The sequence below is a fragment of the Nocardia aobensis NBRC 100429 genome (genome assembly GCF_000308375.1).
Lineage (GTDB): Bacteria > Actinomycetota > Actinomycetes > Mycobacteriales > Mycobacteriaceae > Nocardia > Nocardia aobensis.
Window position 1 is genome coordinate 55,205 of record NZ_BAFQ01000142.1, and the last position, 55,401, is coordinate 110,605.

General features: G+C 67.6%; 58 protein-coding genes (1 of these 58 running past the window's edge). 26 read left to right on the top strand and 32 right to left on the bottom strand.

Going from position 1 to position 55,401, the window contains the following annotated elements; translation table 11 throughout:
• The 3 genes in view from RJ03_RS18340 to RJ03_RS18350 are tightly spaced (each overlapping or abutting the next) and all read right to left on the bottom strand, a layout consistent with a single transcriptional unit that may run on beyond the window.
• On the bottom strand, positions 1–289 hold the beginning of the coding sequence (locus tag RJ03_RS18340) for a glycosyltransferase family 4 protein (protein WP_036504044.1). 974 nt of this gene lie to the left of the window's left edge; the window shows 289 of its 1,263 coding nt (coding positions 1–289); the start codon lies at positions 287–289; its stop codon lies off the left edge, out of view.
• Complete coding sequence (locus RJ03_RS18345; protein ID WP_051024833.1) at positions 286–1,857, bottom strand: 1,4-alpha-glucan branching protein domain-containing protein; 1,572 nt, start codon at positions 1,855–1,857, stop codon at positions 286–288. Before RJ03_RS18345 ends, RJ03_RS18340 begins: the two co-directional genes overlap by 4 nt.
• Positions 1,854–2,669, bottom strand: coding sequence for a class I SAM-dependent methyltransferase (locus tag RJ03_RS18350; RefSeq protein ID WP_036504045.1), 816 nt, complete (start codon positions 2,667–2,669; stop codon positions 1,854–1,856). Before RJ03_RS18350 ends, RJ03_RS18345 begins: the two co-directional genes overlap by 4 nt.
• Positions 2,670–2,879: 210 nt before the next feature.
• Between RJ03_RS18350 and RJ03_RS18355 the strand changes: the two genes are divergently transcribed.
• Positions 2,880–3,665 carry an electron transfer flavoprotein subunit beta/FixA family protein gene (locus RJ03_RS18355; protein ID WP_036504046.1) on the top strand — a complete coding sequence of 262 codons (786 nt, stop codon included), beginning with the start codon at positions 2,880–2,882 and terminating at the stop codon, positions 3,663–3,665.
• Between the two features lie 41 nt (positions 3,666–3,706).
• Positions 3,707–4,666, top strand: coding sequence for an electron transfer flavoprotein subunit alpha/FixB family protein (locus tag RJ03_RS18360; protein WP_036504049.1), 960 nt, complete (start codon positions 3,707–3,709; stop codon positions 4,664–4,666).
• Between the two features lie 80 nt (positions 4,667–4,746).
• On the opposite strand, the gene RJ03_RS18365 is transcribed toward RJ03_RS18360, so the two are convergent.
• The gene (locus RJ03_RS18365; protein ID WP_051024834.1) at positions 4,747–5,154 is read right to left on the bottom strand and encodes a DUF1707 domain-containing protein; all 408 of its coding nucleotides are present in this window, start codon (positions 5,152–5,154) and stop codon (positions 4,747–4,749) included.
• Between the two features lie 113 nt (positions 5,155–5,267).
• Between RJ03_RS18365 and RJ03_RS18370 the strand changes: the two genes are divergently transcribed.
• The 5 genes from RJ03_RS18370 (at position 5,268) to RJ03_RS18390 (ending at position 9,476) form a co-directional block, all read left to right on the top strand.
• Positions 5,268–6,293 carry an aminoglycoside phosphotransferase family protein gene (locus tag RJ03_RS18370; protein ID WP_063820404.1) on the top strand — a complete coding sequence of 342 codons (1,026 nt, stop codon included), beginning with the start codon at positions 5,268–5,270 and terminating at the stop codon, positions 6,291–6,293.
• A gap of 304 nt (positions 6,294–6,597) precedes the next feature.
• On the top strand, positions 6,598–8,079 hold the full coding sequence (locus RJ03_RS18375; RefSeq protein WP_232329293.1) for an ATP-binding protein: 1,482 nt from the start codon (positions 6,598–6,600) through the stop codon (positions 8,077–8,079).
• Positions 8,079–8,507 (top strand): roadblock/LC7 domain-containing protein, encoded by a 429-nt coding sequence (locus RJ03_RS18380; protein WP_051024835.1) that lies wholly within the window; start codon positions 8,079–8,081, stop codon positions 8,505–8,507. Before RJ03_RS18375 ends, RJ03_RS18380 begins: the two co-directional genes overlap by 1 nt.
• Positions 8,504–8,854 (top strand): DUF742 domain-containing protein, encoded by a 351-nt coding sequence (locus RJ03_RS18385; protein ID WP_036504052.1) that lies wholly within the window; start codon positions 8,504–8,506, stop codon positions 8,852–8,854. The genes RJ03_RS18380 and RJ03_RS18385 overlap by 4 nt, the downstream gene beginning before the upstream one ends.
• Positions 8,829–9,476 carry a GTP-binding protein gene (locus RJ03_RS18390; RefSeq protein WP_083871019.1) on the top strand — a complete coding sequence of 216 codons (648 nt, stop codon included), beginning with the start codon at positions 8,829–8,831 and terminating at the stop codon, positions 9,474–9,476. The genes RJ03_RS18385 and RJ03_RS18390 overlap by 26 nt, the downstream gene beginning before the upstream one ends.
• Before the next feature lie 53 nt (positions 9,477–9,529).
• Here the strand turns inward: RJ03_RS18390 and RJ03_RS18395 are convergent, their stop codons facing one another.
• Positions 9,530–10,387 carry a LysR family transcriptional regulator gene (locus RJ03_RS18395; RefSeq protein ID WP_036504157.1) on the bottom strand — a complete coding sequence of 286 codons (858 nt, stop codon included), beginning with the start codon at positions 10,385–10,387 and terminating at the stop codon, positions 9,530–9,532.
• 111 nt (positions 10,388–10,498) lie between these two features.
• Between RJ03_RS18395 and RJ03_RS18400 the strand changes: the two genes are divergently transcribed.
• A complete protein-coding gene (locus RJ03_RS18400; RefSeq protein ID WP_036504055.1) occupies positions 10,499–11,791 on the top strand; it encodes an NAD(P)/FAD-dependent oxidoreductase in 1,293 nt (430 codons plus the stop codon).
• A gap of 72 nt (positions 11,792–11,863) precedes the next feature.
• On the opposite strand, the gene RJ03_RS18405 is transcribed toward RJ03_RS18400, so the two are convergent.
• A complete protein-coding gene (locus RJ03_RS18405; RefSeq protein ID WP_051024836.1) occupies positions 11,864–12,568 on the bottom strand; it encodes an SDR family NAD(P)-dependent oxidoreductase in 705 nt (234 codons plus the stop codon).
• A gap of 95 nt (positions 12,569–12,663) precedes the next feature.
• On the opposite strand from RJ03_RS18405, the gene RJ03_RS18410 reads away from it, so the two are divergent.
• Positions 12,664–13,329, top strand: coding sequence for a TetR/AcrR family transcriptional regulator (locus RJ03_RS18410; protein ID WP_036504057.1), 666 nt, complete (start codon positions 12,664–12,666; stop codon positions 13,327–13,329).
• Positions 13,330–13,572: 243 nt separating this feature from the next.
• On the opposite strand, the gene RJ03_RS18415 is transcribed toward RJ03_RS18410, so the two are convergent.
• Positions 13,573–14,112: a DUF1697 domain-containing protein gene (locus RJ03_RS18415; RefSeq protein WP_036504060.1), complete on the bottom strand. Its 540-nt coding sequence runs from the start codon at positions 14,110–14,112 to the stop codon at positions 13,573–13,575.
• Complete coding sequence (locus RJ03_RS18420; RefSeq protein ID WP_051024851.1) at positions 14,109–14,759, bottom strand: dihydrofolate reductase family protein; 651 nt, start codon at positions 14,757–14,759, stop codon at positions 14,109–14,111. Before RJ03_RS18420 ends, RJ03_RS18415 begins: the two co-directional genes overlap by 4 nt.
• A gap of 150 nt (positions 14,760–14,909) precedes the next feature.
• Between RJ03_RS18420 and RJ03_RS18425 the strand changes: the two genes are divergently transcribed.
• Positions 14,910–15,899, top strand: a complete 990-nt coding sequence (locus RJ03_RS18425; protein ID WP_086007280.1) for an RNA polymerase subunit sigma-70 — start codon at positions 14,910–14,912, stop codon at positions 15,897–15,899.
• A 35-nt stretch (positions 15,900–15,934) separates the two neighbouring features.
• Here the strand turns inward: RJ03_RS18425 and RJ03_RS18430 are convergent, their stop codons facing one another.
• Entirely contained in the window at positions 15,935–16,678 is a 744-nt protein-coding gene (locus RJ03_RS18430) for an acyltransferase (protein ID WP_174372322.1), read from the bottom strand.
• A 336-nt stretch (positions 16,679–17,014) separates the two neighbouring features.
• On the opposite strand from RJ03_RS18430, the gene RJ03_RS18435 reads away from it, so the two are divergent.
• Positions 17,015–18,319: an outer membrane protein assembly factor BamB family protein gene (locus tag RJ03_RS18435; RefSeq protein ID WP_245552320.1), complete on the top strand. Its 1,305-nt coding sequence runs from the start codon at positions 17,015–17,017 to the stop codon at positions 18,317–18,319.
• Positions 18,320–18,328: 9 nt separating this feature from the next.
• Here RJ03_RS18435 and RJ03_RS18440 read toward each other — a convergent pair whose 3' ends face one another.
• The 8 genes from RJ03_RS18440 to ctaD form a co-directional block, all read right to left on the bottom strand.
• The gene (locus tag RJ03_RS18440; RefSeq protein WP_036504064.1) at positions 18,329–19,576 is read right to left on the bottom strand and encodes a class I SAM-dependent methyltransferase; all 1,248 of its coding nucleotides are present in this window, start codon (positions 19,574–19,576) and stop codon (positions 18,329–18,331) included.
• 39 nt (positions 19,577–19,615) lie between these two features.
• Positions 19,616–20,593: a class I SAM-dependent methyltransferase gene (locus RJ03_RS18445; RefSeq protein ID WP_036504065.1), complete on the bottom strand. Its 978-nt coding sequence runs from the start codon at positions 20,591–20,593 to the stop codon at positions 19,616–19,618.
• A gap of 36 nt (positions 20,594–20,629) precedes the next feature.
• A complete protein-coding gene (locus tag RJ03_RS18450; RefSeq protein ID WP_036504066.1) occupies positions 20,630–21,394 on the bottom strand; it encodes an enoyl-CoA hydratase-related protein in 765 nt (254 codons plus the stop codon).
• Between the two features lie 58 nt (positions 21,395–21,452).
• Positions 21,453–22,286 (bottom strand): NUDIX hydrolase, encoded by an 834-nt coding sequence (locus RJ03_RS18455; RefSeq protein ID WP_036504068.1) that lies wholly within the window; start codon positions 22,284–22,286, stop codon positions 21,453–21,455.
• 82 nt (positions 22,287–22,368) lie between these two features.
• The gene (locus tag RJ03_RS18460; protein ID WP_036504070.1) at positions 22,369–23,199 is read right to left on the bottom strand and encodes an ABC transporter ATP-binding protein; all 831 of its coding nucleotides are present in this window, start codon (positions 23,197–23,199) and stop codon (positions 22,369–22,371) included.
• Positions 23,200–23,326: 127 nt separating this feature from the next.
• A complete protein-coding gene (locus tag RJ03_RS18465) occupies positions 23,327–24,118 on the bottom strand; it encodes a peptidyl-tRNA hydrolase (protein WP_036504071.1) in 792 nt (263 codons plus the stop codon).
• Positions 24,118–25,371, bottom strand: coding sequence for a phosphoserine phosphatase SerB (gene serB / locus RJ03_RS18470; protein WP_036504167.1), 1,254 nt, complete (start codon positions 25,369–25,371; stop codon positions 24,118–24,120). Before serB ends, RJ03_RS18465 begins: the two co-directional genes overlap by 1 nt.
• Positions 25,372–25,592: 221 nt before the next feature.
• Positions 25,593–27,329 (bottom strand): aa3-type cytochrome oxidase subunit I, encoded by a 1,737-nt coding sequence (gene ctaD / locus RJ03_RS18475; RefSeq protein WP_036504073.1) that lies wholly within the window; start codon positions 27,327–27,329, stop codon positions 25,593–25,595.
• A gap of 199 nt (positions 27,330–27,528) precedes the next feature.
• Between ctaD and RJ03_RS18480 the strand changes: the two genes are divergently transcribed.
• Complete coding sequence (locus RJ03_RS18480; protein ID WP_036504075.1) at positions 27,529–28,605, top strand: iron-siderophore ABC transporter substrate-binding protein; 1,077 nt, start codon at positions 27,529–27,531, stop codon at positions 28,603–28,605.
• A 33-nt stretch (positions 28,606–28,638) separates the two neighbouring features.
• Here RJ03_RS18480 and RJ03_RS37965 read toward each other — a convergent pair whose 3' ends face one another.
• Positions 28,639–29,139 carry a hypothetical protein gene (locus RJ03_RS37965; RefSeq protein ID WP_174372320.1) on the bottom strand — a complete coding sequence of 167 codons (501 nt, stop codon included), beginning with the start codon at positions 29,137–29,139 and terminating at the stop codon, positions 28,639–28,641.
• 89 nt (positions 29,140–29,228) lie between these two features.
• Here RJ03_RS37965 and RJ03_RS18490 point away from each other — a divergent pair, with 89 nt between their 5' ends.
• Positions 29,229–29,789 carry a P-loop nucleotide/nucleoside kinase family protein gene (locus RJ03_RS18490; RefSeq protein ID WP_157163450.1) on the top strand — a complete coding sequence of 187 codons (561 nt, stop codon included), beginning with the start codon at positions 29,229–29,231 and terminating at the stop codon, positions 29,787–29,789.
• A gap of 157 nt (positions 29,790–29,946) precedes the next feature.
• Here RJ03_RS18490 and RJ03_RS18495 read toward each other — a convergent pair whose 3' ends face one another.
• Positions 29,947–30,321 (bottom strand): VOC family protein, encoded by a 375-nt coding sequence (locus tag RJ03_RS18495; protein WP_036504078.1) that lies wholly within the window; start codon positions 30,319–30,321, stop codon positions 29,947–29,949.
• A 57-nt stretch (positions 30,322–30,378) separates the two neighbouring features.
• On the opposite strand from RJ03_RS18495, the gene RJ03_RS18500 reads away from it, so the two are divergent.
• A complete protein-coding gene (locus RJ03_RS18500; RefSeq protein ID WP_036504080.1) occupies positions 30,379–30,825 on the top strand; it encodes a MarR family winged helix-turn-helix transcriptional regulator in 447 nt (148 codons plus the stop codon).
• A 108-nt stretch (positions 30,826–30,933) separates the two neighbouring features.
• Here the strand turns inward: RJ03_RS18500 and nrdF are convergent, their stop codons facing one another.
• Positions 30,934–31,896: a class 1b ribonucleoside-diphosphate reductase subunit beta gene (gene nrdF / locus RJ03_RS18505; RefSeq protein ID WP_036504083.1), complete on the bottom strand. Its 963-nt coding sequence runs from the start codon at positions 31,894–31,896 to the stop codon at positions 30,934–30,936.
• A 496-nt stretch (positions 31,897–32,392) separates the two neighbouring features.
• On the opposite strand from nrdF, the gene RJ03_RS18510 reads away from it, so the two are divergent.
• A complete protein-coding gene (locus RJ03_RS18510) occupies positions 32,393–32,791 on the top strand; it encodes a GNAT family N-acetyltransferase (RefSeq protein ID WP_036504085.1) in 399 nt (132 codons plus the stop codon).
• Here RJ03_RS18510 and RJ03_RS18515 read toward each other — a convergent pair.
• The 7 genes from RJ03_RS18515 to RJ03_RS18545 form a co-directional block, all read right to left on the bottom strand.
• On the bottom strand, positions 32,777–33,469 hold the full coding sequence (locus RJ03_RS18515; protein WP_036504087.1) for an alpha/beta fold hydrolase: 693 nt from the start codon (positions 33,467–33,469) through the stop codon (positions 32,777–32,779). The two genes, RJ03_RS18510 and RJ03_RS18515, sit on opposite strands and share 15 nt — an antisense overlap.
• A 178-nt stretch (positions 33,470–33,647) precedes the next feature.
• Positions 33,648–35,114, bottom strand: coding sequence for a magnesium transporter (gene mgtE / locus RJ03_RS18520; RefSeq protein WP_083871025.1), 1,467 nt, complete (start codon positions 35,112–35,114; stop codon positions 33,648–33,650).
• 396 nt (positions 35,115–35,510) lie between these two features.
• The gene (gene nrdE / locus RJ03_RS18525) at positions 35,511–37,592 is read right to left on the bottom strand and encodes a class 1b ribonucleoside-diphosphate reductase subunit alpha (protein WP_232329314.1); all 2,082 of its coding nucleotides are present in this window, start codon (positions 37,590–37,592) and stop codon (positions 35,511–35,513) included.
• A 59-nt stretch (positions 37,593–37,651) separates the two neighbouring features.
• Positions 37,652–38,155 carry a class Ib ribonucleoside-diphosphate reductase assembly flavoprotein NrdI gene (gene nrdI / locus RJ03_RS18530; protein WP_051024841.1) on the bottom strand — a complete coding sequence of 168 codons (504 nt, stop codon included), beginning with the start codon at positions 38,153–38,155 and terminating at the stop codon, positions 37,652–37,654.
• Positions 38,156–38,200: 45 nt separating this feature from the next.
• Positions 38,201–38,434 carry a redoxin NrdH gene (locus RJ03_RS18535; RefSeq protein WP_036504090.1) on the bottom strand — a complete coding sequence of 78 codons (234 nt, stop codon included), beginning with the start codon at positions 38,432–38,434 and terminating at the stop codon, positions 38,201–38,203.
• Between the two features lie 479 nt (positions 38,435–38,913).
• Positions 38,914–39,036 carry a type B 50S ribosomal protein L36 gene (gene ykgO, locus RJ03_RS18540; protein WP_036504093.1) on the bottom strand — a complete coding sequence of 41 codons (123 nt, stop codon included), beginning with the start codon at positions 39,034–39,036 and terminating at the stop codon, positions 38,914–38,916.
• Between the two features lie 166 nt (positions 39,037–39,202).
• Entirely contained in the window at positions 39,203–39,766 is a 564-nt protein-coding gene (locus RJ03_RS18545) for an NAD(P)H-dependent oxidoreductase (protein ID WP_036504175.1), read from the bottom strand.
• A gap of 200 nt (positions 39,767–39,966) precedes the next feature.
• On the opposite strand from RJ03_RS18545, the gene RJ03_RS18550 reads away from it, so the two are divergent.
• The gene (locus tag RJ03_RS18550; protein WP_051024853.1) at positions 39,967–40,602 is read left to right on the top strand and encodes a TetR/AcrR family transcriptional regulator; all 636 of its coding nucleotides are present in this window, start codon (positions 39,967–39,969) and stop codon (positions 40,600–40,602) included.
• 9 nt (positions 40,603–40,611) lie between these two features.
• Entirely contained in the window at positions 40,612–41,457 is an 846-nt protein-coding gene (nadE, locus tag RJ03_RS18555) for an NAD(+) synthase (protein WP_036504095.1), read from the top strand.
• 7 nt (positions 41,458–41,464) lie between these two features.
• Here nadE and RJ03_RS18560 read toward each other — a convergent pair whose 3' ends face one another.
• On the bottom strand, positions 41,465–41,707 hold the full coding sequence (locus tag RJ03_RS18560) for a MoaD/ThiS family protein (protein ID WP_036504097.1): 243 nt from the start codon (positions 41,705–41,707) through the stop codon (positions 41,465–41,467).
• Positions 41,700–42,758, bottom strand: a complete 1,059-nt coding sequence (gene moaA / locus RJ03_RS18565; RefSeq protein ID WP_036504098.1) for a GTP 3',8-cyclase MoaA — start codon at positions 42,756–42,758, stop codon at positions 41,700–41,702. The genes RJ03_RS18560 and moaA overlap by 8 nt, the downstream gene beginning before the upstream one ends.
• A gap of 124 nt (positions 42,759–42,882) precedes the next feature.
• Between moaA and RJ03_RS18570 the strand changes: the two genes are divergently transcribed.
• From RJ03_RS18570 to RJ03_RS18580, 3 genes are read left to right on the top strand one after another with little or no spacing between them, the layout of a single operon-like run.
• Positions 42,883–44,085 carry a molybdopterin molybdotransferase MoeA gene (locus RJ03_RS18570; protein WP_036504099.1) on the top strand — a complete coding sequence of 401 codons (1,203 nt, stop codon included), beginning with the start codon at positions 42,883–42,885 and terminating at the stop codon, positions 44,083–44,085.
• A gap of 56 nt (positions 44,086–44,141) precedes the next feature.
• Positions 44,142–45,191, top strand: a complete 1,050-nt coding sequence (gene moaCB, locus RJ03_RS18575) for a bifunctional molybdenum cofactor biosynthesis protein MoaC/MoaB (RefSeq protein WP_051024842.1) — start codon at positions 44,142–44,144, stop codon at positions 45,189–45,191.
• Complete coding sequence (locus tag RJ03_RS18580) at positions 45,184–45,609, top strand: molybdenum cofactor biosynthesis protein MoaE (protein ID WP_036504103.1); 426 nt, start codon at positions 45,184–45,186, stop codon at positions 45,607–45,609. Before moaCB ends, RJ03_RS18580 begins: the two co-directional genes overlap by 8 nt.
• A 10-nt stretch (positions 45,610–45,619) precedes the next feature.
• Here the strand turns inward: RJ03_RS18580 and RJ03_RS18585 are convergent, their stop codons facing one another.
• Positions 45,620–46,081: a MarR family winged helix-turn-helix transcriptional regulator gene (locus RJ03_RS18585; RefSeq protein ID WP_036504104.1), complete on the bottom strand. Its 462-nt coding sequence runs from the start codon at positions 46,079–46,081 to the stop codon at positions 45,620–45,622.
• An 87-nt stretch (positions 46,082–46,168) separates the two neighbouring features.
• Here RJ03_RS18585 and RJ03_RS18590 point away from each other — a divergent pair, with 87 nt between their 5' ends.
• Positions 46,169–47,080, top strand: a complete 912-nt coding sequence (locus RJ03_RS18590; RefSeq protein ID WP_036504105.1) for an LLM class F420-dependent oxidoreductase — start codon at positions 46,169–46,171, stop codon at positions 47,078–47,080.
• A 3-nt stretch (positions 47,081–47,083) separates the two neighbouring features.
• Here RJ03_RS18590 and RJ03_RS18595 read toward each other — a convergent pair whose 3' ends face one another.
• Both RJ03_RS18595 and RJ03_RS39080 read right to left on the bottom strand, forming a co-directional pair.
• The gene (locus RJ03_RS18595) at positions 47,084–48,133 is read right to left on the bottom strand and encodes a CobW family GTP-binding protein (protein WP_036504107.1); all 1,050 of its coding nucleotides are present in this window, start codon (positions 48,131–48,133) and stop codon (positions 47,084–47,086) included.
• Between the two features lie 76 nt (positions 48,134–48,209).
• Complete coding sequence (locus tag RJ03_RS39080; RefSeq protein ID WP_036504109.1) at positions 48,210–49,649, bottom strand: N-acetylmuramoyl-L-alanine amidase; 1,440 nt, start codon at positions 49,647–49,649, stop codon at positions 48,210–48,212.
• Positions 49,650–50,374: 725 nt separating this feature from the next.
• Here RJ03_RS39080 and RJ03_RS18605 point away from each other — a divergent pair.
• The 5 genes from RJ03_RS18605 to RJ03_RS18625 form a co-directional block, all read left to right on the top strand.
• Positions 50,375–50,779 (top strand): Rv1352/Rv1906c domain-containing protein, encoded by a 405-nt coding sequence (locus tag RJ03_RS18605; RefSeq protein ID WP_036504112.1) that lies wholly within the window; start codon positions 50,375–50,377, stop codon positions 50,777–50,779.
• Between the two features lie 158 nt (positions 50,780–50,937).
• Positions 50,938–51,999, top strand: coding sequence for a galactose-1-phosphate uridylyltransferase (galT, locus tag RJ03_RS18610; protein ID WP_036504180.1), 1,062 nt, complete (start codon positions 50,938–50,940; stop codon positions 51,997–51,999).
• Entirely contained in the window at positions 51,996–53,102 is a 1,107-nt protein-coding gene (gene galK / locus RJ03_RS18615; protein ID WP_083871033.1) for a galactokinase, read from the top strand. Before galT ends, galK begins: the two co-directional genes overlap by 4 nt.
• A gap of 417 nt (positions 53,103–53,519) precedes the next feature.
• Entirely contained in the window at positions 53,520–54,569 is a 1,050-nt protein-coding gene (locus tag RJ03_RS18620; RefSeq protein WP_036504114.1) for a 3-oxoacyl-ACP synthase III family protein, read from the top strand.
• A gap of 10 nt (positions 54,570–54,579) precedes the next feature.
• Positions 54,580–55,401 (top strand): beta-ketoacyl-[acyl-carrier-protein] synthase family protein (locus RJ03_RS18625; protein WP_036504116.1); only part of this gene is annotated, 822 nt, incomplete at its 3' end.

Below are 55,401 nucleotides of genomic sequence, written 5' to 3' on the forward strand. Positions count from 1 at the left end.
GCGCGATACCGGCGCGGACCATCGCGTGCCCCATGGCCAGGGTCCAGGCGAGCATGTCCTCGCCGAAGTCGAAGGCGGGCGGATCCTCGGCGACCGCGACCACCAGCACCCGTTCCTCGATGAAGGTGTGCGTGGGATGGGTCGTGGCGTCGGTGCCCATCGGCCGGCGCGCCAGAACGACGACCTCGTGACCGGCGGCCGCCAGTTCGACGGCCAGATGATGGACGTGCCGGCCGAGCCCACCGACAACTACCGGTGGGTACTCCCACGACACCATCAAGATCTTCATGCCGGTCCTTCTGTTGCTCCCGCCGAGCGGTGACCGACTGCGGGGATGTCCGTACCGCGTGCGTCGAGTCGTCGCGCGTCGAGAGCGGGGAAGAATCCGTCGGCCGCGTACCATCCTGCCGCCAACTGCCGTGCTTTGGCGAGTTGGCCCGCGGTGACGGCCGCGGCGATCTCGCGGACGGCGTGCGCGTGCTGATGCGCGCGATCGCGGGCGTATCCGGCCGCCGAGTCCTTGCTGACCATGAACGCCCAGTCGCTGGACACCGCCAGAATCGCCTCGCGCAGCAGCTGATCGGCGACCGGATCCCGCAGACCGTCGGACTGCGCGGCCATCTTGTCCAGCGTGTCCAGGGCCGCGCGCACGATCTCGGCATTGAGGTCGACCAGGTCGCGGACCTGATCGCCGGCCCACACCCGCCAGTCCTTCCCCGACCCCCACGACGAATCGGCCAGCTCGACCGGTGCGCCGACGAATCCGTCCGCCCGGGCATCGGCCAGGGTGCCGACGGTGACGCCGGCCTCGGGCAGGGCGCGCAGCACCTGTTCCAGCCACTGCGGCCCCTCGTGCCACCAGTGGCCGAACAGTTCGGTGTCGAAGGCCGCCACCACCAGCGCCGGCCGGCCGATCCGCTCGGATTCGGTGATCAGCCGCTCGCGCACGGTCGCCACGAAATCGGCGACATCGCGTTCGATCGCCGCCGCGGCGGCCGCGGGATCATAGGGCGCCTTGTCCGGACCGGCGACCTGCTTGCCGGTGACGCGCGCCGGCTTGAGGCCGGTCTCGTGGTCGTAGTGGTGGAAGTCGCGGTAGTGGGCCTGGCCCGGATAGCCCGATTTCGGCGACCACACCCGATAGCTGACCTGCAGATCCCGTCCGAACGCGACCACATCGCTGTCCCACACGGGCCGGCCGAGGGTGGTGTCGCCGCGCAGCGCCGGACCGTCGACCATGAAATGCGTCACACCCGCCGCGGCATAGCCCTGTTCCATCCCCGGAGTGAAGCCACATTCCGGCGCCCAGATCCCCGCCGGGGTGTGTCCCCAGCGATGCCGCGCATCGGCCAGACCTTCGCGCAACTGGAAGTCGCGCAGGCGTGAATCGAGCAGCGGCTGGAACGGATGCGCCAGCGGACCGCCCAGCAGCTCGATCGCCTCGGCATCGATCAGTTCCCGCCACACCGGCGAGCCGCCGTGCCGCCACCGCTGCTCGAAGTCGGCGAGCGCCTCGACGGCCAGTGCGTGTTCGTAGCCGCCCAGTTCGCGCTTGCCGGCCATCGATGCCTCGTCGGCACGCATCTGCCAGTTCCCCAGCCAGTGGTGCATGGCCGCGAGCGCGTGCGGATCGTCGAGCTGCGCGGCCAGCACCGGCGTGATGCCGAAGCTGATCAGGTGCGAACGTCCTTCCGCGGCAAGGGTTCTCAATACCCGGGCAACGGGCAGATAGGACGCCGCCCACGATTGATACAGCCATTCCTCACCCACCGGCCAGCGGCCGTGGTGCACCAGCCAGGGCAGATGGGAATGCAGGACCAGGCTGAACCGGCCCGGCACCGCCCGCGAATCGCTCACGGCTTCACCGCGATGGCGACCAGATCGAGGCTGGCATCGATATCCGGATCCCACGCCGGGACGACCGGACCGGGCGCCGGGCGCAGCTCGAAATCGTCGGTGCGCACCCCGGCCACCGCCGCGGTGAGTTCGGCGGGCCAGGGCTCACCGGCCAGCGCCCGTTCGATCTGCGCGTCGATGAACGAGCCGCCCCACTGTTCGTCTAGGGCGACCAGCGCCGGGCCGTGGTGGATACCGGCCATCACGTCGACGCGGAATCCGGCCTGCTCCAGCAGTTCCGCGAGTTCGGCGGCGTTCAGCTCGCGAGTGTGGAAGGGGTTCAGCGGCGTATCGCGCCCGGGCGAGAAGGTGATCCGGTTCGGCGTGCTGATCAGCAGCTGCCCGCCGGGACGCAGCACCCGCAGGCATTCACGCAGGAATTGACCCTGATCCCAGAGATGTTCGATGACCTGGAAGTTCACCACCACATCGACCGAGGCGTCGTCGAGCGGCAGTTCGGCGAGATTGCCCTGGATCATCTCGACCCGGGGATAGGCCGCGCGCACGTGTTCCACCGCGCTGGTGTCGTAGTCCAGCCCGATCACCCGGGTGGCGACGTCGGCGATCATGTTCGCGCCGTAGCCCTCGCCGGAACCCGCCTCCAGAACCGTTGCCCCGCCGCAGCGTTCGAGCAGGCGCGCGTAGACGATCTCGTGTCGGCGGAACCAGTAGTTCTCCTCCGCGATACCCGGCACGGTCCGTTCGCCGGTCAGTGGCAGCGACTCCACCCCGGCAGACTCCCCGCTCACCGGGGAGACGACAGCCTCACTCATTGGATCGACGTTAGCGGTTGCCTGTATCACACCGGCGCCCGGACCGGCCATGGAGAACATCACACCCTAAGTTACCCGTGAGTAACTTAATGTAGGGTAATCTCCCGGACGGAGCTTTAGATGTGACGGAGCTTTTCATGTGGACGTACGGCCACCCGATCGTGCGACCCCACCTCACGTGCCACCAGAACAGGAGGTCGACGAAGACCAATGCCGAACATCGTCGTACTGATCAAGCAGGTTCCCGACACCTGGTCCGAGCGCAAGCTCAGCGATGGTGACTACACCCTCGACCGGGAGGCCGCCGACGCGATCCTGGACGAGATCAACGAGCGTGCCGTCGAAGAGGCTCTGCTGATCAAGGAAGCCCAGGGCGGCGAGGTCACCGTTCTCGCCATGGGTCCCGAGCGTGCCACCGAGGCCATCCGCAAGGCGCTGTCCATGGGTGCCGACAAGGCCATCCACGTCAAGGACGACGCCATCCACGGCTCCGACGCCGTGCAGACCGCGTGGGTGCTCGCCGGTGCGCTGGGCCAGATCGAAGGCATCGAGCTCGTCATCGCCGGTAACGAGGCCACCGACGGCCGCGCCGGCGCCGTGCCGGCCATCATCGCCGAGTACCTGGGCATCCCGCAGCTCACCCACCTGCGCAAGCTGACCGTCGACGGCGACAAGATCTCCGGCGAGCGCGAGACCGACGAGGGCGTGTTCAAGCTCGAGGCGAACCTGCCCGCCATCGTCTCGGTCACCGAGAAGATCAACGAACCCCGCTTCCCCTCCTTCAAGGGCATCATGGCCGCGAAGAAGAAGGAAGTGCAGACGTTCACGCTGGCCGACCTGGGCATCGACCCGTCGACCGTCGGCGTGGGCAATGCCGGCACCGCAGTCTCCGGTGTCACCCCGAAGCCGCCGCGCACCGCGGGCGAGAAGGTCGTCGACGAGGGCGAGGGCGGCAACCAGGTCGCGCAGTACCTCATCGGCCAGAAGGTCATCTGAGCCCACCGAGCGCAATCACCACAGACTTCAGGAGAAGCAACATGGCAGAAGTACTCGTGCTCGTCGAGCACGCCGAAGGTGCCCCCAAGAAGGTCACCACCGAACTCCTCACCGCCGCCCGCACGCTGGGCACCCCGGCCGCGGTCGTGCTGGGTGCGCCCGGTACCGCCGACAAGCTGGCCGACGCGCTGACCTCGGCCGGTGCCGAGAAGATCTACGTCGCCGAGTCCGACGACGTCGAGGGCTTCCTGGTCACCCCGAAGGTCGACGTGCTGGCCGGTCTGGTCGAGTCGGCGTCGCCGGCCGCCGTGCTGGTCGCCGCGTCCGCCGAGGGCAAGGAGGTGTCGGGTCGCCTGGCCGCCCGCATCGGCTCGGGCCTGCTGGTCGACGTCATCGACGTCAAGTCCGACGGCACCGCCGTGCACTCGATCTTCGGTGGCGCGTTCACCGTGGACGCCAAGGCCACCGGCGACGTGCCGGTGATCTCGGTGCGCCCGGGCGCGATCGAGGCGGCCCCGCAGGCCGGCGCCGGCGAGAAGGTGACCGTCGAGGTTCCGGCTCAGGAAGAGGGCGTCACCAAGGTGACCTCCCGCGAGCCCGTCGCCGGTGGCGACCGTCCGGAACTCACCGAGGCCACCATCGTGGTCTCCGGTGGCCGCGGCGTCGGCAGCGAGGACAACTTCCACAAGGTCGTCGAGCCGTTGGCCGACGCGCTGGGTGCCGCGGTCGGCGCCTCGCGTGCCGCCGTCGACTCGGGCTACTACCCGGGCCAGTTCCAGGTCGGCCAGACCGGTAAGACCGTGTCGCCGCAGCTGTATGTGGCGCTTGGCATTTCGGGCGCGATCCAGCACCGCGCCGGCATGCAGACCTCGAAGACCATCGTCGCCGTCAACAAGGACGAAGAGGCGCCGATCTTCGAGATCAGCGACTACGGCATCGTGGGCGACCTGTTCAACGTCGCGCCGCAGCTGACCGAGGCGGTCAAGACCCACAAGGGCTGATCGAGACCCCTGCAGGGAGTACGGCTCGCCGAATCGGTACCTCGCGGTATCGGTTCGGCGAGCCGTCTGTGTTCGCGGAGTCAGTCCGGCGGACGCGGCGTCCGGTTCCCGCCGACGGTGATGCCGATGACGGTCGGTATGCACAGCGCGAGCCCCCACGGCACCTCGACCCAGAACGGCCAGAAGTATCCGGCGCCGGTGGCCAGCCAGATCACGACGCACAGGATGTTGACGAAGACCCACGGCGTCCACATGATCAGCACCCAGGGCGGTACCCGCCCGGCCCCGGCGGCGCCCGGCCGCTCCCGCACCGCCGGCAGATCCGACAGGATCGGCGACAACTCCCCGTAGGTGCGCGCGGCATAGACCTGCTGGACCCGGTCGTCGAATTCGGCGAGATTCAATCGCCCCTCGTTCATCGCCGAGCGCAATCGCTCGACGATCTCCTCCCGGTCCGCGTCCGAGGCCCGCACGTGCTCGTTTCCCACGGGCCAAGCCTAGAGGCGACCCTCGCCACGCGCCGGGGAACATCATCCGGAACCCTTACGGGCAGGCGGTAATCCGCTTGCGCTCCCCCGCCGCGCTCGGCAAGGCTGAGGCGGTGCCGACTCCGACCGGACCGCCGATCACGCTCCCACCCGAGGTCGTCGAGACCGTGAGCACGGTCTTCGGCGCGCGCGGACGGACCTGGCTCGCCGAACTTCCCGAGCGCGTCGAGACCCTGTGCGCGCTCTGGCAACTGACGCCGCTCGGCTCCGCGTTCGCCGGTGGCACCCATTCCTGTGCCGCTCCCGTCCGCCGCGCCGACGATTCGGTGGCGGTGCTGAAGATTCCGGTGGTCGACGAGGAGAACGTGGGCGAGGCGGCCGGACTGTACTGCTACGACGGCGACGGAGCGGTCCGCCTGTACGACTACGACCCCGGCAGCGGCGCCCTGCTGCTCGAGTGGGCGCGGCCGGGTACGCCACTGCTGGCACAGCCCGGATTCCCCAGTCTGGAAGGTTTGCCGGAACACGCGGACAAGGTCGATCGGGCCTGCCGCTTGTATCGGCGTCTGCGCCGCCCTCCGGTCGCGCTTCCCGACGGCTATCCGGACATTCCCAGCGTTTCCGCCGTGATCGCCGACTGGACGGTCCGCTTCGAACAGCCGAAACCCGAACTGGTCCACGCCGTTCCGTCCACCCTCCTGGACGCCGCGACGGCTCACTGCGCCGAACTGTCCCGGCCGCAGGAACCGCTGGTCGTCGTCAATCGGGATACCCACCTGGGCAATATCGTTGCCGCCGAGCGGGAGCCGTGGCTGCTGATCGATCCGAAACCGTGTCTCGGCGAGGCCGCATTCGACGTCGGCTTCCTGATCATGATTCGGATTCAGCGCTTGCCGACCGCCGAGCACGCGAAACGAATGGTCGCCGCCACGGCCGCGGCCACCGGCGTCGACCCCGGACGAGCGTGGCGCTGGGCGTTTCTGCGGGCAATGGAGGAAATATCCTGGGCCGTCGATGATCACGCACCCGAAGACCTGCGGTTACACCTCGCCGTCGCCACCGCACTGCACGCCGTCGCGGCGTCTTTCGAGGTGAATCGAGGCCCGGTGAACCCGCCGAGTCCGAAACACCGGCGATGAACATATTCCCTACCGAGCCGTAGATAACGAATCGGTCGCTGCCACCCGGAATTGCTGCTATCTTTGCTGTCGTCGGGTGCTGGGGCCGATCGGGATCCTCCACCGGTAGGTCGATGGTGAATTCGCCTGTCCGGTAAGCGCTTCGAGGTCCCATTCAGGTTAGGTGCAGTATCATCCTGCCTGCCGCGTTCCCGCCGTCCGACCTGAGTGTTATCCCGGCCGCGTCGTTCGCGGTCGTCGAGTAGGGAAGGACGAAGCGGCCGGAAATCCGGCACCGAGGGAACTGATGAATCAAGCTACCGCCGTGACTCTTTCGTGGATCCTCGCCGCAATTCTGATACTGACGATCGCGGGAGCTCTGTATGCCGCGTATTACGCGTCGCAGCAGCGCGCCCGCGCCCGCAGTGCCGAGGCGGAATTGCGCGCCCACGAGGACGAGCTCGAACATTTCACGAGCACCACAATGGGTTTGGTGGCCGACTCGGTGCGCCGCGCCGAATCGACGGTCGAATTGCCCGCCATCGACCGCGGCGGTTCTCGCTTCGCCCAGCTGCTGCAGCGGCTGACCGAGCGTTACGCCGACGACCTGCACCGAGTGGCCGCCGAAACCCATGAACGCACCAGCCATGAGCTGGAATACGAGAAGCAGCAGGCGATCTCCGCCACCGAGGCCAGTATCCGCGAACAGGTCGAGAACGCCTCCCGCGAGGCGACCAGCGCCGCGGTGCGCGCGTTCGGTACCTCCGTGGTCAGCCTGGGCGCCGACGTCGGCCAGGTGGTGAGCGCCGCGCTGCGCCAGCACCGCGGTGACGACGTCTACGAGACGCTGATCCGCATCGACCACAGCGTCCAGCAGATGATCCGCCAGGCGCAGTCGTACGTGATCGTCTGCGGTGGTCTGCCCGGCCGCCGCTGGCCGCAGCAGTCGCTGACCGACATCGTCGGCGGCGCGATCGGCCGCGTCCGCGACTTCACCCGGATCCGGCCGCAGCAGCTCGACCGCGTGATCATCAGCCGTGCGGTCGAACCGCTGGTGCACACGCTGGCCACGCTGCTGGACAACGCGCTGCGGTACTCGCCGCCGACCTCGTTCGTGGACGTCACCTTCCAGGAGGGCCACCACGGCCTGACGGTGATCATCGACGACGCCGGTGTGCGGATGAACCCCGAACAGATGGAAGAGGCCCGCCAGGTCCTCGCCGGCGAGCGCACCGTCGACATCCATCAGCTGGGCCCGACCCCGCGGGTGGGTTTCCCGGGCATCGCCGCGCTGGCCCGCCGCTACGGCTTCACCGTGTACATCGACGGCCCCAATATCTACGGTGGTATGCGCGCGATGGTCTACGTACCCGAGGGACTGCTGGCCGCCCGGCCCGACAACCTCGAAAGCGTCACAGCTCCACCGATTTCCACACCGATCGAGGTCGCCGCGGCACCCGCCGCGGTCGCGAGCGGCAATGCTGCCCCCGCACCGGTGAGCCCCGCCCCGGTGAGCCTCGCCCCGGCGCCGGCCGCCCCGGTCGCCGAGGCCGAACCGTTGCCGGCCGCGGACCCGACACCGACCGGTCAGTCGTCCACGGTGCACGAGATCACGCCGGGCGGGCTGCCGCGCCGGCGGCGGCGCAGCGTGGCGTTGCCCGCCTCCGCCCGCGGGCCCCGCACCGATACCGGACAGCCGCATACCGATACGGGTCTGCCCCGTGTCGATATCGCCGAAGCCTGGCAGACCGGTTCCACCAGCGGACGTGCAGCCGCACATGACAACTCCGAAGGGATGACATCCTGATGGCCACACCCGGCACCACTGTGACCGACGGCGACAACAAGCTGTCGTGGATGCTCGAGGATCTGACCGTTCCCGGCGTCCGATTCGCCGTACTACTGTCCGAAGACGGCCTGCGCATCGCCCACGTCGGCGCCATCTCCCTCGACGACGCCGAACGCTTCGCCGCTGCGGCCTCGGGCCTCAGATCCCTGGGCAAGGCCCTCAGCGAATTCTGTGGCCCCGCGAATACGGTGCGGCAGAACATGACCGAGTACGACGAGGGCATGATCTTCATCACCGCAGCCGGTGAGGGCGCCCTGATCGGCGTCTCGACCATGCCCGACGTCGACGTCAGCATGGTCGCGCACCGGATGAACGAACTCGCCGTCAGAGTCGGCCGCGAACTCGGCAGCCTGCCCCGCCACAGGCCCGGTAGCGATCGGGCATGAGCAAGCACCGGCGCGATCCCGACCTGGTCCGTGCCTACGTACGCACGGGCGGACGTACCCGTGCGAGTCGTTCGGTCGACCTGGTGACACTTGTTGTGGCAGCACAGGATCCGACGCCCGGTGCCAGTCCGGACGCGCGCCGGGTTTTGAACGTCTGTAGTCGGCACGCTGCACTGTCGCTCGCCGAGGTGGCCGCATATCTCGACCTGCCGCCCTCGGTAGTGAAGATCGTGGTATCGGACCTGCTCGACAGCGGCCATCTGGTCAACCCGACCCCGGCGGACTATGTGCCGGAGGTCGCCCTGCTCGAGGAGGTACTGAATGGGCTCCGCGCTCTCGCCGTCTGAGCGCCCGACTGCCCTGTCCGAACGACCCGCCGCTGTGACCGACCGCACGGTCGACTATGTGCCGGAAACGGTCACGCGCTCGGTGAAGCTATTGGTAGCAGGCAATTTCGGCGTCGGTAAGACCACGTTCGTCAGCAGCGTCTCGGAGATCCGTCCGCTGCGCACGGAAGAGACCATTACCGAGGCCAGCGTCGGTATCGACGATATGGCCGGACTCCCGGGCAAGCAGACCACCACGGTGGCCATGGATTTCGGGCGCATCACGCTCAATCCGCAACTGGCGCTGTATCTGTTCGGTACGCCGGGGCAGCGCCGATTCCTGCCGTTGTGGGAGGAGCTGGCCAACGGCGCACTCGGTGCGCTGGTGCTGGTCGATACCCGCCGCATCGACAAGGCGGACGAGGTGCTGTCCATCCTCGAGGAACGCGGCGTGCCGTATTCCGTGGCCATCAACGAGTTCGACGGTGCGCATCGCTTCCCGCTCAGCGAGATCCGCGATGCGCTCGATCTGGAGCCGGGCACCCCGCTCACCGCGCTGGACGCCCGTGACCGCGGCACCTGCCTGCGCTCGCTGATCACGCTGGTGGAATTCCTGTTCCACCGGCTCGAACCGCGATCCTGAACGTTTCCGACCCGAGCAACGCCGCACCGGCCTCCGGTGCGGCGTTGTTCATATCAGGAGCTGTGCAGGGCGGCCAGCAGGGTGGTCAGGATCGGTGAGCGCCGGATATCGCTGCGGAGCACGGCCGACACCGGAATGCGCAGCGGCCGGCCCGCGAGTTTCAGGGTGGCGATGCCTTCGGTGGCACTGTCGGCATACAGGATGGTCCAGGCGTCCGGCCGGTTGATCAATTCCATCGTCGCGGTGTGATCCGGGGGAATCGGCGGACCGTAGCTGGGCCGGGTCGGCAGTTCGGCGAACGCGTGCCGGACAACGTTGTGCAGAAGCACCTGTTCCGCCTCCGGGGGCAGCAGCAGCGGATATTTCCCCAACTCGGCCAATGTCACATCACCGCGGCCGGCCAGCGGGTGGGCGGTGGAGGCGGCGATCACGAGGTCCTCCACCCACAGCTGGTCGACCGTGAGACCGGGCTGTTCGACACTGCCTCTGATGAGAGCGAGATCACAGTCGCCATCCGCGACCGCGGCGATGCGCTGCCGGAAAGGCTTGATGACGAACTCGATTTCGGCACCCGGATGCGCTTCGCGTGCTCCGGCTATCGCGGATAGCGATCTTGTTGCGAAAGACATGTTCGCCGCCAGGCGAATGCGTGGCCCCGAGTCGCGTACAGCTGCGCGAATAGCGGATTCGAGGCTCAGCATTTGTTTCGCAAGGGGAAGTAGCCGAATAGTTGCCTCAGTCGGAACAACGGAGCGTGTGGAGCGTTCGAAGAGCTGAACACCAAGATCATGTTCGAGCCGCGCGATTTGATGACTGATAGCCGATTGCGATATGAAGCAGCGCACAGCGGCGCGACTGAAGCTCAACTCCTCGCACACCGCGACGAAGTAGGTGAGCTGACGCAGTTCCATCAAGATCTCCATTCATGAATGATCTAGATAAGAGTCATCAATATTATGCGCCCTGACCCCCGAAACATCCAGCCTATGAATCGCGTTTACTCATGACAGAAGGAGGCTGTCATGCAACACGTGGATGCGGGAATCGAAACCACCGATGTGGTCATCGTGGGTTCGGGGTTCGGCGGGCTCGCCGCCGCGAAGCAGCTCAGCAAATCGGGAATCAATTACGTGCTCATCTCGGCGACGCCGGAACACCTGTTCCAGCCGCTGCTCTATCAGGTAGCGACGGGTGTGCTCCCGTCCGCCGATATCGCCCCGCCGATCGCGCAGATCCTGCGCAGGCACAAGGGCTCGGATGTACGACTGGGCAAGGTCGTCGATATCGACGCCGATGCCGCCGTACTCACCTACGACACCGAGCAGGGCCCGCGCAAGATTCGCTACGGCTCGCTGATCGCGGCCACCGGGGCCACCCAATCGTATTTCGGCCGCGACGATTTCGCGGAGAAGACGTTCTCGCTCAAGACCATCGACGATGCCACGCTGCTGCGGGCGCAGATCGAGCGCGTGTTCGCCGAGGCGGCGAAGGCCGATCCGGAAACTCGTGAACGGCTGCTGAGCTTCGTGGTCGTCGGCGCGGGCCCGACCGGCGTCGAGGTCGCCGGCCAGCTCAAGGAGCTCGCGAAACGCCACTACCACCAGGAGATCTCGGTAACCCTGGTCGAGGGCGCCGGCGCGGTGCTGCCACCGTTCGGCGGCAGCCTGTCGGAGTACGCGCGCACATCGTTGAGCCGCAACGGCGTCGAGGTCCTGCTGGACACCTTCGTCACCGATATCGAGGCCGGCAAGGTGACCGTGAAGACCAAGGACGGTGTCGAGCGCGGTATCGGCGCCGAGACCGTGGTGTGGTCGGCGGGTGTGGCGGCCGGCGGATTCGCCACGCTGCTGGCCGAGGTCACCGGCTGCGAAACCGACCGCGCCGGACGGCTTCTCATCAACCCGGACTGCACGGTGGGCGGGCACGCCGATATCTACGCCATCGGCGATATGACCTCGCTGAACGGCTATCCGGGCCAGTCACCGACGGCCATGCAGGAAGGCCGCCACGTCGCCGACATCATCCGTCGCAAGAAGCAGCCCGGCACCCCGTTCGTGTACTGGGACAAGGGCTCGATGGCGGTGATCAGCCGGTTCAGCGCGGTCACCAAGATCAACGACCGCGTCAAGTTCACCGGCACCATCGCCTGGGCCACCTGGCTCGCCGTCCACCTGTTCTACCTGGTCGGCTTCCGCAACCGCTTCGTCGCGGTCCTGTCCTGGCTGGTGGCGTTCATCGGCACGGGCCGCCCGGGCTTCGACGAGAGCGACAAGCCGCGGGCGAAGACGGTTCCCGAGAACCGGCAAGCGGCTTAGCGTCATTCCCACCGAAGTTCCACCTTCCGGCCCGCGACAACGATGCGGGCCGGAACGCGCGGCGTCGGAGTCTCAGGCCGCCCGCTCGACTTCCGCGTCGGTGGTGGCCATGGTGAACAGGTCCTCGGCGAGGGCATCGGGATGTACGCGCCGAATGTCGTCGGGTTCCACCGTGGCGAAGCGGCCGGCATCGAACAGCTGTTGTGCCGCACTGTTTTCGATGAGGCGGCTGATGAGCAGAGCGCCCACCCGCACGCCGCTCGTACGCACCTGCTGGTCGATCGAGTGCAGATAGTTGAGCAGGGCCGACTGCGGCACGCTCGAACTGGCCAGCGCCGCCTGCGGTGCGCGCACCGATCCCCCCTGAGCGATGAGGACGGCGCCGGAGCCGCGGGCCGCCATCGCGGGCACCAGCGCGTGCATGATGCGCACCGGCGTGGTCAGGTTGATCGGCAACCAGCTGCGCAAGGTGTCCGCGTCCAGCGACAACGCATCCACCGGTAGCCGGCTCACATCACCCGGGCTGTAGATCACCACGTCCGGAAGCCCGTGCGCCGCCTGCAGTTCGGCGAGTGCGTGGTCGACCCGGGCGTCGTCGGCGAGGTCGGCGAGCAGCACATCCACCTCTATCCCCTCGGCCGAGAGCCGCGTCCGCAACCGTTCGAGCGTCTCGGGGTTGCGCGCGATCACCGTCACCGAATAGCCCGCACGCCCGAAACGCAGCGCTGCCGACAATCCGAGCGCGGGACCGGCACCGAACACTGCCAGATGTGGCATGACCCAACCTCCATAACTTGAGAGGGCACTCAATTTGAATGCCCTCTCAAGTTAAGGTCAAGTCGAGTGGGTTTTCAAGTTGTTAGGGTGAGGCCATGGCCGAGAAGGTGGCGAGTACCGCGGATACGACCGCCGGCGCGCGACCGCGGCGTCGTGACGCCCGGGACAATCGGGACAAGATCGCCGCGGCGGCCCGGCGGCGGTTCACGGCCGAGGGCCTCGACGCCTCGCTGAATCAGATCGCGCGCGACGCCGGAGTCAGCATCGGCACGCTCTACAACCACTTCCCCACCCGGGAAGCACTGATCGACGACGCGCTCCTCGAGTTGGTCGTGGAGTCGGGCCGCAGCGCGGAGGAGGCACTGCGAGCGCACGACCCCTGGACGGGCCTGGTCGACCATCTGACGAAGCTGGCGCAGTGGCAGGCGAACGATCGCGGCTTCACCGATATCTGCGTGTACTCGCTGCCCGCCGACAGTCCGATCGAGGTGGCGAAACATCAGGGCCACACCCTGTTCCGGCAACTGGTGGCCCGGGCGCAGGAGGCCGGGCGGCTGCGTAGCGACATCACCGAAACCGATCTCGGTCTGCTGCTGTGGTCGGTGGTGCGGGCGACCGACGGCGTGCGCGACCTCGCACCCGAGGCGTGGCGCCGGCATCTGACGGTCCTGCTCGACGGCTTACGCGCCGAGGCCGCCCATCCCCTGCCGGGCAGCGCGCTCGATCCCGAACAGGTCCGCGCGGCAATGACTCTCGGGTGAAAGACATTCGGCCGAAGACCCCCGGACAGAGCAGTCCCCGGTAGTCTCCATCGATACCTGAACTTCAGTCGTCGCTGATTGTTCTGGATATTCGACTGGCTTGCCGGGGGCCTGGCCAGATCCTGGAAACCATCTCGTGAGTCGTTCGACGTCTCGTCCGACTACGTGGTGATTTCCGGTGTTCCGGTGTATCACCTAGTTTCCTCCTGATTTTTCTCCAGTCAAGAGCTCAGGAAGGAAAAACTACAGCTTGGCGAGCACTTTTTGGACGGTGAGCCAGGTGCGGGTAGTGATGTCCTTGCCGTAGACGGTCTCCAGCCACGCCATGTGATTGGGAGTCCCCGCGACGGAGTTGTCGATGACCGCCAGCAGGGCCCGCGCCGGTTCGTCGAAGCGCACGATCCGCACGGCCGACGCCAGGTCGCCGGGGAGTTCGGGCGGCGCGGAGCCCGCGCGGTCCTTCACGAACGTCGCGGTGAGGTAGGTGCCGCGGCAGTGCGTGAGGCCGGGAAAGGGATCCGAATCGACCAGTTTCTGCACTTCCTCGCGGCTGCGGATGATGGTGCCGCCGGCGATGCCCAGCTCGGCCTGCAACGCCGCCTGAATACGCGATTCCATTGCGGTGATATCGGTTTCGGTGCTGCCGAAGACGATGTTCCCGCTCGCCAGCACCGACCCGACGCCCTCGTAGCCGAGTCCCTCGAAGACCGCCCGCACCTTCTCGTTGCGCATATTCGGGTTGCTGGGCATGATTCCCCGCAACCAGGCCGCATACCGGTTCATGAGCGGAAGGCTACCCGGCGCCACCGACACCGAAGCCCTCGATTCGACTCCGCGGACGAGGCGCGCTCGACGGCGTAGGTGAGGTGGGCCAGCCCCGCGCCCACCGTCCGGATACCGGTGAGACGCAGGGGCCGCGGTGTCACCGGCAGCGCGTCGTCCCCGTGCTCGAAGAGGCGACTGCCGGCGCCCACCACCACCGGGAACACGGCCAATCGCAGCTCGTCGACCAGGCCACTCGCCAGGAGGGCATGGACCAGTTCGGTGCTCGCGTAGACCCGGATCTCACCGTCGAGCAGATACCTCAACTTCGACACCTGCTCGGTGAGGTCGCCCCGCAGCACGGTCGTGTTGTTCCACTCGGGATCCGACAGCGCCGCGGACACAACGTATTTCGGCATACCGTTCATCCGGTCCGCGGTCGCGCCGGTGCGCCGCGGATACCGGGCGGCGAAGTATTCGTAACTGCGCCTGCCCAACAGCAGTGCCTGCGCGTCCAGCACATCCTCGTGAATCAGCCGGGCCCATTCCGCGCGGTCTTCCGGCGACAGCGCCGCACGCCAATCCGCGGTGCTGAAACCCTCCTCACCCGTCGGATCCTGGGTCACTCCATCGAGCGACACATTCTCGAAGACGACAATCTTTCCCATGGCGGTGCTCCTCTCGTAGGTGGCGAACTGCCACAGAGACAGACACCGCCGCATCGGCGGAAATGGTCGCGTCCGGACCGACACTTTCACCGCCGCCGCGGTGTCCATATTCGGTGGAGGTGTGTCATGACAGACGAAGAGGGTGACGTGGTGGCGACGGGCGACCTGATGGCCGCGGCGCGCGCCGGGGACGGTGCGGCGTTTCGGGCCTTGACCGGGCCGTACCGGGCTGAGTTACAGGTGCACTGCTATCGGATGCTCGGCTCGTTCCAGGATGCCGAGGACGCCCTGCAGGACACGCTTCTGGCCGCGTGGCAGGGCATCGGCGCATTTCAGGAGCGCTCCTCGTTGCGCACCTGGCTGTATCGGATCGCCACCAACCGGTGCCTGAACGCGCGCCGGGCCGCGGGCCGGCGCCGGGCGAAGGAGTGGGACGTGCCCGATGTGGAACCACCGGAGCCCTCCCGGCTCGGCGAGGTCGTGTGGTTGCAGCCCTGCCCCGACGCACTGCTCGAGCAGGCGCCTCCCGGCCCGGAGGCACGCTACGAGCAGCGCGAGTCCGTCTCGCTGGCATTCCTGACGGCACTGCAACTGCTGCCGCCGCGGCAGGTCGCCGTCCTCGTGCTGCGCGATGTCCTCGGATTCCGCGCGACCGAGACCGCCCGGATGCTCGACACCACCGCCGACTCGGTCAACAGTGCCCTCGCCCGGGCCCGCGCGGCACTCGAGCGCCGCCGCCCGACCGGCCGATCACCGGCCCCGGGATCGGCGGACGAGGAGGCCATCGTGGCGAGATTCGCGCACGCGTGGGAATCGGCCGATGTGGACGCGCTCGTGCGACTGCTGACCGACGACGTCTTCATCTCGATGCCGCCGATCCCGTTCGAATACGTGGGGCGTGCGGTCGCCGGGCGCTTCTGCGCCGACATCTTCGCCGCCGGGCGGCGATTCGACCTGGTTCCGACGCGGGCCAACGGCCAACCGGCGTTCGGCGCCTACCTGCGCGGCACGGACGGCAGCAGTCACGGGACCGGACTGTACGTACTGTCGCTCGCCGGTGAGCGCATCAGCGCCCTGGCCCGATTCGAGAGCACCGTGTTGCCGTGGTTCGGCCTGCCCCGCACGCTGCCGAGTCGATAGGGCTTCGAGTACGACCGCGCCGCAGGTTCGCCGGATCAGTCCGATCCGGCGCCGACTCCCGCCTTCTTGCGTTCGATATCGGCCAGGGCGGCGGCATGCCGGGCCCGCTCCTCGGCGGCGTCGTCCCAGGCCTTCTTGCGGTTCTTGACCACCCGGGCCGGAGCGCCGACGGCGATACTGAAGTCGGGGATCTCACCCTTCACCACGGCATGGGCGCCGAGCACGCAGCCGCGGCCCACCCGGGTCTCGCGCAGCACGGTCACCTTGGCCGCGATCCAGGTGTCGGGGCCGATGCGGACCGGACTCTTCACGATGCCCTGATCCTTGATCGGCATCGTCACATCGTCCATCCGATGGTCGAAGTCGCAGATGTAGCACCAGTCCGCGACCAGGGTCGACTCGCCGATCTCGATATCGAGATAGGTGTTGACGACGTTGTCCTTACCGAAAACCACCTTGTCGCCGATGCGCAGCGAACCCTCGTGGCAGCGCAGCGCGTTGCCGTCGCCGATGTGCACCCATTTGCCGATCTCCATGCGGCCGAGCTCCGGGGTGGCGTGGATCTCCACATTGCGGCCCAGGAAGACCATGCCGCGCAGCACGATATGCGGATTCGCCAGCCGGAATTTGAACAGCCGGTAGTACCGCACCAGGTACCACGGCGTGTACGCCCGATTGGCGAGCACCCAGCGCAGCGACGCCACGGTCAGAAAGCGCGCCTGCTCCGGATCCCGGCGGCGCGAACCCCGCCAACGCGAACGCAACGGTGCGCCCCACATGCTCGTCACGGGCCAGCTCCCTTTCCTCGGGCGACGGTTACCTCGGTGGTCACCTGATCGAGGTACCAGCGTACTTTCGCACCGCGGACGCGCGCTTGCGCCCCGGGAAATCGGGTCGCCGCCACTCCCCGGCGGCCGGGGGGCCGGTCGCATTCTCACCCAGCACGCTGTCACGGCGGTGAATGTTCTAGTCTCGTGCAGGCCCGTTACGAACAGATGGGAGTCCAGCAGGTGCGAAGCGGCAGCCGGCGACCCGAGCGCAGCGAGCACGACCGCGGCGGACACCACCCGACGATCTTGCGCCACTCGGTGATTCGGGGAGGCGCCCCGAGGCGCGTGATCGCGGCGGTGGGCACCCTGGGCCTACTGATGCTGACCGGATGCGGCAGCAGCACCGTCGACGACATCAAGGTCGGCTCCGGCAAGGGCTGGCAGTCGGCGTTCCACGACGCCCGCAACAGCGGCGCGAGTTCGGTCACCGGCGCCCGCCATCTGAGTCTGAGCTGGTCGCGGCCGATCGGCGGCCCGCTGGCGAACGCGACCACGATCGGCCCGGACGGCCAGTTGTTCGTCACCTCCCGCACCACCACCGACTGTGTCGGCAAGCCGGGGACCACCGGCATGATCTTCTCCTTCCAGATGCCCACCGGGCGCAAGCGTTTCTGCAATGCGCTGGGACCGGATGCCGTCGCGGCGGCCTCGGCAGTCGACGGGGCGAGCAATGTGTACGTGGGTGACGACGGCGCGGTGTTCTCGTTCAACCCGCTGGGGCAACCGCGCTGGCGCACTCCCGTTGCCGGCGTTCCGGTCTCGGTGCAGTTCACCCACAACGGCACCGTGTTGTCGGTGTCGCAATCCGGTCAGGTCGACGTCCTGGACCGCCAGACCGGCGACCGCGAGGTGTCGACCTATCAGGTGCTGGGCGACCCCGACTTCCTCGCCCACCCGAATGTCACGCGCCCGCCGGACGGGCAGGGCATCGACGACTGCGCCGTCGGCGGTCCGCAGTGCGCGGTGGCGAACGTGTCTGCGCTCGACCCGAATTCGGGCCGCTTCTATCTGACCGCCTGGCGCACGGGCGCCCCTGCGGCGTCCCTGGTGGCGCTGCACTACGCCGACAAGAAGGTCACCCAGGACTGGAGCGTCGACATCCTCACCGACGGCAGCGCCACGAGCCCGGCGCTGTCGGCGGACGGGAAGACGCTGTACGTGGGTGACAACAGCGGACGGCTGCTCGCCGTCGACACCGCCGACGGCCACACGAAGTGGACGCAGCCGCTGGGCTTCGCTCCGCGCGGCGGCATCTCCCTGCTCGACGGCCTGCTGATTCCGGCCGGCGACGACGGACATCTGATGGCGTTGCGCGACACCGGCGACCGCGTCGATATCGCCTGGGAGCGCAAGGATCTCACGCTGCGCGGCCGCCCGGTGCAGACCGCCGGCGACACCGGCTACGTGGTGGTGCCGATGGGCGAGGCGCTGCACCTGCTGACCTTCGACACGAAGTCGGGTAAGACGATCGCCTCCGCCCCGCTGCCGGGCGCGCAGGGCACGACGGTGTCCACCGCGATCGGGCCCGACGGTCAGGTCGTGGTCGGCACCCGGATCGGCGAACTGTTCGCCTTCACACCGGACCGCTGATCTTCCCGCTCACCGGGCCGGCGGGGTTTCGCAGACGAATGCCGTCGCGGTCCGGCCGATCCGGGTGATCACCACGGTGTGGGGGGTACTGCCCCGCGGTTTGATCCGGCGGCGCAGCGCATCGGGGTCGACGTCGACGCCGCGGATCAGGATCTCGAGCGGACCGCAGTCGCGGCGGTGCAATTCGGCGCGCAGCGCCTTCTCCCGGAATTCCAGCCGATCCAGAATGCGAAACCCGCGCACCCCCGGCGGCACGATGTCGCCGGTGAGGTAGGCGATGCGCGGATCCAGTTGCCACAGGCCGTATCTCGCGGCGTAATGGCGGACCAGACCGGCCCGGACTACCGCGCCGTCCGGGTCGACGAGCCAGGTCCCGGGCTCCCGTTCGGGAAGGTCGTCGGGCTCGGCATCGGTCAGCGACCACGACGAACCGTCGCTACGCAATACCGTCGCCCGCCTGGTCACCCCGGCTTCGGTGAGCCCGCGTGACCACAGGCAGGCTTCGCGTACGGCGCCGTCGAGGGAGACCACCTCGACCTCACCGTCCCAGGAGAGCCCCGCGTAGCCGTCGGCCGCCGTCCGGTCCGTTCGCGCGGGCAAGGGTTGCGTATCCGGCCGGCGCAGTGCGAAACGGTCGAAATCCAGTCCGGGAGCGCATTTCACGACCAGATCCCGGTCACGATGGACGGCCAGCAGCCGCTGTAACGGTGGTTGCAGCCGATCCGGATCGTGGGTACGCCGGCCTCCCTCGCGCCGCGCCGGATCGGCGATCACCACGGTGCCGGTACTGCACGGCCGCAGCGCATCGGCCTGCAGCAGAGCGACATTCGGCGCGTCGGCCAGATTGTGCGCGGCCATCGCCAGCCGCACCCGGTCCAGATCGCTGCCCAGCACCGCCGGGCATTCGCGCCGCAGCGCGGCCAGTTCCGCGCCGACCGAGCACGTGACGTCGTGCACCGGACGCCCCGCCAGCCGCCGGGCCCGATGCCGCGCCACGAGACTCGGCGTCGCCTGTTGCAGGGCGTCGTCGGTGAACAGCCACCCGGCCGCCTCGTCGAGTTTGGCCGCCGCGCGCCGGCGCAGCCGCACGGTCTCCACCAGTGCGGCCGTGCGGTCGCCGTAGTCACGCCGCAGAGTATCCAGATCCCGCAGCATCGTCGCGGGAGTCAGCGCGCGTTCTCCGACCGCGGACAGCGCGTCCCGGCCGGCCGCACTGTCCAGATAGTCGACGTCTCGCGAGGTGAACGAATATCCCATCAGCGCGGCCCCGGCCGGTGCGAAACAGCCTGCCGCCCACTACTTTCCGGCGGCACCCGGCTTCACGCCGGTGATCATGGCGTTGTAGAAGAACTGGCGCGGCACCACGTGGCGCAGCACCTTCTCGTCGAGCTTGCTCAGACCGAGCCACGCCTTGTACTGGGCCATCCGGTAGCGCCAGGTCAGCTTCTCCTCCGGCACCGCGGCCTCGAAGGTGCGCACCGGCCAGCCCCACAGCGCGGCGGCGAATTCCTCGGTCTCGGCGTGCACCTGCACGGCGCCCGCGCTGCGGGCGATCTGCTCGAGTTCGGAGGGATCGAAGGTGTGCAGGTCGACGACGGCCTCCAGGGCCGCGGCCCGCGACGACTCGTCCAGTTCGGCCTGCGGTCGCCGCCAGTCGGACAGGAACGGCAGCTTGGTCACCTCGGTGGTGACCTTCCAGGTGATCTGGCCCAGTTTGCGGGCGTAGAAGTTGCCGATGGTGGTCGGCTCACCGGCGAAGACGAAGCGGCCGCCCGGCTTCAGCACCCGCAGGCATTCCCGCAGCGCCTGCTCCACGTCCGGAATGTGATGCAGCACAGCATGTCCCACGACCAGATCGAAGGTGTCGTCCTCGTAGGGGATGGTCTCGGCGTCGGCGACGCGGCCGTCGACATCCAGCCCCAGGTTCTGCGCGTTGCGGGTGGCCACCTTGACCATGCCCGGCGACAGGTCGGTCACCGAACCGGTTTTCGCCACTCCGGCCTGCATCAGATTCAACAGGAAGAAGCCGGTGCCGCAACCGAGTTCGAGGGCTCGCTCGTACGGCAGCGGCGCATTCGGGGCGACGGCGTCGAAGCGACCGCGCGCGTACTCGATGCACCGCTCGTCGTAGGAGATGGACCATTTGTCGTCGTAGGTCTCCGCCTCCCAGTCGTGGTAGAGGACCTGCGCAAGCTTGTTGTCGGTGAGCGCGGCCTGGACCTCGGCCTCGGTGGCGTGCGGGTTCGGCGCGGGGTCGTCAAGACGTGCGGTCATGGTCGCACAGCGTATCGAGTGATCATGCGGAGTGGGTCAGCGGCCCAGGAATTCCGCGGCGCCCGGACCGGACGCCGAATAAGAACGTGTTCCTACGCTGCGGTCTTCTGTTTCGAACAGCTCCGCCCACTCGGCGCGGGCGCGGTCGAGGCCGTGCGGACCGGCCTCGAAGACCCGTTTCGCGGCGGCCAGCGCGCGGGCCGGACCGCTGGTGAACTGCCGCGCCCACCGCAGCGCCGCACCGAAGACGTCGTCGGGGGCGACCACCTCGTCGACCAGCCCGATCGCCGCCGCCTCCTCGGCATCGACATAGCGGCCGGTGTACACCAGATCCTTGGCCGGGCCCGGGCCCACGAGCAGCCCCAGCCGACGGATGCCCGCCACCGGGATCAGGCCCGCCCGGATCTGCGGCAAGCCCAGTTTCACGTTGTCACCGATCAACCGGCGGTCGGCGCCCAGAGCGAGCTCGAGTCCCGCACCGACCGCGTACCCGGTGATCGCGGCGATCGTCGGCTGCGGAATCCGGGCCAGACAACCCAGCGCCTGCTGCAGATCCGCGGCCACGGCGCCGGCCTGCCCGGGCGTCCAGCGCGCGAGTTCGTCGACGTCGTCGCCCGCGCTGAAGATTCGCTCGTCGCCGTAGACGATCACGGCCCGCACCTCGTCGTCCGCCGCGAGGGCGTCGGCGGCCGCCGCGAGTTCCAGCGCCAGCTGCAGATCGATGAGATTCAGCGGCGGCCGCGCGAAACGCAGTACGGCGATTCCCGCCTCGACACGGTCCACGGTCACGAATTCGGCCACGGCGGCGAGCCTACTGTGCGCGGCGGGACGCACCGTACGTCGGGATGTTCGCGCCGGCTCAGTCTCGCTTCGAGCCCTGCAGCCGCGACGCGTCCGGCATATCGGCGAAATAGCGGGTGTTGTTCGGGAACTGCAGCATCGGCTGACCGTCGACCGGTTCGAAGATCGGCATGATCGGACTGATCGCGCGGTCGGCCGCGAGAATCTCTGCGGTGGAGGCGAATTCGGCGATGGAGCTCAGCTGGGTCCAGGTCGGCGGCAGCAGGACGTCCTCGCCGGCCCGCCAGCGATCCAGCGCCTGCGCCGGGGTCCGCCACGCGACGTCGTGCGCCTCGGTGGTCGCGCCGTCGGCGCGCTGCCCCGCGGGCAGGACCGCGACGAAGAAGTAGGTGTCGTAACGGCGCGGTTCCACCACCGGGGTGATCCAGTTGTCCCACGGGCGCAGCAGATCCGCGCGCAGGATCAGATTCTCGTTCGCCAAAAAATCGCCGAACGACAGTTCGCGGCGCTCGAGCTTCTCCCGGGCGCTGCGGTAGGCGACGGTGTCGGAGACCACGGTGTCGGCGGTCGGGCCCGCCAGCAGCACACCGCATTCCTCGAAGGTCTCCCGGACCGCGGCACACACCAGCGCCTGCGCGCGAGCGCGATCGACCCCGAAACGCTGCCCCCACCACGTCGGGTCCGGGCCGGCCCAGCCGATTTCCGCATCGGCGTCGGAGGGGTCGACACCACCGCCGGGAAAGACCGTCATGCCGGCCGCGAAGGCCATCGCCTTGACCCGTCGTTGCAGGAAAACCTCCGGACCGGATGCGCCGTCACGCACGAGCACTACGGTCGAAGCGTCCTTCGGCGCCGGTGGCTGGGCCGGGGTTTCCGCAACAGATTCACTCACAATCGCACCATAACGCGCGCTCGGTTCCGATCGGCAGCAGGTGTGGCGAAAGCGGCGCCGGGGCCCGCCGCGCGATCGAGGTTCAGGCGCGGTGGCGGCCGAAGCGTTGCGAGCGCCGCGCGAAATACCGTCCGTCGATGCGATCGAGGGCGATGGACTGGCGGAAGGCCTCGCTGAGATTCTCCGCGGTCAGCACATCCGAGAGCAGGCCCTGGGCGATCACATCGCCCTCGTTGAGCAGCAGCGCGTGGGTGAAGCCGGGCGGAATCTCCTCGACGTGATGGGTGACCAGCACGGTCGCCGGAGCATCCGGGTCGGCGGCCAGATCGCCCAGTTGCTCGACCAGTTCCTCGCGGCCACCCAGATCCAGCCCGGCGGCCGGTTCGTCGAGCAGCAGCAGTTCGGGATCGGTCATCAGGGCGCGGGCGATGAGGACACGTTTGCGTTCGCCCTCGGACAGCGTTCCGTAGGCGCGGTCGGAAAGGTGTTCGGCGCCCAGGCTTTCCAGGATGTCGACGGCGCGGTCGGTGTCGACCTCGTCGTAGCGCTCGCGCCAGCGGCCCATCACGGCGTACCCCGCCGACACCACCAGATCCGACACCTTCTCGTCCACCGGGATCCGGCTGGCCACCGCGGCCGACGATAGGCCGATGCGGGGGCGCAGTTCGCTGATGTCGGTCTTTCCGAGCACCTCGCCCAGCAGCGTGGCCGACCCCGAGGTCGGATACAGCTCGGCCGCGGCCATCCGCAGCAGCGACGTCTTCCCGGCGCCGTTGGGGCCGAGCACGACCCAGCGTTCGTCGAGCTCCACCTGCCAGGTGACGGGACCCACCAGCGTGTGGCCCGACCGCCGGACGGTCACCTCGTTGAAGTCGATGAGCAGATCGGGATCCGGTTGCGGCACGAGCTCCATCTTTGCCGACGCGCTCGATCCGTTGCCAACGTGGTCGGTGTGCACGCTATCCGTCATAGTCGGCCTCCCGCTCCCTCACGATCCGAATCGGCCATTGCCGCAGTGAGATTCCGCACGTTTGAGCACCCTACGGTGCCACCGCGATCACCGTCATCGAACCCGGCGCCACTTCGGTGAATCCGGCATCCCGGACCGCGGCGATCCTCTCCGGCCCGGCGCCGCCGTTCACCCGGGCGCACAGCCGGGCCCAGTGATCCGGCTCCGCGTCACGGACCGCGCAGCGGAATTCACGCCGGGCCCAGGCGAAGGCCTGTTCCACCGGGAGCGCACCGGCCAGCAACATGCTCGCGTGACCGACCTGCGCCGCCGCCTTGCCGACGGTCATCCCGAGAGCCGAATTCACCCACAGCACAGGCGATTCCGGGTCCGGCGGGCCGGGTTCGTCGTGTTCGAGGTCGGTGCCGCCGATCTGCAGTTTGCGGATGCGCGGGTCGACCTCGCCCACCGGGCCCGGCACCAGGGCGCGGGCCTGGGCGCCGCCCACGTCGATCGTGATGCCCTCGACATGGCCGGCCGAGATCCACTGCGCACCCCGAGCTCGCCGCGCCACCTTCCGGATCCGCGACCGCTTCCACGCGAGATAGCGCGACTCCCACTCCCCGCCCGGGCCGACGCGTGGATCCAGGCACAGCGCGACGGCCGCAGCCGCGGCCGCCTCCAGCACCGCACTGCGCAGCGGCGGTTCGGCTTTCGGAATGTGCAGGACCATCTGCATCGCCTGCACCTGCGCGGGATCGTCCGGATCGCCGCCGCCACCGTAGCCGAGCGCCAGCTCCGCATGCCGGGCGCGGAAACCGGAATCCAGCACGAGCGGCGGTGCGGCGCCGGGGCCGGGCGCGTCGAGCTCGGGTTCGGTCATCAGCTCAGCGGTACCCGGCGCAGCAGACCGTCGCGGGCGTCCGCGGCCTCGACCTCGTCGCGGGTGACACCGAGGATGAACAACACCGCGTCCAGGAACGGGTGCGACAGCGCGGTGTCGGCGACCTCTCGCAGTGCGGGCTTGGCCTGGAAGGCGATACCCAGGCCGGCCGCGTTGAGCATGTCGATGTCGTTGGCGCCGTCGCCGACCGCGACGGTCTGTTCCATCGGCACACCGGCCTCGGCCGCGAAACGCCGCAGCGCCACCGCCTTTCCGGGCCGGTCGACGATCTCGCCGATGACCTGACCGGTGAGCTTGCCGTCGACCACCTCGAGGGTGTTGGCGTGCACGAAATCCAATTCCAGCTCGTGCGCCAGCGGTTCGATGACCTGCCGGAAGCCGCCCGAGACCACGCCGCAGCGGAATCCGAGCCGGCGCAGGGTGCGAATGGTGGTCCGCGCGCCGGGGGTCAGTTCGATCCGCTCGGCGACCTGATCGATCACCGTCTCGTCCAGCCCGGTGAGGGTGGCGACGCGCTGGCGCAGCGATTCGGCGAAGTCGATCTCCCCGCGCATCGCGGCCTCGGTGACCTTGCGGACCTCCTCCTCGACACCGGCGTGCGCGGCGAGCATCTCGATCACCTCACCCTGGATGAGGGTGGAGTCGACGTCGAACACGATGAGCCGCTTGGCCCGCCGGGCCAGCCCCGCGCGCTCGACGGCGACATCGACCTTCTCCTTCGCGGCGACCTCGGCCAGCGCCGTGCGCAGGCGGGTCTCGGCCAGCGGGTCCTCGGTCGCCGGTGCGGTGACCATCAATTCGAGGCCGGTCACCGGGTAGTCGGCGATGCCGCGGATGGAGTCGATGTTGACCTCCTGCGCGGCCAGCGTGCGGGCGATCGTGCTGAACGCGCGAGCGGTCACCGGGCTGCCGAGCACCACCACCGCGTGCGTGGACAGCGGCGCCCCGGAGACCGAGTTGGCGCCGATCTCGACATCGACCTGCATGCCGACCGTCGCCATCGCGTCCTCGAGCTGATCCTGCAGGTCCTCCGGATCGCCCGGACTCGTAACCAGCACACCGAGGGTCAGCCGGCCCCGGATCACGACCTGCTCCACGTCCAGCAGGCTCACGCCGTGCCGGGACAGCGCCGCCAGCAGCACCGAGGTCACGCCCGGTTTATCGGGTCCGGTGACCGTGATCAGCACCGTCGTCTCGGTGGCGGTGCCACGATCGGACTCGGACGTGCCCACGCGCAACTCCATCTCTTCGTCACAGCTCCTCGCGCCGGCGATCGCGGTCCGCCGGCGGCCAGCGAACATTCTCTCAGGTCGGGTGCGGCCACCGGCGCGCGCCGGTCACCGGAGGCACCACCACGCCCTCCGGCCCGGCGTGGCACCCCCGAAACGCCGAACGCGGCGGCCGTCGCACTGGACGGCCGCCGCGCCGGGACTTCGCTACTCGATGCGGGGTACTAGCTCGACACCTTCTCGAGCTCGGCCACGTGATGGGACTTCGAGCCCCAGCCCACGTGCGCCTCGGCCCGCATGCGCTCCACCATGTGCGGGTAGTGCAGCTCGAACGCCGGACGCTCGGAGCGGATCCGCGGCAGCTCGTAGAAGTTGTGCCGCGGCGGCGGGCAGGTGGTAGCCCACTCCAGCGAGTTGCCGTAGCCCCACGGATCGTCCACGGTCACGACCTCGCCGTAGCGGTAGCTCTTGAAGACGTTCCAGATGAACGGCAGCGTCGAGGCACCGAGGATGAAGGCGCCGATCGTGGAGATCGTGTTCAGGGTGGTGAAACCGTCGGTCGGCAGGTAGTCCGCGTACCGACGCGGCATGCCCTCGTTACCCAGCCAGTGCTGCACCAGGAAGGTGGTGTGGAAGCCGACCATGGTCGCCCAGAAGTGCCACTTGCCCAGGCGCTCGTCCAGCATGCGGCCGGTCATCTTCGGGAACCAGAAGTAGATACCGGCGAAGGTGGCGAACACGATGGTGCCGAAGAGCACGTAGTGGAAGTGCGCGACCACGAAGTAGGTGTCGGACACGTGGAAGTCCAGCGGCGGGCTGGCCAGGATGACGCCCGACAGACCACCGAAGAGGAACGTGACCAGGAAGCCGACCGAGAACAACATCGGTGATTCGAAGGTCAACTGCCCCTTCCACATCGTGCCGATCCAGTTGAAGAACTTCACACCGGTCGGAACCGCGATCAGGAAGGTCATGAACGAGAAGTACGGCAGCAGCACCGCACCGGTGGCGTACATGTGGTGCGCCCACACCGCGATCGACAGCGCGGCGATGCCCAGGGTCGCGTAGACCAGGGTGGTGTAACCGAAGATCGGCTTACGGCTGAAGACCGGGAAGATCTCGGACACGATGCCGAAGAACGGCAGCGCGATGATGTACACCTCGGGGTGGCCGAAGTACCAGAACAGGTGCTGGTAGAGCAGCGAACCGCCGGTGGCCGGGTCGTAGATGTGGCCGCCCAGGTGACGGTCGTAGGCCAGCGCCATCAGCGCGGCGGTCAGCAGCGGGAAGGCCAGCAGCACGAGGACGCTGGTGACGGCGATGTTCCAGGTGAAGATCGGCATCCGGAACAGGGTCATACCCGGGCAGCGCAGGCAGACGACGGTGGTCAGCATGTTGACACCACCGAGGATGGTGCCTAGACCGGAGACGGCCAGACCCAGAATCCACAGGTCGGCGCCGACACCCGGGGAGTGCACGATGTCCGACAGCGGGGTGTAGGCGGTCCAGCCGAAGTCGGCGGCGCCACCGGGGGTGATGAAACCCGCGGTGGCCATGGTCGCGCCGAACAGGTACAGCCAGTAGCTGAACGCGTTCAGACGCGGGAAGGCGACGTCGGGCGCACCGATCTGCAGCGGCAGCACGATGTTGGCGAAGCCGAACACGATCGCGGTCGCATAGAACAGCAGCATGATCGTGCCGTGCATGGTGAACAGCTGGTTGAACTGCTCCGGCGACAGGAACTGCAGACCCGGACGAGCGAGCTCACCACGCATCAGCAGGGCCATCAGACCGCCGATCATGAAGAACGACATCGCGGTCACCAGGTACATCACACCGAGGACCTTCGGGTCCGTGGTGGTGACGGCCTTGTAGATGAACGAACCCTTCGGGCCCAGTCGTGCCGGATACGGCCGTGTCGCTTCCAGCTTGGGGACTGGCTGGGGCTCTACAGCAGTCACTGATCCTCCTGAAGGTGTGCCTTCTGCTCGTTTCGCACGCTCGTGCGTTCCGGCGCATGACGAAACGACGGTGGCTTGCGCTAGAGGCATCGTAAACCGTGGCGTCGCAGGCGTCCGACGGGGTCCTACTCTGTGTCGTATTCGCCGCGCGGACGGTGCCGCAATCATCCTGCACGTGGGCGCATGTACCCTACGCTGCATGCCGGTGAGCGAACGCGTCTCCACCCGAAAGCCCAAGACCCGCAAGCGCACCAGTGCGCGCCGGCTCGCGCTCGGCGGTGCGGCCGCGGGCGCCGTGGCCCTCCTGGTCACCGGCTGCGGCACCGGGGGCGACGACGCGTCGAGTTCGATCGTCCGGACCACCACCAATATCGCCGGCGCGAGCGTGGTCGGCATCGAGCGCGACACCACCCACGCCTGCGCCCTGCCCAGCGCCCCCGACCAGACCTCGGGCACCCACACGGTGGCGGGAACCCAGGTGCCCGCGGATCCGAAACGCATTGTCGTGCTGGATACCGCCGCGCTGGACGCGGTCTGCGCGGTGGGCCTGTGGGAGCGGGTCGTCGGCGCGACCACCGCGGCCGGACCGGCGCCGCAGCCGAACTATCTGGGCACCGGCGTCCTGAAGATCCCGAGCGTGGGGTCCTCGGGGGCGGTGGACACGGCCAAAATCTCCGCGCTGCAACCGGATCTGATTCTCGGCGCCGCGGGTGACGGGGATCTCGCCGCACTGCGCGGGATCGCCCCGACCGTGCTGGTCGACCATCGAGGCTGGCAGGACGATTTCACCGCTTACGCCGAGGCTCTGGGACGCGGATCGGCCGGCGCGAAGGCGCTCGCGGACTACCGCACCGACGCCCGCGAAACCGGGGCCTCGATCGCCGCCAACCTGTCGCAGGCGTCGGTGATCCGCTTCTCTCCCAAGGATATTCAGGTCCAGGGCACCGACACGTTCGCGGGACAGGTACTCACCGACGCGGGCGTGCAGCGCCCCGGCGCCCAGCGCGATCGCTCGTTCACGGTGGACAGCCTCGCCACCGAAAGCGACCGCAACAAGATCGAGGGCGACATCATCTATCTGATGTTCGACGGCCCCGACGGTAAAAGCCACGGCGAATCAGTGATGAAGGGCGACGACTGGAAAGCGCTCGGCGCCGTCTCCGACAAGCGCGATTTCGCCGTCGAGGACGACCTCTGGCACGGTTCCGGGCTCACCGCCGCGCGGGCGATCCTCGACGACCTGCGCAAGACGCTCAACGGGTATGTGACGGACTGAGCCGGTGAGGCGCGGCAGGCGGCGCGCCCCGGTTCAACGACCGTCCGCGTCGCCCGCCTGTCTCTCGATACGCGAGGACGTTTTCGGCCGGCCCGGCGGTGGTCGGCGCGGATCGTCGGCGGCCGCGCGTGGGCGTAGCGCGTAGGCGGGCACCAACTGGTCGGTGAGATGCAGCGGCGCCCGCCCGTCCGCGTAACAGACCGAGAAATTCACCCGGCCCAGCCATTCGCCGCTGAACGAGGGCACCCAGTGCGTCAACGTCCCCGGCCGCTCCCCCGTCATATCCAGCCCCGCCCCGTTGACGTGCCGGGGCGTGCCCGGATCCCGGATGAGAATCGCGTCCAACCGCACCCACACCGGTTTCGGCGGCTGCACGAGCACCCGGTAGTAATAGCCGGCCTCGTTCGGATACTGCAGCTGCGGTTCGGTCCCCTCGGTCCGCGGAACGCCGTCCGGAAGCCGTCGCGGCGCCCGGCCGGAGAACCCATCGCCCGTCCCCTCCGACGACACACCCCTACCGGCACTCGAACACATATTCGAATAATACCGAGCGGTCGGCCCGATCGACACTCACCCCACCACATCCGGGCTGCACCTCGTCCGCGCACGTCATGATGGGACGGGTGGGCAGACTTCTCGTGCTGGTGAACGGTCTTCCGGGCGCCGGCAAATCGACCGTCGGACAGGCGCTGGCGCGAGTCCTGGGCGCCCGATTCCTCTCGAAGGACACGGTCAAGGAGGCGCTGGCAGCCTGCGTCGACGCCCCCGCCGATCTCCCGGATCTGGGCGGCGTGGCGATGGACGCGGTCTGGTCACTGGCGCGAACCAGTCCCACCTCGGTCGTCATCGATTCCTGGTGGTTCGCACCGCGCGACCGGGAATTCGCCCGCGCCGGTATCGAGAAGGTAGGCGCGGACCGGGCCGTCGAAGTCTGGTGCGACGTGCCGGCGGCGGTGGCGAGGGCCCGCTACACGCGGCGGCGCCGCGCCGACTTCTTCCACGACAACGAGCGCCTGAGCACGCATTGGGACCTCTGGGCGGACCAGGCGACACCCTTGGGACTCGTCCCGCTCGTCGTCGTCGACACGACCATCCCGGTCGACTACGCCGATTTGGCCGAACGGATCGACCGAGCCACCGAGCCCGGGCGGGCATCGAATCTTGTTCCACCCCAGCGCACTTGACCGATCACAGCTTCGGCGGCGACCGGAGCCTCCGCCCACCCGAACACCTCGGCGACGCGGACAACGTCGGAGCGCTTGCGCACAGCGCCTCAGCCTCGACTACACCTGTTGCCGCCATCCGATCGTCGACCGCGGAGCCCTCGGGATGTCACCAACCTCAGGCGCGGTCGTGAATGGTGACGGCATATCCGTCGGGATCGGCGAAGGTGAAGGTTCGCCCGAAGGGGCCGTCGACGGGTGCGGCGAGGATCGAGACTCCGGCCGCGGCCAGATGATCGTGCATGTGCTGCGCGTCGCCGGCGTGCAGCCACAGTGCGACACCGGCACCCGGGCGCGGCGCGACGGCATCGAGATCGACGCCCGGCAGCGGCGTCCGCACCGCGAAAGACACCGGGGCCGTGTCGAATACGACCGCACCGGGCGGGCTCGCCGGAGCGCGGCGCAATCCGAGATGCGTCTCGTAGAACTCGGCCGCCGCATCCACATCACGCACCTGCAGGGCGATGAAGTCGGGTCCGGTCACAGTAGACATGAGCTTTCTCCTTCTATGTCAGGGTTCTGACATAGAAGGATATGTCAGAATCCTGACATGTCGCAAGAGCAGGTGGACCTCGATTCGTCCGTGGGTTATGTCCTCAAACAGGCCGCCGCCGCCTTGCGCGGCGCCATGGACACCGCCCTGCGGCCGTTGGGCCTGAGCGTGCCGCAATACGCGTGCCTCGAACTGCTGGGTCAGCGACCGGGCCTGTCCGCCGCGGAGCTGGCTCGCGGCGCGTTCGTCACACGCCAGTCCATGCATACGGTGCTGCAAGGTCTGGAGGATCGCGGTCTCCTGGAACGTCCGTCCGCCGCACCGCACGGGCGGGCCTTACCGACTCGGCTCACCGACGAGGGCACCTGCCTGCTCGCGCGGGCCAGTCACCTCGTCGCCGAGGTCGAAGGCCGGATGATCGCGGCCCTGCCCGCCGGCAACGCAGCACGCCTGCACCGAGACCTGACCACGTGCGCGGAAGCACTCGATCCGACGAAGCACTGAACGACTCCATCCACCCCGAGGGCCGACCGGCACACCGGCCCTCCCTACATAAGCGAAACCCGGACGTACGCAATGCGATACGCCCGGGTTCTCATGTGAGAGCGAAACTCAGAACTCCCAGTCCTCGTCTTCGGTGTTGACCGCCTTGCCGATGACATAGCTGGAACCGGAGCCGGAGAAGAAGTCGTGGTTCTCGTCGGCATTCGGGGACAGCGCCGAGAGGATCGCCGGGTTGACGTCGGTCTCGTCGCGCGGGAACAGCCCCTCGTAGCCGAGGTTCATCAGCGCCTTGTTGGCGTTGTAGCGCAGGAACTTCTTGACGTCCTCGGTGAGGCCGACCTCGTCGTAGAGGTCCTGGGTGTATTCGACCTCGTTCTCGTACAGCTCGAACAGCAACTCGAAGGTGTAGTTCTTGAGTTCGTCACGCTCGGGCTGAGTGAGATCCTCGAGACCCTTCTGATACTTGTAGCCGATGTAGTAGCCGTGCACGGCCTCGTCGCGGATGATCAGGCGGATCAGGTCGGCGGTGTTGGTGAGCTTGGCGCGCGAGGACCAGTACATCGGGAGGTAGAAACCGGAGTAGAACAGGAAGCTCTCCAGCAGCGTGGAGGCCACCTTGCGCTTGAGCGGCTCGTCGCCCCGGTAGTACTCGAGCACGATCTCGGCCTTACGCTGCAGATTCGGGTTCTCCTCCGACCAGCGGAAGGCGTCGTCGATCTCACGGGTGGAGCACAGCGTGGAGAAGATGGAGCTGTAGCTCTTCGCGTGCACCGACTCCATGAACGCGATATTGGTGTACACCGCCTCCTCGTGCGGGGTGCGCGCGTCCGGAATCAGGCTCACCGCGCCGACGGTGCCCTGGATGGTGTCCAGCAGGGTCAAGCCCGTGAACACCCGCATGGTCAGCTGCTTCTCCTGCGCGTTCAGCGTGGCCCACGACGGAATGTCGTTGGATACCGGAACCTTCTCCGGCAACCAGAAGTTGCCGACGAGCCGGTCCCAGACCTCGGCATCCTTCTCGTCGGGCACCCGATTCCAGTTGATCGCAGACACTCGATCGATCAGCTTCACGCCCGCTCACTCACCCTTCCCGCTTCGCCGGTCATTGTACGCTCGGACACTACTCCTAGTGGACCTCCGCTCAGCACAGCACAAGAGCTTGTGTCTCCCATGTCCTGGGCAAATGCGTTCCGGGGTGGGAAGTTCCACACCGCGGCCGCGAGCGAATGACGAGCGCGCGATGCACAGGCTACTGCCGCCGCCACGATCGCAGCAATGATGCCGAGAGTTTGCCGGGGACGTGCCTGCCATTCGGCGCAGACCGCCACATGCCCGCAGGCATCGATGGTCCCGGACGGGGTTCGCTCCCGACCGAGACTCGGACCCTCGACCCGGCGACCGTTTCGCACACCGGTGGTGTGCACTAATCGTGCAAACCTCGTCGGCTTCAGCAGTTTTCTCACATTTTCGCTGAGGTTTGCACGAAAAGTTCGCCCTACAGCACAGTCGGTCCTACCTGTCGTGATGACACCCCGTTCATCGCGCCCCCGCGCCGAGAGGATGCCGTATGAACCCCGATCTCCGCGTACGTTTCGCTGTCGACGACGAGGCCCTCTCGCGGCTGCACGCGGACGCATTCGGCGGTGACCGGACAGTGGTGCCCTGGCAGGCGCGCCTGGAACGGCACAGCCGGTCATGGGTCGGCGCGTTCGTCGGTGAGCGACTCGTCGGGTTCGTGCACGCAGTATGGGACGGGGGAAACCACGCCTTCCTCCTCGACACCGCGGTCGCCCCGGATCTCCACCGGCAGAGCATCGGATCCGACCTGGTGAAGACCCTGGTCGGCGACCTGCGTGAACTCGGTATCGAATGGCTCCACGTCGATTTCGAACCTCACCTGCACAGCTTCTATCGCGACGCATGCGGATTTCGCGCCACCGACGCCGGCCTGCTACGACTGAACTGACACCGAACTCCGTTCGCCGAGCAGCAGTTCGGCCACGGCGTGCGGGGCCTCGTGCATCGCGTCGTGGCCGGTCGGGAGGTCGTGGACCAGCCATTCGGGGTCGGCTTGCAGGCGGGTGCGGAGGCCGGCGAAAGGGGTGTGGTCTTCCCAGCCGGAGCAGTAGACGAACTCTCGGCGCGGGACTCGGGCGAATGCCCCGGTGAGCCGGATCGTCTGCATGAAGGACGCGAGGGGGTGGGGGCGGCGGCGGGCGTCGCCGTTGCCGGGCGGGCGGACCGCGTAGCCGGTGGTCGCGGCGCCCGCGGCGAGGACCTCGCGGAAGTAGTCGTTCGTTGCGGACCAGCACGATTCGCCGTCGCGGGGGACGTACGCGTCGAGATGCACCAGGCGCGAGATCCGGCCGCCGGCGCGGTCGGCGGCCGCGGCGATCACCATTCCGCCGTAACTGTGACCGACCAGCGTCACGTCGGTGAGGCGGGCGCGGTCGAGGAACCGCACGACGTCGTCGGCGTGGGTGTCGAGGGTGGTCGTCGCGACCGTCGCGGCGTCGTCGTCCGGCCGCAGACCGGTCAGGGTCAAGGCGTGGACGGTGTGACCGGCTTGCTCCAGGAGTGGAACCACCGTCTCGAACGACCAGGAACCCTTCCAACCGCCGGGCACCAAAACGTATGTCCCCATGTGCTTTTCCCACTTTCTCCAGCCGCGGAGTCGAGGCACGCTACCTCGATCACTTCGCGTGGAGACAGTCTCACCGGCGAGGAGTGTGGCTTGCTACCGATAGAAAGCCATGTGATACCTGTTCACCGCCAACCTCGGCGGGCGCCCTGTACCTGCTCCCGAAGTGCGCAGTCCCGGTTCAGATTCCCAGTACGAGTTTCGCGGTCGTGAAGTAGATGATCAGCCCGGTCGCATCGACCAGCGTCGTCACCATGGGCGCGGAGATGACCGCCGGGTCGATGCGTAATTTCTTGGCCAGCAACGGCATCGTGCCGCCGATGGTCGCCGCCCAGCCACAGATGATCACCAGGGTGATGCCGACGACCAGCGCGATCTGCGCGCCGACGAACGCCGCGCCGATGACCATGCCGACCACCGCGAGCATCGAGCCCAGCACCAATCCGACCCGGCATTCGCGCCAGATGACCTTCAGCAGATCCGACACCCGCACCTCGCCGACGGCCAAGGCCCGCACGCACGAGGTCGCCGCCTGCGCACCGGCATTGCCGCCAGCGCCGATCAGCAGCGGAATGAACAGCGCCAGATGCGCGGCCTGGGCCAGCGTCGCCTCGAACGCGTCGGTGACCGTGACCGTCAGGGTGGCCGCGACCAGCAGCAACAGCAACCACATCGCGCGGTAGCGGGCCAGCTGGAACACACCGGCGGCCATGTAATGCCCGGACCAGGGGCTGGCACCGGCCTGCCGTGCCACATCCTCGCTGTCGGCGGCCTCGATGACCTCGACCGCGTCGTCGATGGTCAGCAGTCCGACCAGCCGGTCCTCACTGTCGACGACCGGCAGGTTGATCAGGTTGGTCTCGCGCATGAGCCGCGCCGCCTTCTCCGCGGCATCGGTCGCGCGGGCGAAAACCGGTGCGCTGACGACGAGTTCGGTCAGCATCGTGCCGGGATCGCTGAGGACCAGTTCACGCATCTCGACCACGCCGGTGAGCCGGCGACCGCCGTCCACCACCGGCAGCGTGTACACGGTCTCCGCATGCGCGCCCTTGGCGCGAACCACCCGCAGCGCCTGTTCGACGGTCAGATCACAATGCAGCGCAACGACTTCCGGCGTCATGTAGCGACCGACCGAACCCTCGGGGTAGCCGAGCAGCGCCGCGGTCATCCGCCGTTCGCGCGGGCTCAGCCCGGCCAGCACCTTCTTCGCGACCGTGGCGGGGGCCTCGCGCAGCATCCGGGCCCGGTCGTCGGGGTCCATGCCTTCGACCAGTTCCCGGAAGCTCTGGTCGCGCATTCCGGACAGGATCTGCTGCTGGTCGACCGGCTCGAGCTCCTCGAACACCGCCAGCGCCCGGTCCTTGTCGAGCAGCCGGAACGCGATGCCGGCGTGCACGGCGTCCATGCGCGCGAGTTCGTCGGCGATCCGATGCGGGACGTGGTCGTCCAGCCAGTTCAGCGCGGCGTCGACACGACGGTCGTCGATGAGGTCGCGGAGCGAGATGTGATCCGAATGCTGTTCGGTGACAGTCGTTTCGGCGGTGGCGGCACTGCGGACCGCCGTATCGGCCTGCGTAGGGGTGGCCGCGTGTCCGTCATCCGGGGCATCAGGGCGTGCGGGCGCGGCAAAGAACAGATCGGTCGACATGACAGAACCTCGGCATACTGCGAGTGGGTACGGGGTCACGGATCACACCGCGAGGCACCGACCTCGCCACCGAAAGCTCTACCGGCAGAACAGGAGGACGGCGCCGCGCGGCCTTCGACTCGGGGGTTCGCTACGCACAGCCACCCACCTCCTCATCGCCAGCACTTCACCGTCAGAGAATTTTCCGATGCCATCCCGGCACCCCGATGACCTGCACCGTCGCCTGGTCACCGCCCGGACGCAGAGCGCCCGCATGCAGGTTACACCTCCGGTCGCCGCCGCGCCGAACCACGACAGTCGGCACGTGCCGTCGAACTACTCCATGCCGTCGAACTACTCCGTGTTCGGTCATACGAACGGGCGCCCCGGCCGGAACCGCGGCGCCCGTCGACAACGTCACAACATGCAGCTGACGCAGCCCTCCACCTCGGTGCCCTCCAACGCCATTTGGCGGATGCGGATGTAGTACAGGGTCTTGATTCCCTTGCGCCAGGCGTAGATCTGGGCCTTGTTGACATCGCGGGTGGTGGCGCTGTCCTTGAAGAACAAGGTCAGCGACAGGCCCTGGTCCACATGCTGGGTGGCCGCGGCGTAGGTGTCGATGATCTTCTCGTAGCCGATGTCGTAGGCGTCGGCGAAGTAGTCGAGATTGTCGTTGGTCAGGTAGGGGGCCGGGTAGTAGACGCGGCCGATCTTGCCTTCCTTGCGAATCTCGATCTTCGACGCCACCGGGTGAATCGAGCTGGTGGAGTGGTTGATGTAGGAGATCGATCCGGTCGGCGGCACCGCCTGCAGGTTCTGGTTGTAGATGCCGTGCTCCATGACCGAGGCCTTCAGCTCGCGCCAGTCCTCCTGGGTCGGGATGTGCACGCCCGCTTCGGCGAAGATCTCCCGCACGCGGTCGGTCTTCGGCTCCCATGCCTGGTCGGTGTACTTGTCGAAGTATTCGCCGCTGGCGTACTTCGATTCCGGGAAACCACCGAAGGCCGTGCCGCGCTCGATGGCGAGCTTGTTGGACGCCCGCACCGCGTGGTAGGCGACGGTGTAGAAGTAGATGTTGGTGAAGTCCACACCTTCTTCGGATCCGTAGTGGACCCGTTCGCGCGCCAGATACCCGTGCAGGTTCATCTGGCCCAGGCCGATCGCGTGGGATTCGTTGTTGCCCTGTTCGATCGAGGGCACCGAATAGATGTGGGTCTGATCCGAGACCGCGGTGAGCGCCCGGATCGCGACCTCGATGGTCTGCCCGAAATCCGGTGAGTCCATGGCCTTGGCGATATTGAGCGAACCCAGGTTGCAGGAGATGTCCTTGCCGACCTTCGCGTAGGACAGGTCGTCGTTGAACACCGACGGCGTGGAGACCTGCAGGATCTCCGAGCACAGGTTGGAGTGGGTGATCTTGCCCTTGATCGGGTTGGCCCGGTTCACCGTGTCCTCGAACATGATGTAGGGGTAACCGGATTCGAACTGCAGCTCGGCGATGGTCTGGAAGAACTCGCGGGCGTTGATCTTCGACTTGCGGATGCGCTTGTCGTCGACCATCTCGTAGTACTTCTCGGTGACGTCGATATCGGCGAACGGCACACCGTAGATGCGCTCGACGTCGTAGGGCGAGAACAGGTACATGTCCTCGTTCTTCTTCGCCAGCTCGAAGGTGATGTCGGGAATCACCACACCCAGCGACAGCGTCTTGATGCGGATCTTCTCGTCCGCGTTCTCCCGCTTGGTGTCGAGGAAGCGGTAGATGTCGGGGTGGTGCGCGTGCAGGTACACCGCGCCCGCGCCCTGGCGCGCGCCGAGCTGATTGGCGTAGGAGAAGGAGTCCTCGAGCAGCTTCATGATGGGGATGACGCCGGAGGACTGGTTCTCGATCTTCTTGATCGGCGCGCCGTGCTCGCGAATGTTGCTCAGCAGCAACGCCACTCCGCCGCCACGCTTGGACAGCTGCAGCGCCGAGTTGATGGAGCGCCCGATGGACTCCATATTGTCCTCGATGCGCAGCAGGAAGCACGAGACCGGTTCGCCGCGCTGCTTCTTGCCCGAGTTCAGGAACGTCGGGGTGGCCGGCTGGAAGCGGCCGTCGATGATCTCCTCGACGAGCTGCTGGGCGAGGATCTCGTCACCCGCGGCCAGGGTCAGCGCGACCATGCAGACCCGGTCCTCGAACCGCTCCAGATAGCGCTTCCCGTCGAAGGTCTTCAGCGTGTAGGACGTGTAGTACTTGAAGGCGCCGAGGAAGGTCGGGAACCGGAACTTCTTGGCGTAGGCCTGCTGGAACAGCTTCTTGACGAAGGCCCGGCTGTACTGGTCGAGCACCTCGGGCTCGTAGTAGTTCTCCTCCACGAGGTAGTCGAGCTTCTCGTCGAGGTTGTGGAAGAACACGGTGTTCTGGTTGACATGCTGCAGGAAGTACTGCCGGGCGGCGGCGACATCCTTGTCGAACTGAATCTCGCCATTCGGTCCGTACAGATTCAGCATCGCGTTGAGCGCGTGATAGTCCAAGCCCTCGGTCGAGGTCTCGGTGCTGACCGGGCGCTCTAGGCGGGCCGTCTTTCCGGCCGGTGCTGTTGTCGTTGCCAAAACAATCCCAATCCCTCTCGGACGCGCTCGACGTCCTCGGCGGTTCCCATCAGTTCGAAGCGATACAGGTACGGCACCCCGCAATTGCGCGAGATCACCTCTCCCGCATAGCAATACGTATCGCCGAAGTTCGTGTTGCCGGCCGCGATCACCCCGCGCAACAGCGCACGATTATGCGGATCGTTGAGGAATTTCGCCACCTGCCTGGGGACGAATTCCTTGTCCGAACGCCCGGCTGCTCCCTCGCCGCGCTGCGCGTCGAACACATGCCGGCCGCCACCGTAGGTGGGGCAGATCAGCACATAGGGCGTGTCGACGCGCAGCGAATCGGCGGTGTGGAGCGGAATGCGAACGGCCGGCAAACCCAGCCGTTCGACGAAGCGGTGCGTGTTCTCCGAAGCGCTCGAGAAGTAGACCAGAGCGGGCGTCGATTGGGTCCCTTCCCCGGACAACCCAGCCATCCCACTCTCCCTTCCCACGTCGGACGAACGGGCGACCGAAGCGGATCAGGCCGCGGCGGTCACCAGGGACTTGATGCGGTCCGGACGGAAACCGGACCAGTGCTCGTCGCCGGCGACGACGACGGGGGCCTGCAGATATCCCAGCGCCATCACATAGTCGCGGGCCTCGGGGTTCTCGGAGATATCGACGATGTCGTACTCCACACCGGCCTTGTCGAGCGCGCGGTAGGTGGCGTTGCACTGGACACAAGCGGGCTTGGTGTAGACCGTGATACTCATGGGTGACCCTCTCTCCTTGCCTTATCCGATGCAGCCTTGAATCGGTACGCCATCTGCTGTGAGCATCCGTACTGAGCACGATCCATCTGGTACTGCGCAAACCCCTGGAAGATGGAGCAGTAGGGGCAATCACGCTGCGGCGATCGGCTCGGAATCCGTCTCCCCTTCCAGTGCCGTAGACACTACACCTAGTGGCCGACAGATTCCTACAACACGACATGTTGCGAACCACAAAGATGAAATTCGGCGGCCGTAAGTACCAGGACAGTCAATTCGCAACCCGACACGACAGTGGCGCAGATCACGATTTCATGTCGCAGCTCTCTCCCAGCAAACCCAATGCCACCTCTGGTCACACCGGTCACACCGACCTCAGCAGGCGCGTTCGTGCACACCCGAAACGGCCGAATGCCGCGCCCGCCCGAGGGGACGAACGCGGCATTCCGCCACCTACTCCGGCGTGTCGCAGCCGGACCGGATCAGCCCTGGCGAGCCTTGAACCGCGGCTCCTTCTTGTTGATCACATAGGTCTTGCCACGGCGTCGCACCACCTGGGCGCCCGGCTTGTCCTTCAGCGAACGCAGCGAGTTCCGCACCTTCATGACGACCTCCTATTGGAAATGGTTTTCATATCCTATAGCGCCGTGAGACGCGGCCGTTAGGACGCCCGTCACGTCACGCCCCACCGATGACCGGGCTCAACGCCACAGAGGGGCCGCACCGCCGGGTGCGACCCCTCGAAAGCTCGAGCCGGTTACCGTCTCACACTCAGGCGTTGACCGATTCCCGCGCGGCGACCAGTTCGGTGATCGCGGCGGCGAGCTGGGTCAGAGCCTCGGCGTCCTCGCGCGGATGGGCCTCGCCGAAGCGCTGGCCGATGGTGCCGAAGTGCAGGTGCGCGCTCTCCACGACGGTGCCGCCGGCCACGCCGACCGCCTTCACCGTGTCACCGTGCGCCCACTTCGCGGCGTTCTGGCTGATCGAGGCGCTGATCACGGCGACCGGCTTGGCCTTGATCGAACCCGCGCCGTAGGGACGCGAGGCCCAGTCGATGGCGTTCTTGAGCACGGCCGGAATCGTGCCGTTGTATTCGGGCACGAACAGCACCAGCGCGTCGGCCGCGGCGACGGCGTCACGCAGCGCCTGCGCCGGCGCGGGCACCTGACCCGGTACGTCGATGTCCTCGTTGTAGAAAGGAATATTGCCGAGACCGTCGTAGATATCGACCTCGACACCTTCCGGTGCGGTCTGGGCGGCGGCCTCGGCCAGCTGCCGGTTGATCGAACCGGCACGCAAGCTGCCGACGAGAGCCAGAATGCGAGTCTGTGACATGATCACTCCTTGTGCGGTGGGGCGGCGGTGGCTTCCGCTTTCACGACACGTTAACCGGACTACGGTCCGCTTTCATTCCCGGGTCATGGGGTAACCGAACTGTGAACTGCGACACTCCGGATTCGCCATCGTCGAATTCGTCCCATTCGTCCGATCCGCACGCCTCGGATCCGGTCTTCGCCGCCGCGCCGCGTCCCGGCATGCTGCCGCTGGAGGCCGTGGCCATCGAACTGCCGCCGTCCGCGATCACCACCGCGCTGCCGGTAGCCGAACACTCCGAGCGCAGCGATGCCGTGCGCAACCGGCAACTGCTGCTCGACGCCGCCGAGGAACTCGTCCGCGAATTCGGCGCGGACGGCGTCACGATGGACGCGGTCGCCAAACGCGCGGGCGTCGGCAAGGGCACCGTGTTCCGGCGATTCGGCAATCGCTCCGGTCTCATGCTGGCGCTGCTCGACCAGTCCGAGCAGAAACTGCAGGCGGCGTTCATGTTCGGCCCGCCGCCGCTGGGTCCGGGCGCCCCGCCGCTGCAGCGGCTGATCGCCTACGGACGCGCCCGTCTGGCCGGGATCGAGGTGGAGGGCGAAATGCGCCGCGCCGCCGACGAATCCGGCCGCTACGCGAGCGCCCCGTACAACATCTCGAAAACCCATGTCTCGCTGCTGCTTCGGCAGCTCGAGGTGGGCGGCGATATCGCGCTGACGGCCGACACACTGCTGGCCATCCTCGACGCCGGCCTGGTGCTGCATCAGCTGCGGGTTCTGGGGTATCGGCCCGAACAGATCGCCGACCACTGGGAAAACGTGGTGCGCGCACTCGTGGCGCCCGCCCAGTAGAGTGGCCCCATGGGGAACCTGCGCGAACAGATCATCGCCGAATTGGGCGTCGCGGCCGGGATCGAGCCGAAGGTCGAGGTGCGACGCCGCGTCGAATTCCTGGCCGACTATCTGAGTTCCACGCCGGCAACGGGTTTCGTTCTCGGCATCAGCGGTGGTCAGGACAGCACGCTGACCGGCAAACTGTGCCAGCTGGCGGCCGAGGAGCTGCGGGCCCGGGGCCGGGAAGCCACCTTCGTCGCGGTCCGGCTCCCGTACGGCAGCCAGGCCGACGCCGAAGATGCCGAGGTGGCACTGGATTTCATCCGGCCCGATCGCTCGGTCGAGGTCAACGTGAAACCGGGCGCCGACGCGGTGGCGGCCGCCACCGCCGAGGGTGTACGTGAGCTGCTCGGCGATCAGGCCCAGTTGCGCGATTTCGTTCGCGGCAACATCAAGGCCCGCGAGCGCATGGTGATCCAGTACGCGGTTGCCGGACAGCTGAATCTGCTGGTCGTGGGTACCGACCACGCCGCCGAAGCGGTGACGGGGTTCTTCACCAAGTACGGCGACGGTGGTGTGGACATCACTCCGCTGACCGGCCTGACCAAGCGGCAGGGAGCGGCGCTGCTGCAAGAGCTGGGCGCGCCGCCGCGGCTGTGGCAGAAGGTCCCGACCGCCGACCTCGAAGACGACCGCCCGGCCCTGCCGGACGAAGAGGCGCTGGGGCTGAAATACAGCCAGATCGACGACTACCTCGAGGGTAAGGACATCTCACCGGAGGTCGCCGAGCGCGTCGAGGAGATCTACCGCAACACCCGGCACAAGCGCGCCGTTCCGGTGTCGCCGCTGGACACGTGGTGGCAAGAGAGCTGATCCGGCGTCAGCCGCCCGCGAACGGCGGTAGTACGTCGACGCGGGCGGTCAGGCGCGTGCTGTCGTCGCGGGTGAGTTCCTCGCCGACGAGGTAGGCGCAGACCTTCAGCATCGGATCCAGGTCGGCGCCGTAGGCCGAGCGCAATGCGGAGCGCAGATCACCGACCGTTGCCGACTCGGGCAGGTCGAGATGTTCGCTGGATTTGCCGACCGCGTCGGCGATCGCGGCGAAATATCTGACCTCAACCACCGATGGCTCCCATCGTGCGTTCCGGGGGGACGAAATCGGCGGCGTCGATGCCGTGCCCGGCCCACTTGTTCCACATCGCGCCGCGCCACAGCTGCGCCAGGTCGTCGTCGCTCGCGCCGGCGCGCAGCAGTGAACGCAGATCGTATTCCTGGTCGCTGAACAGGCAGGATCGGATCATGCCGTCGGCGGTCAGGCGGGTGCGGTCGCAGTCGCCGCAGAATCGGCGGGTGACCGAGGCGATGATGCCGACCGTGGCCGGACCGCCGTTCACCAGCCAGGTCTCCGCCGGCGCGGACGGGTCGGCGCGCCCGGCCTCGGTGAGGGCGAAGGCCGTGCCGAGAACGTCGAGCAATTCGGCCGCGGTGACCATGTTGGTCCGCGCCCATTCGTGATCGGCGTCGAGCGGCATCTCCTCGATGAAGCGCAGTTCGCATCCCTCGTTCAGACACCACCGCAGCAGATCGACCGCACCCGAGAGGGTTTCGCGCATCAGGACGGCATTGACCTTGACCGGGTAGAGCCCGGCGGCATGGGCGGCGCGGATGCCGGTCAGCACCGAACCGAGCCGGTCCCGGCGGGTGAGGCGGGCGAATCCGGCAGGGTCGACGGTATCGAGGGAGATGTTGACCCGGCCGAGTCCCGCGGCCGCCAGCGCGCGAGCGCGATGTTCCAGCCCGACGCCGTTACTGGTCATGGCCAGCGGTGTGTCGGGAACGGCGGCATGGCATCCGGCGATGATCTGCTCGAGATCGCGCCGCATCAGCGGCTCGCCGCCGGTGAAGCGCACCTCGCGGACACCCAGCCGCCGCACCGCGAGTTCCACCAGCCGCACGATCTCCGTGGCCGAGAGCAATTCGTCGGCCGGAATGGCCGGCAGCCCCTCCTCCGGCATGCAGTACGTGCAACGCAACGAACACTTTTCGGTGATCGACACGCGCAGATCCCGGGCCGTGCGCCCGAATCTGTCGACGAGCAGGTCCGTGTCGGGCCGTCCGTCCAGCGAGGGCCGCCCGCCCCGGACGGCGGGAATCCCCATGAGAACGACGGTCACTCCTCCATTATGCGGGCCACCCCCACCTCACGTCCCGCAAGTCACCACCTGTGAGGTATGCGGGGCTCTGCCCGAAACCCCGCCGGAGCGAAGCGAAGGCCATATACACAGCTAGGCTGACCGTATGAGTCAGCCTGCCAAGACTGTGGCTCGGTCCGTCGAGGATCATCGGGAGCGGATCGAACAGTTGCTGCGACCGCTGGCGGCGCGGCAGGTGGAGCAGTTGGCGTTGCACGGGGCGCGGGGGCGGGTGCTGGCCGAGGATGTGCGGTCGCCGCTGGATCTGCCGGTGTTCCGCAATTCCGGGATGGACGGATATGCGGTCCGGGCGGAGTCGGTGGCGGTCACGCCTGTGACGCTGCCGGTGGCCGGTGTGGTGGCCGCCGGTCAGGGTGGCCCGGACCGATTGCCGGACGGGGCGGCGGTCAAGGTGATGACGGGTGCGCCGATTCCGCCGGGCGCCGATTGTGTGGTGCCGGTGGAGGACACCCGCGCCGTCGACGGCGGGGTATCGATCGAACGCGGCCGCAACGCGGGCGATTTCGTGCGCGAGGCGGGTACCGATATTCGGCGCGGCGAGTTGCTGGTGGCGGCCGGGTCGTCGTTGTCGCCGCATCGGATCGCGGCGCTGGCGGCGGTGGGCATCAGCTCGGTGGCGGCGGCGCGGCGGATCCGGGCGGCGGTCCTGACGACGGGCGACGAGCTGGTGTCGGCGGGTGTCGCGTTGCGCCCCGGTCAGATCTACAACTCGAACGGCATCGCGCTGGCTGCGGCCTTGGGCGCCAACGGTATCGATGTGGTGGACGTGTCGCACAGCCGTGACGATCCGGGCGAGTTCCGCCGCAAGTTGTCGGTCGCGACGGCGGCCGCGGATGTGGTGTTCACGTCGGGTGGGGTGTCGCAGGGCGATTTCGAAGTGGTCAAGGAGGTGCTGGCCGATTTCGGCGGCGAGTTCGGTTCGGTGGCCGTGCAGCCCGGCGGTCCGCAGGGCGTCAGTGTGGTCGACGGGATTCCGATTCTGAGTTTTCCGGGTAATCCGGTGAGCACGATGGTGTCGTTCGAGGTGTTCGCCCGGCCGATCCTGCGGCAGCTGAGCGGTTTGGCTCCGGTGCCGAATTACGATGTGGCGCTGTTGGATCCGGTACGTTCCCCGGCGGGCCGGCGCCAGTTCCTGCGGGGCCGGCGCGAAGGTGCGGGGGTGCGGTCGGTGTCGGGCCCCGGGTCGCATCTGGTGGCGGCCATGGCCCAGGCCGATGTTCTGATCGAAATTCCGGCCGAGGTCACGTCGGTGGCGGCCGGCTCGCTGGTGAGGGTGCGCGAACTGTGAACGACCTGCCTGATGCCGCGGCTTTGTCGCATGTCGATGCGGAAGGCCGGGCGCGCATGGTCGATGTGAGCGCCAAGGCCGAGACGACACGGGTGGCCGTCGCCGCCGGCCTGCTGCGCACGACGCCCGAGGTGGTGGCGCTGGTGCGCGCGGACGATTTGCCGAAGGCCGATGTGCTGTCGACGGCCCGCATCGCCGGTATCTCCGGGGCGAAGAAGACCTCGGAGCTGATTCCGCTGTGCCATCAGCTGGCGCTGTCGTCGGTGGATGTGCGCTTCGGTTTCGCCGAATCCGCCATCACCATCGAAGCGCGAGCGAAGACGAAGGGCCCCACCGGCGTCGAGATGGAGGCGCTCACCGCGGTCGCGATCGCCGGCCTCACGCTGCACGACATGGTGAAGGCGGTGGATCCGGCGGCCGTCCTGGACGGTGTGCGCCTGCTGACGAAAGACGGTGGTAAGCACGGTCATTGGGAGCGACCGGATAGGCCGCACGCCGCGCCCACGGCGGATACACAACACCACGCGCACCGAGCGGCGACCGAGGACCAGCCGGTTCACCGTCACACGGAATCGCCCCGGGGCGCCCACTCCCCTGCTGACCCGCGCCACGCGACGCACGCCGGCGAGGGCTCCCGGACCGCGGTCGTGGTCGTCGCCTCGACCGGCGTCGCGGCCGGTACCAGGGTCGACAAAACCGGTCCGGTTCTGACGGAATGGCTTGCGGGACTGGGCTTTTCCGTACGCGGCCCGCTGGTCTACGCCGATGCCGAGATCGAGGCCGGCCTGCGCGACGCACTCGACGGCACGCCGGGACTGGTGATCACCACCGGCGGCACCGGCGCCTCGCCCTCCGATGCCACTCCGGAGGCGACGCTGGCGGTACTGGATCGGGAATTGCCGGGCGTGGCCGAGCTGATCCGCCAGCGCGGCACGGCCGCGTTTCCGTTGGCCGCCTTGAGCCGTGGCGTCGCCGGCCTGTCCGGCACTACGGTAATCGTGAATCTGCCCGGTTCACCGGGTGGGGTCCGCGACGGGATCGCGGTCCTGGAACCGTTGCTGGATCATCTGCTGGCCCAGGTCGCCGGAGGAGGCCGCCATGAGTGAGTACACGCCGCTCACCCGCATCAGCGATCAGCCGTTGCAGCCCGAGGAGGTCGAGCGCGCGGTCACCGGACCCGAATACGGCGCGGTCGTCGTCTTCACCGGCAAGGTCCGCGATCACGATGGCGGACAAGCGGTTTCGGCCCTGGAGTATTCGGCCCACCCCGAGGCGGAGAAGTTCTTGGCCCGGGTGTGCGCCGAGGTCGGGAAGTCCGCCGGCCTGCCGGTCGCGGCGGTGCACCGGGTGGGCGCGCTGACCGTCGGCGATCTGGCGATCACCGTGGCGGTCGCCGCGCCGCACCGCCGCGAGGCCTTCGAGACGTGCGCGGAATTGGTCGACCGCATCAAGCACGAGGTGCCGATCTGGAAGCGCCAGCTGTTCGCCGACGGCATGTCCGAGTGGGTCAACGCCTGCGGCTAGGCCGGCGCAGTCAGCGTGCTTCCCGGCCGGGGTTCGCCTCGGCGGCGGGCGCGGTCTCGGTGAGATTCGCTTCGATGCGGCGCAGCGCCCGGAAGAGCGCTGCGCGTTCGGCGGCGCTGAACGATATCAGCGCCCGTTCGGTCAGCCGCGCACTCTCGGCTTCGATCTCGTGCTCCAGGTCGCGCCCGCGCGCGGTCAGGTGCAGACGGACCAGTCGGCGGTCGGTGGGATGCGGTTCGCGCCGGACCAGGCCGGCCGCTTCCATCCGGGTGGTCGCCCGGGTGACCGTGGGCGTCGCCAGCCCGAGTCGTTTGGCCACCTGACCGGGCGTCAGACCGTCTTCCTGCCAGAGCTGTCGCAGGATGAACTGCTGACCCTCGTACACACCGTGCCGGGCATAGGCGGCGGCCGCCGCCACGGCGAGGGCGTGTTTGGTGGACCAGAACGCGGTCTGGAAGTCGTCGTCGGTCATGGTGTGTTCAGCGTAGAGGTATTGTTTTCGTTAGCCGACTCACGTTATAGTCGTTGTCCGGCTAACAACATTGAACGGAAGACATACGTGAAAATCGGCATCGCACTCACCGACTTCTCCTGGCCGGTCCCGGGCAGCGGCATCGGTCCCGCGGTCTCGGAACTCGCGCAGGCTGCCGACGCGTCGGGAATCGACAGCCTCTGGGTGATGGACCACTTCTTCCAGATCGGCATCAGCGGCCATCCGCCGGAGTCGCCGATGCTCGAGGCCTATGCCGCGCTGGGATTTCTCGCCGGAATCACCGACCGCATCCGGCTCGGCACCCTGGTCACGGCGGTGCCGTATCGCCACCCCGGCGTGCTGATCAAATCCGCGACCACCCTCGACGTGCTCAGCGGCGGCCGCCTGATCTTCGGCGTCGGCGCCGGAGCGCCCTTCGATCCGGAACCGATGGGACCACGCACCACATTCGAGGCCGAGGGCCTGGGCATTCCGTTCCCGCGCCTGCCGCGACGCTTCGAACAGCTGGAGGAACTCCTGCAGATCGCACACCGCATGTGGAGCGAGGACGAGACGCCGTATCGGGGCAACCATTACGAATTGGCGCGGCCGCTCAATTCACCGAATTCGATCCAGCGCCCGCATCCGCCGATCCTGATCGGCGGCAGTGGCGAACGCAAAACCCTGCCGCTGGTGGCGCGATATGCCGACGCCTGCAATCTCTTCGACCTCCCCGGTACCGGCTACGCCGACAATCTCGCGCACAAACTCACGGTGCTGCGTCGCCGATGCGACGAGATCGGCCGCGACTATTCCACGATCGAGAAGACCGTCACCACGGCCCTGGATATCGACGCGGATCACGGACCGGTGCTGGAGCATCTGAAAACACTGGCCGCCACCGGTATCGACCACGTGATTCTCGGACCGGACGGGCCGTGGACCCCGCCGCGCCTGGAACGCCTCATCGAAATAGCGCCCGATATTCACGCCCTCTGATATTCAGGCGCTCCGATCCGTATCGTCCCTCGGCACATACCGCCACACCGGCAGCAACGCCTGTTCGTCCAGCGGTTCGGGTCCGGTGTGGGCGGTGGCGTGCAGACGGGCGGTCGCGGATTCCGGATCGAGACCGGATCCGATGAGTACCAAACGGGTTTCGCGGGTTTCGCCGCGCGACCACGCCGCCGGCTCGAAGACCACATGCCGGCCGACCATGTGCAGCAGGAACTTTCGGCTCTCACCGCCCACACCGAAGGCGGTGGCGCCCTTGGCGCGGAACAACCCCGGCGGCGGATCCTCCAGAAAACCCACCAGGCGGCGCGGATCGAGATCGGTTGTGGTGGTGAAGGATACGCTGTCGTAGCCGTCGTGCAGATGGCGGTGGCCGGCTTCCTCGTGGTCGTGATCGTCGAGCAGTTCGTCGAACGACAACTGCCGGGCGACCGTCGATTCGCCGCGTTCGGGGACATCGAACAGCAGCGGCGGATCGATGCGGCCGTGCGCGGTGGCATAGACCGGCGCACCCGCGCTGATCCGCTCGATCTCGGCGCGCAATGCGTCCAGCCGCGCGGCCGGTACCCGGTCGGCCTTGTTCACTACGATCAGATCGGCCAGGCGCAGATGTTTGGCCAATTCGGGATGGCGGGCGCGGCTGTCGTCGAAATGCTCGGCATCCACGACCTCGATCAGTCCGCCGTAGCGGATGCGCGGATTGTCGCTGCCGATGACCATACGAATCAGATTGCGGGGTTCGGCGAGGCCGCTGGCCTCCACCACGATCACGTCGATGCCGTGGCGCGGCTCGGCGAGCCGGGCGAACATCTCGTCGAGTTCGGTGACGTCCACCGCGCAGCACACACAGCCGTTGCCCAGCGAGACCATGGCGTCCACTTGGGCCGCGACCAGCATCGCGTCGATGTTCACCGCGCCGAAGTCATTGACCACGACCCCGATCCGGGCCTCGCGTCGCCGCAGCAGATGGTTCAGCAGCGTGGTCTTACCGGCTCCCAGAAATCCCGCGACCACCAGAACAGGTATGCGCCGATCCATTCGGCCGAGCTTACCCAGGCCCGGACGAGGACGTGCCCGCCCCTTCGTGCGGAGGGGCGGGCACGAACGGGGCCGATTACTTGCTCGGCCCCAGGAGGGTGGAGACCAGGGTGTAGGCGAGATTCACCAATTCGGAATCGAGCGCACCGTCGCCCAGGCCCAGCGATTTCGCCAGCGGCAGCAGCAGCCGCATCGCGGTGGTGGCGAGATTACCGGCGGCGGAACCGGATTGCGGCGTCTTCTGGGTGCCGTTGTTTCCGGGTGCGGTCGAGGTCTGCGGCGAGGCCCCCGACGTGCCCGGATCGGTGGTCGAATAGGTCCCCGGCGCCGTGTGATAGGTGCCGGCCGGAGCGCCCGCCGGATTCGATCCCGGTTGCGTCGTGTTCGGCGTGGTGGACGCCGGTGCGGACTGCGTGGTGCCGGAGTTCGGCGCGCCACGCAACGCGTCGGTTGCCGAATTCTGCTGCGGTGCAACCGAATTTTGAGCGCCGGGACTCTGACCGCCAGAACTCTGGGTGCCAGAACTCTGGGGGGCCGAATTCTGGGCGTCCGAATTCTGCGTCGTCGCCCCCTGCGGGGACGCACTCTCCGGCGCGGCATTCTGCGGTGCCGGACTCTGCGGGGTGGTGCTCGGCGACGTGGTGCCCTCCGAGGCACCGGCCTGCGGCGCGCTCGCGGGATTGTCGGCCGGCGATGCGGCCGGAGACGTACCGCCCGGGGCCACTCCGATCAGATAACTCACCAGCCCGGTCGTGATCGCGATGGCGTGTTTGAGTTGCCCGTCGGGCGACTCGAGCATTGTCGCGTCGTCGACATTCGCGCCGTTGCCCATTTCGATGAAGACATCGGGCACCTCGGTCAGCGCCGGACCCGCGATATCGGACCGGGTCTGCAGACCGTCGACCGCGCCGGCGTAGTTCGCGGGCGTGAATCCGGCCTGTTTGTAGGCGTCGCGCACGGCGTTCGTGGCGACCTGGCCGGGGCCGGATTGCGCCTGATTCGCCTTGGCGTCCGGGACCGGCAACTGCGGCACGATCAGATGGAATCCGTGATCCTGTTCCGGGGCGCCGTCGGCGTGGATGCTGACGGCCACCGCGGCGCCGGAGCTGTTGGCGGCGGCCGCGCGTTCGTCGACGCATCCGCCCCAGCCGGTGTCGTCCTGGCGGCTCATCACGACATGCGCGCCGAGCGCCTCGAGCGACTGCCGGACCAGCTGCGCCACATTCCAGTTGATGGTGTGCTCGGGCACGCCGCCGCGGCTGGTCATTCCCGTCGTCTGGCACTCCTTGGTGCCGCCGCGCCCGTCGTTCACTTGACGATTGAGGTCTTCGGAGTGGTTCGTACCCTGATGGCCCGGGTCCAGAAATACCGTCTTATTCGCCAATCTGGTCGACATATCGGGATCTGCGGGCGCGGCCGGCGCGGCGAGAGCGGCGGCGGGCGCCAGCACACCGGCCGTGGTGACCGCGGCGACGGCGAGCCTGACTCCGGTCTTGATGATGCGTGGATGGTTCATGTTCGGACGGCGCACCCGGGACGGGCACACCCCTCCCTTCCCACTAGTAACATCAAACCCAGTGGTTCACTGTTGCAACGGCAGCATCACATGCGCAAGCTCAGTTACTGAACCGTTACCCCTATCAGAGCAGTAGTGACACGCCATTTCCGCAGACACGCCGGTCGCACGGCGAATCCGATGTCAGCCCCGGCGAGAAACGGACATTTCAGAGCTATCTCACTGTTGCCCGGACCGCCCGCGTCGCGGAACAACCGGCAGGTTTGTGTCGCTGGCCACATCCGGCGGGATCCGAACCGAATGCGCATCATTGCCCGAATGTCGCTGCCGCCGTTCGATTCCGCGTAATCCGCCGATATCCAGGCCCGCGAGCGAAAAAGCCGGAATGCTGAATCGGGATGATTCGCCAGAGTAATTTAATTCTGAAATACCGTTGTGTTGCACTCGCTGTCGACGCTGCAGTACGTTCCCATCTCGCACCTCGGCGGTCGAACCGCATGTGGGTGCCGTCCCCGTGGGCGCGAGGGGATCCCGCGGGGACGTTCAGCGACGGCATTTCCGGACCTCCCACACGCCGTTCCCCGGGCGTTGTCGAATCTCCAGATATTTCATCGATCCGGTCCGCGCCTATCGGAATTCTGATAGACCAAGGCCCCGGAAGATGCGGGGATCTTCTCCGGCCGCCCGATAGTCGACGGCCGTCTGCGAGATCGAGGAGGACCGCCGTGCGTGGACGCACGTTTGTGATCGCCGGGACCGTCGCGTCCGCGGTGACGATGCTCGGATCAGGCTCCGCGGCCGCCGATCCGGCGACGACCATCCCCGGGGACGGGACGTACCGGGTCGGGGTCGATATCGCGCCCGGTATCTATCAGTCCGCGGGGCCGGCGGACCCGGCGCACGACTGTTCCTGGGAGCGCCTGTGGAAGATCCCCGAACCCGGTGATCCGCCGGACCCGAACGCCGCCATCGTCGCCAGCGACCGCACCCACATCACTCCGGTGCGGGTGCTGATCAAATCGTCCGATGTCGCGTTCGCCTCGGCCAACTGCGGCGGCTGGGTGATGATGCCGGCGCCGCCGCCGACCGGTTCCTACGGGCCGGGAGGGCTGTTCGGCAGCGAGTACTGAGCGCGGCCGATCCGGCGCGGTTCGTCCGATCGGATGCGCCGCGCCGGATCCGGCACCCGCCGGCCACCGCGGCCGCGGTGTTACTGTCCGCTGAGATCCGGTGGATCGAGCGGAGGGATGCGATGGCGCGGCCGAGTCCGGTGGTGAGTCGTCGGTCGCTGGCCGACGGCCGCGAGATCATCTACTTCGACAGCGAGGCGGTGCCGCGCACCGCCACCGACACCCGGGACCTGCCCCGGACCAGCACGCATTCCCAGGCACGTTTCGACCCCCTGCTGGACGAGTGGGTGGTGATCGCCTCGCACCGCCAGAGCCGGACCTTCCTGCCACCGGCGGATCTGTGCCCGCTGTGCCCCTCACGCCCCGGCCATCCCACCGAAATTCCCGAGGCCGACTACCAGGTGGCGGTGTTCGAGAATCGCTTTCCGTCGCTGTCGACCGGCCGCGCCGAACTTCCCGACCATGTCGAAGGGTCGCCGGAGACCTTGCTGCGCAACGGGTTCGGCCGCTGTGAGGTGGTGTGCTTCACCAGCGACCACGACAGTTCGTTCGCCGGGCTCGATCCGGGCCGGGCACGGCTGGTGGTGGACGCGTGGGCCCAGCGCAGCGCCGAGCTCGGGGAGCTCGACGGCGTGGCCCAGGTGTTCTGCTTCGAGAATCACGGCGAGGAGATCGGCGTCACGCTGTCGCATCCGCACGGCCAGATCTACGCCTACCCCTTCCCCGCCCCGCGCACGGCGACGATGGTCGCCAACGCGGCCCGCCATCGAAAGGCGCACGGCAGCAATCTGTTCGGCGATCTGCTGGGCGCCGAGCGGGCCGCCGGTATCCGAGTTGTCGCGGCGAACGAGGAGTGGACCGCCTTCGTACCGCCGTTCGCTCGCTGGCCCTACGAGGTCCAGCTCTATCCGCACCGCCGGGTGGCCGACATTCCCGACCTCGACGATGCTCAGCGCGACGGTTTCGCACATCTGTACCTGGATGTGCAGCAACGCTTCGCGCGCCGGTTCGACACCCCCATGCCCTATGTCTCGGCGTGGAACCAGGCACCGAAATCCGGTGTCCCCGGTGATGATTGGTGGCTGCACCTGCAGCTGTTCTCGATCCGGCGGACGGCGCGCAAATTGAAGTATCTGGCCGGTTCGGAATCGGGGATGAACGTGTTCATCAGTGACACCACCCCCGAGACGGTGGCCGCCGAGTTGCGGGAGGTGCGGTGAGCGCGGCACCCGGGCGCGGGGTATGGGTGGCGCCCGGCCGGGTCAACATCATCGGCGAGCACACCGACTACAACGACGGTTACGCCCTGCCGATCGCGCTGCCCCAGGTCGTGACCTGCACCGCCGAGGTCACCACGGACGGCGCGGTGCGGGTGAGTTCGAAACAGCACGCCGGGCAGGTTCGCGAATCGCTCGACGGCCTCGCCGAATCCGCGGTCACCGGCTGGGCCCGCTATCCGCTGGGTGTGGTGCACGAATACCGGCGCCGCGGGCACGCACTGTCCGGGGTGGTGCTGCAGATCGACGGGGCGGTGCCGGTGGGCGCCGGACTGTCGTCCTCGGCGGCGCTGGAATGCGCTGTCGCACTGGCGATTCGCGATCTGTTCGGGATCGACGCCGACAGTGCGGAGCTGATCGACATCGGTCGGGCCGCGGAGAACTCGTACGTCGGCGCCGCGACCGGGACCCTGGACCAGTCCGCGTCGCTGCTCTGCACGGCGGGGCACGCCCTGTTCCTGGACTTCGCCACCGGCGACTCCGCCCAGGTTCCCTTCGATCTCGCCGCGGCCGGGCTGCAGTTGCTGGTGGCCGACACCGACACCCCGCACCGGCTGGCCGACGGCGGGTACGGCCGCCGCCGGCGCGAATGCGAGCAGGCCGCGCACGCCCTGGGCGTCCATTCGCTGCGGGCCGTCACCGATCCGGCGGAAACCGAGCGCCTGGTGGATCCGGTGCTGCGGCGGCGCGCCCGCCACGTCGTCACCGAGAACGCCCGGGTGCTGACCGTCGTCGGACTGCTGCGCGACGGGTGCGATCCGCGCGCGATCGGGCCGCTGCTGACCAGCGCCCACGCCTCGCTGCGCGACGATTTCGAGGTCTCGACGCCGGAACTGGATGCGGCGGTGGCGGCCGCGCTCGACGCCGGCGCCCACGGTGCGCGCATGGTCGGCGGCGGCTTCGGCGGCAGCATCATCGCCGTGACCGATATCGACCGCACCGAGTCGATCGCGGCCGCCGTCCGGCGGCGATTTCGCGACGACGGTTTCTCACCACCGCGATTCTTCGCCGCCGTGCCCGCCGCCGGAGCCCGGCGGATTTCCTGATCACGCGGCCGAGCCGCAATGGCCTTGGCGCGCACCGAACCTCGTGCTGCCGCGACTGCCGCGCGCGGACATGGCACGGCTCGGCCGAGCCGGGGCACGGCAGCCCCCGGAGCCGGTGAGGTCTCTCACAATCGACGGCCCCGGCCGATGTGAAGTTTCACCAATAATCCGACACTCTGCCAGTTAGCGGGATGCTCGATGTGCAGCCCACTGCGGCAAAGTGCCGTCGTAGAGGCGACTCACATCGATAGCTGAATAGTTACTATTTTCTGCGACTTGCTGTCACAAATACATCTTCTGCGCCCGCACCGCGTCGAAGCCTCGAGATGCGGATCAAGAATGCGCTAGTTACTCTCGGGTAGCATCACGTCCCGAACAAATTCCGTAAGCATTCGTCATGTCAATTCAGGAGGCGGCGTGCCGCATTCTCGTTTCGAAGCGATCGGCGCATATCTACCCGAAAAAAGGGTCACCACCGAGGAATTGATATCGCGCCTCGCCGTACCACCCGCCTTCGATCTCGAAAAGATCACAGGTGTGCGCGAGCGCCGTGTTCACGACACCCGCCCGGAATCCTACGAGGACTCGTTCGTCCTGGCCGGCAAGGCGCTGGACGAGTGTTTATCCAGGTCACGGTACTCCGGTTCGGAGATCGAGGTGGTCATCTCCACCTCCATCACCCGCAGTAAGGATGCCGGCAAAATATATATGGAGCCGTCGTTCGCCTCGGCTCTGGCGCAACGGATCGGCGCGCAGAACGCGATCACCTTCGACCTTTCCAATGCCTGCGCGGGAATGCTCAGCGGAACATACATTCTCGATCGTATGATTCGATCCGGAATGGTTCGCAACGGCATCGTGGTGAGCGGCGAAGCCATTACTCCGATCGCCGATACCGCAGTGCGCGAAATTTCCGACAAATACGATCTGCAATTCGCATCGCTCACCGTGGGAGATTCCGCGGCCGCGGTGGTGCTCGATCGTTCCGTCGACGAGGCCGACCGTATCGACTACATCGAGCTGGTCACCGCCTCGGAGTTCTCCCACCTGTGCCTGGGCATGCCCAGTGACAAATCCCAGGGCGTCGCGCTCTATACCGACAACCGCAAGATGCACAACGAAGCGCGTTTCCTGCTGTGGACCGACACCCAGCGCATGTTCTACGACAAGCGCGGCACCACATTCGCCGAGGAGAACTTCGACTTCGTCATCCACCATCAGTTCGGCGCGGCGGCGATCCCGTACATGAACGCCATCGCCGAACGGGAATTCGGCGCACCGATGCCGCCCGACCTCAATGTGCTGACCGAATACGGGAATACTTCCAGCACTTCGCATTTCATCGTGCTGCACGACCATCTGAGCCGCGGGGAGATCCCGGCCGGCTCGAAACTGCTGATGGTTCCGGCCGCCTCCGGTGTGGTCGGCGGCTTCCTGTCCACTACGATTTCGTCGCTGAAGGTCTGAGGTACTGGTCATGGGCGTTGCCATCACATCCACCGGAATCAGTCGCGAGGGCGACACGTTCAGCATCGTCGAGCACAGTGGCCGAGCCGCGCGCCGCAGCCTCGAACGCGCCGGGGTGGCGCCGGAGCAGGTCGGGGTGCTCATCAACGCGGGCATCTTCCGCGACTCCAACACCGTGGAACCGGCGGTGTCGGCGCTGATCCAGAAGGAGGCGGGGATCGGACTGGACTACCGGTTCGGCGATCCGCGCTCGTTCTCCTTCGACCTGATGAACGGCGCCACCGGTGTGCTCAACTCGGTCCAGGTCGCCCAGTCGATTCTCGAGACCGCCGGGTCCGGCCACGTCCTGATCGTCTCCGGGGACACCCATCCGTCACTGGCCCGATCGGCGGCCGACGACGAATTCCCCTACGCCACCGCCGGTGCCGCGCTGCTGCTCGAGCACACCGACGAGCCGGTCGGCTTCGGCCGGGTGCACACCGTCGCGGGTTCGGGCTCTCCCGCGGTGCAGTCGTATGTCGACGTCACCACGATGGGTACGGCCGGGCGCGGACTGATGACGGTGGAACGCGAACCCGGATTCGAGGATCGGCTGCTGGAGGTCGCGGCCGAGGCCGGCCGCCGCGCCCTGGACGCCGACGAAATCGACGCCGACGCAACGGTTCTCATCGCGTCCACACCCACGCCGAAGTTCCCGCAGTTGCTGGCCGAGACCCTCGGTATCGGGGCGGTCCGCACCCCCGACCTGTCCGCCGGCGATCCGCACACCGCCTCGCTGCCGCTGGCCTATCACCGTGCGGTGGAGGAGGATTCGCTCATAGGCTTCGATACC

What these genes read in the sequence shown, in the direction of transcription:
- RJ03_RS18350 (WP_036504045.1), bottom strand. Translation starts at nt 2,669, where the DNA reads ATGAGTGAGGCTGTCGTCTCCCCGGTGAGCGGGGAGTCTGCCGGGGTG.
- RJ03_RS18355 (WP_036504046.1), top strand. Translation starts at nt 2,880, where the DNA reads ATGCCGAACATCGTCGTACTGATCAAGCAGGTTCCCGACACCTGGTCC.
- RJ03_RS18360 (WP_036504049.1), top strand. Translation starts at nt 3,707, where the DNA reads ATGGCAGAAGTACTCGTGCTCGTCGAGCACGCCGAAGGTGCCCCCAAG.
- RJ03_RS18380 (WP_051024835.1), top strand. Translation starts at nt 8,079, where the DNA reads ATGGCCACACCCGGCACCACTGTGACCGACGGCGACAACAAGCTGTCG.
- RJ03_RS18385 (WP_036504052.1), top strand. Translation starts at nt 8,504, where the DNA reads ATGAGCAAGCACCGGCGCGATCCCGACCTGGTCCGTGCCTACGTACGC.
- RJ03_RS18390 (WP_083871019.1), top strand. Translation starts at nt 8,829, where the DNA reads ATGGGCTCCGCGCTCTCGCCGTCTGAGCGCCCGACTGCCCTGTCCGAA.
- RJ03_RS18395 (WP_036504157.1), bottom strand. Translation starts at nt 10,387, where the DNA reads ATGGAACTGCGTCAGCTCACCTACTTCGTCGCGGTGTGCGAGGAGTTG.
- RJ03_RS18400 (WP_036504055.1), top strand. Translation starts at nt 10,499, where the DNA reads ATGCAACACGTGGATGCGGGAATCGAAACCACCGATGTGGTCATCGTG.
- RJ03_RS18405 (WP_051024836.1), bottom strand. Translation starts at nt 12,568, where the DNA reads ATGCCACATCTGGCAGTGTTCGGTGCCGGTCCCGCGCTCGGATTGTCG.
- RJ03_RS18410 (WP_036504057.1), top strand. Translation starts at nt 12,664, where the DNA reads ATGGCCGAGAAGGTGGCGAGTACCGCGGATACGACCGCCGGCGCGCGA.
- RJ03_RS18415 (WP_036504060.1), bottom strand. Translation starts at nt 14,112, where the DNA reads ATGAACCGGTATGCGGCCTGGTTGCGGGGAATCATGCCCAGCAACCCG.
- RJ03_RS18420 (WP_051024851.1), bottom strand. Translation starts at nt 14,759, where the DNA reads ATGGGAAAGATTGTCGTCTTCGAGAATGTGTCGCTCGATGGAGTGACC.
- RJ03_RS18430 (WP_174372322.1), bottom strand. Translation starts at nt 16,678, where the DNA reads ATGTGGGGCGCACCGTTGCGTTCGCGTTGGCGGGGTTCGCGCCGCCGG.
- RJ03_RS18440 (WP_036504064.1), bottom strand. Translation starts at nt 19,576, where the DNA reads ATGGGATATTCGTTCACCTCGCGAGACGTCGACTATCTGGACAGTGCG.
- RJ03_RS18445 (WP_036504065.1), bottom strand. Translation starts at nt 20,593, where the DNA reads ATGACCGCACGTCTTGACGACCCCGCGCCGAACCCGCACGCCACCGAG.
- RJ03_RS18460 (WP_036504070.1), bottom strand. Translation starts at nt 23,199, where the DNA reads ATGGAGCTCGTGCCGCAACCGGATCCCGATCTGCTCATCGACTTCAAC.
- RJ03_RS18465 (WP_036504071.1), bottom strand. Translation starts at nt 24,118, where the DNA reads ATGACCGAACCCGAGCTCGACGCGCCCGGCCCCGGCGCCGCACCGCCG.
- RJ03_RS18480 (WP_036504075.1), top strand. Translation starts at nt 27,529, where the DNA reads ATGCCGGTGAGCGAACGCGTCTCCACCCGAAAGCCCAAGACCCGCAAG.
- RJ03_RS37965 (WP_174372320.1), bottom strand. Translation starts at nt 29,139, where the DNA reads ATGTGTTCGAGTGCCGGTAGGGGTGTGTCGTCGGAGGGGACGGGCGAT.
- RJ03_RS18495 (WP_036504078.1), bottom strand. Translation starts at nt 30,321, where the DNA reads ATGTCTACTGTGACCGGACCCGACTTCATCGCCCTGCAGGTGCGTGAT.
- RJ03_RS18500 (WP_036504080.1), top strand. Translation starts at nt 30,379, where the DNA reads ATGTCGCAAGAGCAGGTGGACCTCGATTCGTCCGTGGGTTATGTCCTC.
- RJ03_RS18510 (WP_036504085.1), top strand. Translation starts at nt 32,393, where the DNA reads ATGAACCCCGATCTCCGCGTACGTTTCGCTGTCGACGACGAGGCCCTC.
- RJ03_RS18515 (WP_036504087.1), bottom strand. Translation starts at nt 33,469, where the DNA reads ATGGGGACATACGTTTTGGTGCCCGGCGGTTGGAAGGGTTCCTGGTCG.
- mgtE (WP_083871025.1), bottom strand. Translation starts at nt 35,114, where the DNA reads ATGTCGACCGATCTGTTCTTTGCCGCGCCCGCACGCCCTGATGCCCCG.
- nrdE (WP_232329314.1), bottom strand. Translation starts at nt 37,592, where the DNA reads ATGCTGAATCTGTACGGACCGAATGGCGAGATTCAGTTCGACAAGGAT.
- nrdI (WP_051024841.1), bottom strand. Translation starts at nt 38,155, where the DNA reads ATGGCTGGGTTGTCCGGGGAAGGGACCCAATCGACGCCCGCTCTGGTC.
- RJ03_RS18535 (WP_036504090.1), bottom strand. Translation starts at nt 38,434, where the DNA reads ATGAGTATCACGGTCTACACCAAGCCCGCTTGTGTCCAGTGCAACGCC.
- ykgO (WP_036504093.1), bottom strand. Translation starts at nt 39,036, where the DNA reads ATGAAGGTGCGGAACTCGCTGCGTTCGCTGAAGGACAAGCCGGGCGCC.
- RJ03_RS18545 (WP_036504175.1), bottom strand. Translation starts at nt 39,766, where the DNA reads ATGTCACAGACTCGCATTCTGGCTCTCGTCGGCAGCTTGCGTGCCGGT.
- RJ03_RS18550 (WP_051024853.1), top strand. Translation starts at nt 39,967, where the DNA reads ATGCTGCCGCTGGAGGCCGTGGCCATCGAACTGCCGCCGTCCGCGATC.
- nadE (WP_036504095.1), top strand. Translation starts at nt 40,612, where the DNA reads ATGGGGAACCTGCGCGAACAGATCATCGCCGAATTGGGCGTCGCGGCC.
- RJ03_RS18570 (WP_036504099.1), top strand. Translation starts at nt 42,883, where the DNA reads ATGAGTCAGCCTGCCAAGACTGTGGCTCGGTCCGTCGAGGATCATCGG.
- moaCB (WP_051024842.1), top strand. Translation starts at nt 44,142, where the DNA reads ATGGTCGATGTGAGCGCCAAGGCCGAGACGACACGGGTGGCCGTCGCC.
- RJ03_RS18580 (WP_036504103.1), top strand. Translation starts at nt 45,184, where the DNA reads ATGAGTGAGTACACGCCGCTCACCCGCATCAGCGATCAGCCGTTGCAG.
- RJ03_RS18585 (WP_036504104.1), bottom strand. Translation starts at nt 46,081, where the DNA reads ATGACCGACGACGACTTCCAGACCGCGTTCTGGTCCACCAAACACGCC.
- RJ03_RS18595 (WP_036504107.1), bottom strand. Translation starts at nt 48,133, where the DNA reads ATGGATCGGCGCATACCTGTTCTGGTGGTCGCGGGATTTCTGGGAGCC.
- RJ03_RS39080 (WP_036504109.1), bottom strand. Translation starts at nt 49,649, where the DNA reads ATGAACCATCCACGCATCATCAAGACCGGAGTCAGGCTCGCCGTCGCC.